49 protein-coding genes and 1 riboswitch (1 of these 50 cut by a window edge) are annotated in these 57,391 nt (G+C 63.9%); of the genes, 23 read left to right on the forward strand and 26 right to left on the reverse strand.

From position 1 onward, the window contains the following. Positions 1-417: 417 nt before the first annotated feature. From BN1233_RS43780 to BN1233_RS34835, 6 genes are all read right to left on the reverse strand, one after another. Positions 418-798, reverse strand: coding sequence for a hypothetical protein (locus tag BN1233_RS43780; RefSeq protein ID WP_147707728.1), 381 nt, complete (start codon positions 796-798; stop codon positions 418-420). 153 nt (positions 799-951) lie between these two features. After that, a complete protein-coding gene (locus tag BN1233_RS34815) occupies positions 952-2,127 on the reverse strand; it encodes a Gfo/Idh/MocA family protein (protein WP_046868253.1) in 1,176 nt (391 codons plus the stop codon). 4 nt (positions 2,128-2,131) lie between these two features. After that, positions 2,132-3,205, reverse strand: coding sequence for a sugar phosphate isomerase/epimerase family protein (locus BN1233_RS34820; RefSeq protein WP_046868254.1), 1,074 nt, complete (start codon positions 3,203-3,205; stop codon positions 2,132-2,134). A 175-nt stretch (positions 3,206-3,380) separates the two neighbouring features. Then, positions 3,381-4,331 (reverse strand): ABC transporter substrate-binding protein, encoded by a 951-nt coding sequence (locus tag BN1233_RS34825; protein WP_046868255.1) that lies wholly within the window; start codon positions 4,329-4,331, stop codon positions 3,381-3,383. A gap of 56 nt (positions 4,332-4,387) precedes the next feature. Next, on the reverse strand, positions 4,388-5,386 hold the full coding sequence (locus BN1233_RS34830; protein ID WP_046868256.1) for an ABC transporter permease: 999 nt from the start codon (positions 5,384-5,386) through the stop codon (positions 4,388-4,390). Further along, on the reverse strand, positions 5,383-6,903 hold the full coding sequence (locus BN1233_RS34835; RefSeq protein WP_046868257.1) for a sugar ABC transporter ATP-binding protein: 1,521 nt from the start codon (positions 6,901-6,903) through the stop codon (positions 5,383-5,385). The genes BN1233_RS34830 and BN1233_RS34835 overlap by 4 nt, the downstream gene beginning before the upstream one ends. 242 nt (positions 6,904-7,145) lie before the next feature. Here BN1233_RS34835 and BN1233_RS34840 point away from each other — a divergent pair, with 242 nt between their 5' ends. Continuing rightward, positions 7,146-8,207, forward strand: a complete 1,062-nt coding sequence (locus BN1233_RS34840; RefSeq protein WP_046868258.1) for a LacI family DNA-binding transcriptional regulator — start codon at positions 7,146-7,148, stop codon at positions 8,205-8,207. Positions 8,208-8,341: 134 nt separating this feature from the next. Here BN1233_RS34840 and rpsU read toward each other — a convergent pair whose 3' ends face one another. Continuing rightward, positions 8,342-8,614, reverse strand: a complete 273-nt coding sequence (gene rpsU, locus BN1233_RS34845; protein WP_046868259.1) for a 30S ribosomal protein S21 — start codon at positions 8,612-8,614, stop codon at positions 8,342-8,344. A gap of 518 nt (positions 8,615-9,132) precedes the next feature. On the opposite strand from rpsU, the gene pobA reads away from it, so the two are divergent. Together pobA and msrB are read left to right on the forward strand one after the other, a co-directional pair. Continuing rightward, positions 9,133-10,314, forward strand: a complete 1,182-nt coding sequence (gene pobA / locus BN1233_RS34850) for a 4-hydroxybenzoate 3-monooxygenase (RefSeq protein WP_046868414.1) — start codon at positions 9,133-9,135, stop codon at positions 10,312-10,314. 118 nt (positions 10,315-10,432) lie between these two features. After that, on the forward strand, positions 10,433-10,867 hold the full coding sequence (gene msrB / locus BN1233_RS34855; RefSeq protein ID WP_046868260.1) for a peptide-methionine (R)-S-oxide reductase MsrB: 435 nt from the start codon (positions 10,433-10,435) through the stop codon (positions 10,865-10,867). Between the two features lie 45 nt (positions 10,868-10,912). On the opposite strand, the gene BN1233_RS34860 is transcribed toward msrB, so the two are convergent. Beyond that, complete coding sequence (locus BN1233_RS34860; protein WP_052764073.1) at positions 10,913-11,731, reverse strand: PPK2 family polyphosphate kinase; 819 nt, start codon at positions 11,729-11,731, stop codon at positions 10,913-10,915. Positions 11,732-11,853: 122 nt separating this feature from the next. Here BN1233_RS34860 and BN1233_RS34865 point away from each other — a divergent pair, with 122 nt between their 5' ends. Then, a complete protein-coding gene (locus BN1233_RS34865; RefSeq protein ID WP_046868261.1) occupies positions 11,854-12,882 on the forward strand; it encodes an aldose epimerase family protein in 1,029 nt (342 codons plus the stop codon). Positions 12,883-12,913: 31 nt separating this feature from the next. Here the strand turns inward: BN1233_RS34865 and BN1233_RS34870 are convergent, their stop codons facing one another. The 3 genes from BN1233_RS34870 to BN1233_RS34880 form a co-directional block, all read right to left on the reverse strand. Then, positions 12,914-14,107: an adenylate/guanylate cyclase domain-containing protein gene (locus tag BN1233_RS34870; RefSeq protein WP_048709902.1), complete on the reverse strand. Its 1,194-nt coding sequence runs from the start codon at positions 14,105-14,107 to the stop codon at positions 12,914-12,916. A gap of 418 nt (positions 14,108-14,525) precedes the next feature. Beyond that, the gene (locus BN1233_RS34875) at positions 14,526-15,509 is read right to left on the reverse strand and encodes a tripartite tricarboxylate transporter substrate-binding protein (protein WP_046868262.1); all 984 of its coding nucleotides are present in this window, start codon (positions 15,507-15,509) and stop codon (positions 14,526-14,528) included. Between the two features lie 46 nt (positions 15,510-15,555). After that, positions 15,556-16,269, reverse strand: a complete 714-nt coding sequence (locus tag BN1233_RS34880; RefSeq protein ID WP_046868263.1) for a GntR family transcriptional regulator — start codon at positions 16,267-16,269, stop codon at positions 15,556-15,558. Between the two features lie 125 nt (positions 16,270-16,394). Here BN1233_RS34880 and BN1233_RS34885 point away from each other — a divergent pair, with 125 nt between their 5' ends. The 9 genes from BN1233_RS34885 (at position 16,395) to BN1233_RS34925 (ending at position 31,994) form a co-directional block, all read left to right on the forward strand. Next, on the forward strand, positions 16,395-16,682 hold the full coding sequence (locus tag BN1233_RS34885) for a UxaA family hydrolase (RefSeq protein WP_046868264.1): 288 nt from the start codon (positions 16,395-16,397) through the stop codon (positions 16,680-16,682). Positions 16,683-16,791: 109 nt separating this feature from the next. Continuing rightward, entirely contained in the window at positions 16,792-17,979 is a 1,188-nt protein-coding gene (locus BN1233_RS34890; protein WP_046868265.1) for a UxaA family hydrolase, read from the forward strand. A gap of 53 nt (positions 17,980-18,032) precedes the next feature. Beyond that, a complete protein-coding gene (locus tag BN1233_RS34895; RefSeq protein ID WP_244471012.1) occupies positions 18,033-19,154 on the forward strand; it encodes a YeiH family protein in 1,122 nt (373 codons plus the stop codon). Positions 19,155-19,221: 67 nt separating this feature from the next. Then, positions 19,222-20,163: a hydroxyacid dehydrogenase gene (locus BN1233_RS34900; RefSeq protein WP_046868266.1), complete on the forward strand. Its 942-nt coding sequence runs from the start codon at positions 19,222-19,224 to the stop codon at positions 20,161-20,163. A 5-nt stretch (positions 20,164-20,168) separates the two neighbouring features. Then, positions 20,169-21,164 (forward strand): Ldh family oxidoreductase, encoded by a 996-nt coding sequence (locus BN1233_RS34905; RefSeq protein ID WP_046868267.1) that lies wholly within the window; start codon positions 20,169-20,171, stop codon positions 21,162-21,164. A gap of 215 nt (positions 21,165-21,379) precedes the next feature. Continuing rightward, complete coding sequence (locus tag BN1233_RS34910) at positions 21,380-27,169, forward strand: hybrid sensor histidine kinase/response regulator (protein WP_046868268.1); 5,790 nt, start codon at positions 21,380-21,382, stop codon at positions 27,167-27,169. After that, a complete protein-coding gene (locus BN1233_RS34915) occupies positions 27,166-29,214 on the forward strand; it encodes a response regulator (RefSeq protein ID WP_046868269.1) in 2,049 nt (682 codons plus the stop codon). The genes BN1233_RS34910 and BN1233_RS34915 overlap by 4 nt, the downstream gene beginning before the upstream one ends. Before the next feature lie 95 nt (positions 29,215-29,309). Beyond that, positions 29,310-29,942, forward strand: coding sequence for a glutathione S-transferase family protein (locus BN1233_RS34920; RefSeq protein WP_046868270.1), 633 nt, complete (start codon positions 29,310-29,312; stop codon positions 29,940-29,942). Positions 29,943-30,071: 129 nt separating this feature from the next. Further along, a complete protein-coding gene (locus BN1233_RS34925; protein ID WP_046868418.1) occupies positions 30,072-31,994 on the forward strand; it encodes a heavy metal translocating P-type ATPase in 1,923 nt (640 codons plus the stop codon). A 373-nt stretch (positions 31,995-32,367) separates the two neighbouring features. On the opposite strand, the gene BN1233_RS34930 is transcribed toward BN1233_RS34925, so the two are convergent. The 6 genes from BN1233_RS34930 to BN1233_RS34955 all read right to left on the reverse strand — a co-directional run bounded on the left by BN1233_RS34930 (position 32,368) and on the right by BN1233_RS34955 (position 39,734). Then, positions 32,368-34,026 (reverse strand): ABC transporter ATP-binding protein, encoded by a 1,659-nt coding sequence (locus BN1233_RS34930; protein WP_425311775.1) that lies wholly within the window; start codon positions 34,024-34,026, stop codon positions 32,368-32,370. Continuing rightward, the gene (locus BN1233_RS34935; protein ID WP_046868271.1) at positions 34,023-35,156 is read right to left on the reverse strand and encodes an ABC transporter permease subunit; all 1,134 of its coding nucleotides are present in this window, start codon (positions 35,154-35,156) and stop codon (positions 34,023-34,025) included. The genes BN1233_RS34930 and BN1233_RS34935 overlap by 4 nt, the downstream gene beginning before the upstream one ends. Before the next feature lie 7 nt (positions 35,157-35,163). After that, positions 35,164-36,084, reverse strand: coding sequence for an ABC transporter permease subunit (locus tag BN1233_RS34940; protein WP_046868272.1), 921 nt, complete (start codon positions 36,082-36,084; stop codon positions 35,164-35,166). An 88-nt stretch (positions 36,085-36,172) separates the two neighbouring features. Next, entirely contained in the window at positions 36,173-37,762 is a 1,590-nt protein-coding gene (locus BN1233_RS34945) for a peptide ABC transporter substrate-binding protein (RefSeq protein ID WP_046868273.1), read from the reverse strand. A 224-nt stretch (positions 37,763-37,986) separates the two neighbouring features. Then, on the reverse strand, positions 37,987-38,421 hold the full coding sequence (locus BN1233_RS34950; protein WP_046868274.1) for a GlcG/HbpS family heme-binding protein: 435 nt from the start codon (positions 38,419-38,421) through the stop codon (positions 37,987-37,989). Positions 38,422-38,510: 89 nt separating this feature from the next. Next, positions 38,511-39,734, reverse strand: a complete 1,224-nt coding sequence (locus tag BN1233_RS34955; protein WP_046868275.1) for a urate hydroxylase PuuD — start codon at positions 39,732-39,734, stop codon at positions 38,511-38,513. Positions 39,735-39,952: 218 nt separating this feature from the next. On the opposite strand from BN1233_RS34955, the gene BN1233_RS34960 reads away from it, so the two are divergent. The 6 genes from BN1233_RS34960 (at position 39,953) to BN1233_RS34985 (ending at position 45,088) form a co-directional block, all read left to right on the forward strand. After that, positions 39,953-41,062 carry a S1C family serine protease gene (locus tag BN1233_RS34960; protein WP_046868276.1) on the forward strand — a complete coding sequence of 370 codons (1,110 nt, stop codon included), beginning with the start codon at positions 39,953-39,955 and terminating at the stop codon, positions 41,060-41,062. Positions 41,063-41,145: 83 nt separating this feature from the next. Continuing rightward, positions 41,146-41,499, forward strand: a complete 354-nt coding sequence (gene uraH / locus BN1233_RS34965; protein ID WP_046868277.1) for a hydroxyisourate hydrolase — start codon at positions 41,146-41,148, stop codon at positions 41,497-41,499. A gap of 53 nt (positions 41,500-41,552) precedes the next feature. Further along, positions 41,553-42,992 (forward strand): allantoinase PuuE, encoded by a 1,440-nt coding sequence (puuE, locus tag BN1233_RS34970; protein WP_046868278.1) that lies wholly within the window; start codon positions 41,553-41,555, stop codon positions 42,990-42,992. Between the two features lie 7 nt (positions 42,993-42,999). Then, positions 43,000-43,311, forward strand: coding sequence for a rhodanese-like domain-containing protein (locus BN1233_RS34975; protein WP_046868279.1), 312 nt, complete (start codon positions 43,000-43,002; stop codon positions 43,309-43,311). 263 nt (positions 43,312-43,574) lie between these two features. Continuing rightward, positions 43,575-44,006, forward strand: a complete 432-nt coding sequence (locus tag BN1233_RS34980) for a c-type cytochrome (protein ID WP_046868280.1) — start codon at positions 43,575-43,577, stop codon at positions 44,004-44,006. Between the two features lie 131 nt (positions 44,007-44,137). Beyond that, the gene (locus BN1233_RS34985; protein ID WP_046868281.1) at positions 44,138-45,088 is read left to right on the forward strand and encodes a cytochrome c; all 951 of its coding nucleotides are present in this window, start codon (positions 44,138-44,140) and stop codon (positions 45,086-45,088) included. A 33-nt stretch (positions 45,089-45,121) separates the two neighbouring features. Here BN1233_RS34985 and BN1233_RS34990 read toward each other — a convergent pair whose 3' ends face one another. The 7 genes from BN1233_RS34990 to BN1233_RS35020 form a co-directional block, all read right to left on the reverse strand. Continuing rightward, entirely contained in the window at positions 45,122-46,117 is a 996-nt protein-coding gene (locus BN1233_RS34990) for a ribonuclease Z (protein WP_046868282.1), read from the reverse strand. A 228-nt stretch (positions 46,118-46,345) separates the two neighbouring features. Then, positions 46,346-46,963, reverse strand: a complete 618-nt coding sequence (locus tag BN1233_RS34995; protein WP_046868283.1) for a helix-turn-helix domain-containing protein — start codon at positions 46,961-46,963, stop codon at positions 46,346-46,348. Positions 46,964-47,044: 81 nt separating this feature from the next. Next, positions 47,045-48,121 (reverse strand): TRAP transporter substrate-binding protein, encoded by a 1,077-nt coding sequence (locus BN1233_RS35000; RefSeq protein ID WP_046868284.1) that lies wholly within the window; start codon positions 48,119-48,121, stop codon positions 47,045-47,047. Then, the gene (gene thiD / locus BN1233_RS35005; RefSeq protein WP_046868285.1) at positions 48,105-48,905 is read right to left on the reverse strand and encodes a bifunctional hydroxymethylpyrimidine kinase/phosphomethylpyrimidine kinase; all 801 of its coding nucleotides are present in this window, start codon (positions 48,903-48,905) and stop codon (positions 48,105-48,107) included. Before thiD ends, BN1233_RS35000 begins: the two co-directional genes overlap by 17 nt. Then, complete coding sequence (thiE, locus tag BN1233_RS35010) at positions 48,902-49,567, reverse strand: thiamine phosphate synthase (RefSeq protein ID WP_046868286.1); 666 nt, start codon at positions 49,565-49,567, stop codon at positions 48,902-48,904. Before thiE ends, thiD begins: the two co-directional genes overlap by 4 nt. 48 nt (positions 49,568-49,615) lie before the next feature. Continuing rightward, a complete protein-coding gene (thiM, locus tag BN1233_RS35015) occupies positions 49,616-50,401 on the reverse strand; it encodes a hydroxyethylthiazole kinase (protein WP_048709913.1) in 786 nt (261 codons plus the stop codon). Further along, a riboswitch (TPP riboswitch) is annotated at positions 50,388-50,489 on the reverse strand. Its footprint overlaps the gene before it by 14 nt. A gap of 52 nt (positions 50,490-50,541) precedes the next feature. Further along, positions 50,542-51,561 (reverse strand): DMT family transporter, encoded by a 1,020-nt coding sequence (locus tag BN1233_RS35020; RefSeq protein ID WP_342341690.1) that lies wholly within the window; start codon positions 51,559-51,561, stop codon positions 50,542-50,544. A gap of 109 nt (positions 51,562-51,670) precedes the next feature. On the opposite strand from BN1233_RS35020, the gene BN1233_RS35025 reads away from it, so the two are divergent. Both BN1233_RS35025 and BN1233_RS35030 read left to right on the forward strand, forming a co-directional pair. Next, a complete protein-coding gene (locus BN1233_RS35025) occupies positions 51,671-52,483 on the forward strand; it encodes a UDP-2,3-diacylglucosamine diphosphatase (protein ID WP_046868287.1) in 813 nt (270 codons plus the stop codon). Beyond that, positions 52,483-53,529, forward strand: coding sequence for a glycosyltransferase family 4 protein (locus BN1233_RS35030; protein ID WP_046868288.1), 1,047 nt, complete (start codon positions 52,483-52,485; stop codon positions 53,527-53,529). Before BN1233_RS35025 ends, BN1233_RS35030 begins: the two co-directional genes overlap by 1 nt. On the opposite strand, the gene BN1233_RS43785 is transcribed toward BN1233_RS35030, so the two are convergent. Beyond that, positions 53,522-54,649, reverse strand: coding sequence for a hypothetical protein (locus BN1233_RS43785; RefSeq protein WP_048709916.1), 1,128 nt, complete (start codon positions 54,647-54,649; stop codon positions 53,522-53,524). The two genes, BN1233_RS35030 and BN1233_RS43785, sit on opposite strands and share 8 nt — an antisense overlap. A 176-nt stretch (positions 54,650-54,825) precedes the next feature. Here BN1233_RS43785 and BN1233_RS35040 point away from each other — a divergent pair, with 176 nt between their 5' ends. Further along, on the forward strand, positions 54,826-56,064 hold the full coding sequence (locus BN1233_RS35040; RefSeq protein ID WP_048709919.1) for an MFS transporter: 1,239 nt from the start codon (positions 54,826-54,828) through the stop codon (positions 56,062-56,064). Here the strand turns inward: BN1233_RS35040 and dgcA are convergent. Continuing rightward, a complete protein-coding gene (dgcA, locus tag BN1233_RS35045; RefSeq protein ID WP_046868289.1) occupies positions 56,016-57,002 on the reverse strand; it encodes an N-acetyl-D-Glu racemase DgcA in 987 nt (328 codons plus the stop codon). The genes BN1233_RS35040 and dgcA overlap by 49 nt on opposite strands. Before the next feature lie 78 nt (positions 57,003-57,080). Here dgcA and BN1233_RS35050 point away from each other — a divergent pair, with 78 nt between their 5' ends. Continuing rightward, positions 57,081-57,391, forward strand: the start of a protein-coding gene (locus BN1233_RS35050) for an MlaE family lipid ABC transporter permease subunit (protein WP_046868290.1). The gene runs 835 nt beyond the window's last position; the window shows 311 of its 1,146 coding nt (coding positions 1-311); its start codon is at positions 57,081-57,083; the stop codon falls past the right edge of the window.

The raw sequence follows: 57,391 nt of genomic DNA on the forward strand, positions 1-57,391 counted from the left end.
AGGGAAATTTTTTCAGTTGAGCCAAGTTCTCATCAGCTCTCCTGAAGCAGAGGCAAAGAAATGCGGTTCACGGAAACTGATGCTTCCGTGCTGCTTTCCGTTCGTGCAGCCCGAAGGCTGCAACGGTCCGATGTCGTCAGAGGAGCCCTGGAAGGCGCCCGATCGCTCGGTGCTTCCGGCTCATGTCGGCGGCTGGAACTTCTGAGATCTCCCAGCCTGATCTTCCCAGACGCGAAAAAACCCGGGCCGAGGCCTGGGTCCTGCGGTTGTATTTTCTGAGAAGCAAAGCGCCGCTCGCTTTCGCGGCGGCGCCTGTGTGCTCGAGACATAGTCGATCCGCGCCGCAATGCAAGAGGTATTTTGCCGGGCTCGGCCCCGCCCCGAGAACCAGGGCGAGGCGCTTCGAAGCCCGCGCCTTCAGTAACCGAACCTGACGGTAACGCCGGGCTGGCGGGGATAGGGATAATAGCGGGGCGTAGCGTAGTAGGGGCGCCGGCCATAGTAGACGGGGTGCCCGTAGTGGCGCGGAGCGTAGCCGTAATAGCGTGGGGCGTGCCGCCTATTGCGTGTCACGTAATATCTCGAGCGGGGATGGCGTCCATAGTGCCAGCCATAGTGCCGCCCGTGCGACCAGCCGTGGTGACGGTGATGCTTCTTCTTTGTGGCGTAGGCGAGCTTCAGCCCATCCACCTCGATCAGGCCATGCTGAGCGCCTCGCGGGACAGAGGCTGCCGAGGCGGCACCTGTCAGGCCGAGGCTGAGGGCCGCGGCAATGATCGACGCACGAAGTACCATCATCAACTCCACGAGAGGTTGCCGAGAGGACGAGCAACGTCACGGAGGCTCGGCAGTTCCCTTCGCGGAGCCCCTATCGCCGGTTCGGGAGGAACCCCGAGTTCCGGCGTGGTTGAAAAAGCACACCGCCCGACGACGCTCCTGACCGCCCTTGGCTCAGATGGGCGTCCACGCCGCCCCTTCTTTCGAAGAACGAACCGCCGCCTCGATGAACCGGACGCCTCGAATGCCCTGCTCGACGGTCGGAACCTGGAGAGAGAGGGGATAGGGCTCCCGCCCTTCCATTCTCGCCATGATCTGTTCGGCGATATCCGAGTAGAGCTGGGCGAAGCCCTCCAGGTAACCCTCGGGGTGCCCGGCCGGAATACGCGATGCTGAGCGCGATGCAGCGCCGGAGCCTGGGCCGTTACGGGTGATCAGCCGAGGGGGCTCACCAAGCGGAGCGAAGCGGAGGACGTTCGGATTCTCCTGGTGCCATTCGAGGCCGCCCTTCTCGCCGTAAATCCGGATTCTCAGTCCGTTCTCCCGCCCGACCGCCACCTGGCTGCACCAGAGCATGCCCCGGGCTCCAGAGGCGAAACGCAGCAGCACGTGAGCATTGTCGTCGAGCGGCCGCCCCTCGACGAAGGTGTGGAGCTCCGCCGCAAGGTCCTCAACCTCTTGGACCGAGACGAACTCGGCGAGGTTGAAGGCGTGGGTGCCGATATCGCCGATCGAGCCGGCCGGGCCGGCGCGTGACGGGTCCGTCCGCCATTCCGCTTGTTTCTGTCCGGTCTCCTCCAGGCGGGTCGCGAGCCAATCCTGCACATACTCGACTTGGACGACCCGGATCTGCCCGAGCTCTCCGGCCAGCACCATCTCGCGCGCCTGCCGAACGAGGGGATAGCCCGTATAATTATGTGTGACCGCGAAGATCAGCCCGCTCTGATCCGCGAGCTTGGCGAGCTGTTCAGCCTCGTCGCGTGAGGTCGTCAGGGGCTTGTCGCAGATCACGTGGATGCCGGCATCGAGGAATGCCCGCGCGGCCGGTGCATGAGCGTGGTTCGGGGTGACGATCGCCACTGCGTCGATGCGGTCGTCCCGGTGCTTCTCCCCGCGAGCCATTTCGAGGAAGTCGCCATAGATCCGATCCGGCGGAAGCAGGAGATCCGCGCCGGACTCTCGAGCCCGCCCGGGATCCGACGACAGGGCGCCGGCGACGAGCTCCCAACGGTCGTCCAACCGTGCCGCGATCCGATGAACGGCACCGATGAAGGCGCCGCGCCCACCCCCGACCATGCCGAGACGGAGGCGGCGATTCAGCGATTGGCTGCTCGTTCCCGAGATCGTCATGGGCCTACTCCCCCTGCGCAGCGCTACCAAGCCCCAGCATTCGACGGTTGGCAGCCTCGTCCGTTCCCCCGGCCGCGAAATCGTCAAACGCCTTCTCGGTCACGCGAATGATGTGATTGCGGATGAATTCCGCACCCTCTCGCGCCCCATCCTCTGGGTGCTTGAGGCAGCACTCCCATTCGAGCACGGCCCAGGAGTCATAATTGTACTGAGCGAGCTTCGAAAAGATCGCCGAGAAATCGACCTGCCCATCTCCGAGAGAACGGAATCGGCCGGCGCGATCGATCCAGCTCTCGTAGCCGCCATAGACACCCACGCGCCCTGTCGGATTGAACTCGGCATCCTTGACGTGAAAAGCCTTGATGCGTTCGTGGTAGAGGTCGATGAACTCCACGTAATCGAGCTGCTGCAGCAGGAAGTGGCTCGGGTCGTAATTGATGCAGGCCCGGCGATGCCCGCCGACCGCATCGACGAAGCGCTCGAACGAGGCTCCGTCGTGCAGGTCCTCACCCGGATGAATTTCGTAGGCGACGTCGCAGCCCACCTCGTCGAAAACGTCCAGGATCGCTTTCCAGCGGCGAGCGAGCTCGGTGAAGGCCGTCTCGATCAGGCCTGCGGGACGTTGCGGCCACGGATACATGAAGGGCCAGGCGAGGGCGCCCGAGAAGGTGACATGCGCTGACAAGCCGAGCCGCCTCGAGGCCGCTGCAGCCAGGCGCATCTGATCGATCGCCCATTCGGTACGTGCCTGTGGACGCCCACGGACTTCCGGTACGGCGAAACCGTCGAAGGCCTCATCGAAGGCCGGGTGCACGGCAATGAGCTGGCCCTGAAGATGCGTCGAGAGCTCGGTGATCGCGAGACCATGCTCACCCAGAATGCCGCGCACCTCGTCGCAATACGCGTCGGACGTTGCGGCTTTTGCGAGATCGAAAAGGCGCGCATCCCAGGTCGGGATCTGGACGCCCTCATACCCGAGAGAGGCTGCCCAACCGGCTATCGCGTCGAGCGAGTTGAAGGGTGGTGCATCACCGGCGAACTGGGCGAGGAACAGGGCAGGGCCCTTCATCGTCTTCATGATCTGCTCCCTTGGCGGAGTATGGCCTCATATCGCAGCGATCGTGCCTTGCCGTTCGACTGCTGTCTCGTCATGGCAGCGGTAAGAAGGAGAGACACCACATGACCTGTACCCGTCGTGAGGCGACTGAATGCGGTGGGCGGTGCAAATGCCACCCACCGACGCGCTGAAAATGTCAGAACGGCGAGTTGGGGTGATAATGCTCCTTCGCGTTCTCTTTCGTGATGAGCTCGGCGTTGAGGACGTAGGTGCCGCGCATCGGAGCGTTCGCGTAGAAATGCGCGGCGGTGACTCCCATCGCCGTCGAGATCATGGCCGGCGGATAGGACACGTCGGCCGGGATCAGCTTGTCCCCGTCCATCACCCGCTTGACCATCTCCTTCATGCCGGCGCCCCCGAGCACGAACTTGATGTCGTCGCGCTTGGCCTGGCGAATGGCCTCCAGAACCCCAAGGGCCATGTCGTCGTCAGAGGCCCACACCGCGTCGATCTTCGGGTGCTTGGCGAGGAAATCCTGCATGACCCGGAAGGCGTCGTCACGGTTCCAGTTCGCATATTGCTTGTCGATCACCTTGACGCCGGAGCCCTCGAGGGCCTTCTCGAAATTCGAGACCCGCTCCTCGTCGATGACCGTCGGAATGCCGCGGAACACCACGACATTGCCCTGCTTGAGAGTATCGACGAAGTACTTTCCGGCGACGCGCCCAAATTCCGGATTGTTGCCTGCAACATAAATATCCTGAATGGACGCATCCTTCAGGCCGCGATCGACGACCGTGACGAATGTTCCGCGGCGCTTCACCTCGCGCACGGGACCCGTGAGCTCGTCGGAGTTGAAGGGCAGCACGACGAGGGCGTCGATCTTCTGAGCGCTGAGATCATCCAGAGCGTTCGCCTGAGAGGCTCCGTCCGGCGAGGTCTTTACGACGACCTTAAGCCCGGGATATCCCTTCTCGAGGAGCTTCGCGGTCTCCTGCGCGTGGTAGACCACGCCTCCGGTCCAGCCATGCGTTGCGGCCGGTATGGAGACGCCGATCGTCACGGATTTCTGCTGCGCCATCGCACCGGTTACGAGGCCGAGTCCGACAGCAGCGGAAAGCACGAGTTTCAGTGGCGTTCCTCTCATGTGTTCTTCCTCCTGGTCCCTGTGAGCCCTGTTTCCCACCGGCGGGCTTCGCCCGGTTACCGTCCGCGTTGCAGACCTCGCTGGACGAGCATCGCGATGATGATGATGGCGCCCTGCACGGCGCCGACGAGAAACTCGGAAACGAGATTCGAGAGCACCATGATGTTCGCGACGAGTTCGAGAATGATCGCGCCGACGACGGTGCCCCAGACCCGTCCGACGCCGCCCCGGAGTGCCGTGCCGCCGATCACGACGGCGGTGATGGCCTGCAGCTCCCAGAGGAGGCCGGTGGTCGGGGTCGCGGAGCCGAGACGCGGTACATAGACGAGAACGGCGATGCCCACGCAGAGACCCTGGATGACGTAGGTCAGCGTGCGGACCCGATTGAGTGGGACGCCGGAATAGCGCGCAACCTCTTCGTTTGACCCGAGCGCGACGACGTGCCGGCCGAAGGCTGTCTTGTAGAGGATGAGGGCACCGGCGGCTGCAACGGCGAGAAACACGATGATCGGGATCGGAACGCCGAAGAGATTGCCGAAATAAATCGGCCGATAGATCTCCCGCAGCTCGAGATTGCGGATCGTGATCGTGCCGCCGGCAGCCAGGAAGATCAGCAGCGCTCGGAAGATCCCCATCGTCCCGAGAGTCACGATGAACGGCTCGATCCGGCCATAGGTCACGATGAGCCCGTTCGCGAGACCGCAGGCGGCGCCGAGCGCAAGGGCTGCGAGGATGCCGAGGGCCAAGGTGCTGGCCTCAGCCGTTCCGAGGGCGTTCAGCACGAGGATCATGACGCCAGCTACGAAGCCGGCCATCGAGCCCACCGACAGGTCGAGACCGCCTCCGGCAATCACGAAGGTCGCGCCGACGGCGATGATCGCAATGAAAGCGGAGCGCGTGACGACATTGAGGAGATTGGACGCGGTGAGGAAATCCGGGTTGACCAGCGCACCCGCGATGATCAGCGCGGCGAGCGCGATGAACGGAGAGAGCGTCCGCATGTCGATGTTCAGGCGGCGCGCCGGGCTGTCAGATCGAACGGCGGTGTCGCTCATGCCTGGCCTGCGGCTATTTCGGCCGCCCTCTCTTCATGAACACCTGTCGCGAGGAAGACGATGGCGTCCTCCGTGAGATCATCCTGGCCGACCTCACCCACAATGCGGCCCCCACGCATGACGAGGACACGATGGCAGAGTCCGATCAGCTCTTGCATCTCCGAGGAGATGACGATGACGGCGTGGCCCCCTTCCACAAGAGACACAACGAATCGGTAGATCTGCTCCTTGGTGCCGATGTCGACTCCGCGGGTCGGCTCATCGATCACGACGATGCGTGGCTCGACTAGCATCATCTTGGCGAGGAGAAGCTTCTGTTGATTGCCTCCGGAGAGCTGGCCTGCGAGGAGATCGCGTCTGCGAGCCCTGATATCGAAGTCGCGGATCGCCGTGTCGAGGGCGCGGTCCTCTGCGGCGCGGTCGATGAAGGGCCCCTGGAGATATCGCTCCAGCGCGGCCAGGGTCAGATTCATACGAAGATTCTGCTTCAGGAGCAGGCCTTTGCCCTTTCTGTCTTCGGACAGATAGACCAGCCCTGCGGCCATAGCCTCGCGCGCATGACGAAAGCGGACAGGCCTGTCGTTCAGGATGATGGTGCCGAATGCCGGACGCAACCCGAAGAGTCCTTCGAAGAGTTCCGTTCTGCCGGCTCCCACGAGCCCGCCGAAGCCAAGGATTTCGCCGCGGCGTAGCGAGAAGGAGGCATCCTCGACATGGCCCGGCACCGTGAGATGGTCGACCTTCAGGACCACGTCGCTGGATGCGCAGTGCGGCAGCGGAGGATACAGTCGCGACATGTCGCGGCCGACCATCAGGCGCGCCATTTCGAGCGGCTCGAGACCGTCGATGTCGCGGGTCGCGACGAGGCGCCCGTCGCGAAGCACCGTGACGCGGTCGGCGATCGCCTTCACCTCGTTGAGGCGATGCGAGATGTAGAGGACTGCGACGCCCTGTTGCTGCAGGTGCCGGATCACGGCGAAGAGACTCTCTGCCTCGATCGGAGTCAGTACCGCCGTCGGCTCGTCGAAGACGACGATCTCATGCGGTACCAGGAGGGCGCGCGCGATCTGAACGAATTGGCGGTCGGCGATCGAGAGCCTGCGCACCTCCGTCTCGGGAGCAACGTGGGCACCGAGTTCGTCGAGCGCAGATATGGCACGAGCCCGCATGGCGCGATCGTCGACGAGGCCGAAGCGTCCGAGCTCACGTCCGAGAAAGAGATTCTCCGCAACCGTGAGATCATCGGCGAGCAGAATCTCCTGATGAACGAGAACGATGCCTTGTCTCTCCGCTTCGACCGGGCCCGGAAAGGCAACCTGTTTGCCCTTCAAATACAGCGACCCGCGACTCGGGGAGAGATGCCCCGCCAGGATACGCATCAAGGTGGATTTGCCGGCACCGTTCTCGCCGATGACCGCGTGGATTTCTCCCGCATTCAGCTCGAGCGAGACATCGCTCAGCACCTCGACGGGGCCAAACGACTTCGACACAAGTTCTGCACGAAGAAGAGGGGCCATCGCTTGCGCGGGTTATGGGTGCCGGGGCAGCTCCCGCGACTGGCAGGAGCACGGAAGAGACAACGGGAACCGGTGCGGCTAGCTGGATGGAGCAGTGGTCATCGACTGTTTCCTCCGGTTCAAGGGCCTCTTGTGGGCCGTGCTCTTCAGAGCTTGTGTAATCGATTACATCGACGATACCCTAATGCGAATCCGTGTCAAATCCGATCGCGGGACTGCTTCGGGAGAGGGTGAGGGTACCGATGGCCGAGCGCAGCGCAGCAAGGTCGTCGAAGAGAGGGCTTCCGCCCGGCCGGGCCGCGCGGATACAGGACGTCGCGCGCCTCGCCGGCGTTTCGACGGCGACCGTCAGCCGTGCCCTGGCAAGTCCGGAGCGCGTCTCGCCGGAAACGCGAACCCGAGTGCTCGATGCGATTGCGAAGGCGGGTTACGTTCCGAATCCGGCTGCCCGGAGCCTGCGTTCGCAGAAATCGAGAATGGTCCTCGTCGTGCTGCCAGCCCTCGAAAATGTCTTCTTCTCCAAGATCCTTCGCGGAATCGAGGAGACGCTGTTCGCGGCCGGCTACGGGATGATCATCGGCGATCTCGATGGATCACCGGAGAAGGAGGCCCGGTTCGCCGCCTTCGCGGCAGCCGGGCAGGTCGACGGTGTGCTCCTCCTGAATGGCCATCTGCTTGGCTCACAGAGTGAGAGCATAAAGTCACGGCGCAAAGCACCGGTGCCGCTCGTCGCCTTGTGCGAGGCCATTCCGGGCGCGGAAATCCCTCAGATCGAGGTCGAGAACCGGGCTGCCGCACGGGCCATGACGCTCTATCTGGCCTCGCTGGGCCACCGGAGCATAGCCTATCTCTGCGGTCCCTCCGGCAATGTGCTCGAGCATGAACGCTTCCGCGGCTACTGCGACGGGCTCCGGGAGGCAGGCCTTTCCTTCGATCGGGATCTCGTCTGGCCCGGCGACTACACCCTCGAAGCAGGGATCCGAGCAGGCCATTGCATTGTCGAGCGGAAGCGGCGGCCCTCGACCGTGTTCTGCTCGAATGACGAGATGGCGATCGGGCTGATGCGCGCCCTGACTTCAGCCGGAATCCGCGTGCCGCAGGATGTCTCGGTCGCCGGGTTCGATGACATCGAGTTCGCGGCGATTGTCGATCCGGCCCTGACGACGGTTCACCAGCCGCGCCGGGAACTCGGCCGGGCAGGGGCGGAGGTGCTGATCAAGCTGCTGAGGGGCGAAACGGTCCCGAGCCGAATCCGGCTGCCGACGGAAATTATCGTTCGCGACAGCACCGGGCCTGGAGCGTAGGCCGAGCCTTCAGGGCATTCCCTGGGTTCGCGGCGTTGACGAGAGGATCAGGGCGGCACTCCGCCGCCGCTGCCTCATGGGTCTTCGACGTGATGCGCTGCAGCGGACTGGCGCGCCGCACGGTGTCCGGCCGATCAGGGCCGCGGTGCGGCAGGACGGGCAGCCATCGCGCGGGGAGACCTCACAGCACGCTTCGGAGCCGGAAGGAGACCCTCGCGCTGCGCCTGCTTACGGGCGGCCTTGCGGGCACGACGAACGGCTTCCGCCTTCTCGCGGGTCTTGCGCTCGGAGGGCTTCTCAAAAGCCTTGCGCTGCTTCATTTCGCGGAAGATGCCCTCGCGCTGCATCTTCTTCTTCAGAACCCGGAGAGCTTGGTCAACGTTGTTGTCGCGGACAAGAACCTGCACGTGATCGATCCTATCTGTTTCAGATGTAAGCGGCAGGCCGGAAAGGGAAATTCCCGATGCGGCCTGGCCAGTGGCGCAGCCGAATCGCACCTGTGACCGGATGGCCCGCAATTCGGCTCGTCGGTGATTGGGAAGAAGTCCGAACGCGCGCCCGCGCCTTGCGCAGGCGTAACGGCCCGATCGTCTGGCCAAATGACGAAGTTGCCCACATACGCCTAGAGAGTGACTTTTACAAGGCAAAGCCGGATAGCAATTGCCGCGGCAGCAGGGACCCCGATATGGTCTCGCTCGGTCGAGAGCGCCATCCATCGTGGCCAAGCTTCGACGGCCGGCACTTTCCCGCCTGAATCGGAACCTGCGCCCCGTCCTGAAACGGCTCCGCCCGGGAGCAGGCGGGCAGGTTAAGGAATGGTGGTGATCGGCTGTTCGGCCGATGGTGGATCTGCCAAGCCAAGATTACTCTGGAGAGTAAGGAGAAACCTGCGTCGCAGGCGGTCAGGGCAGCCATTATGGGAAAGATGCGCACTCAGGTCGGCATCGTCGGCGCTGGTCCCGCTGGTCTCTTCCTGGCCCACCTGCTTCATCTTACCGGAATCGAGGCCGTCATCGTGGAGGCCAAGTCCCGCCGCTACGTCGAGGAGCGGATCCGCGCGGGAGTCCTGGAGCAGGGCGTTCGAGATCTCCTGGTCGAGACCGGCATCGGAGAGCGGATGAAGCTAGAGGGCCTCCTGCATCACGGCATCAACCTGAGGTTCGGAGGGGAGAAGCGGCGGATCGACTTTTCCGATCTCGCCGACGGCCAAGCCGTGACGGTCTACAGCCAGCATGAGGTCGTGAAGGACCTGGTGGCTGCCCGGATCGGGGCCGGGGGCACGATCATCTTCGAGGCCGAGGACGTCCGGGCCGACGGATTCGAGGGTCAGCACCCGGTCATCCGCTTCACCGCGGGTGGAGAGCGGCATGAGCTGTTCTGCGACTACATCGCTGGTTGCGACGGGTCCCATGGAATCTGCCGGTCCTCGATCCCCGAGGGGGCACTGACGAGCTTCGAGCGTGTCTATCCCTTCGCATGGCTCGGTATCCTGGCTCGGGCTGCTCCGGCATCCGAGGAGCTCATCTATGCGCAACACGAGCGTGGGTTCGCTCTTCTGTCCATGCGGTCGCCCACGATCAGCCGGTTGTATGTCCAGGTCGATCCGCACGAGGATCTGGCGAACTGGCCAGACGACAGGATCTGGGAGGAACTGCAGATTCGGCTCGGCGGAGGCACCGGGTGGCAACTCACGGAGGGCCCTGTTCTTCAGAAGGGCATCACGGCAATGCGCTCCTTCGTGACCGAGCCGATGCAGTACGGTCGGCTCTTTCTCGCAGGAGATGCGGCGCATATCGTGCCGCCTACGGGCGCCAAGGGGATGAACCTTGCGATCGCAGACGTCCGGGTCCTGGCCAGGGCGCTCCAATCCTTTTACGAGACCGGCCGGACCGATCGGCTCGAGGCGTACTCCGCCACGTGCCTCCGGCGGATCTGGAAGGTCCAGCGGTTTTCGTGGTGGATGACCTCGATGCTTCACCACTTCCCCGAGCACACGCCCTTCGATCATCGGCGGCAACTCGCCGAGCTCGACTACGTCACCTCGTCCCGGGTCGGCGGGGCGACACTCGCCGAGAATTATGTCGGGCTGCCGTTCGACGATCCCTGATCCCGGCCCCGCATACCCCTGAGACCTTTCTTCTCCGCGGCCGGCGGCACGGCACCCTATATAGCGGTCCGGGTGTTTATGGCTCCCGAACGCTCACATCATCGGCAGGAGAGAGAATATGGGCCTGTTCGGCTCGACATCGGCACGGCACGACAAGACCTTCGAGGTGGAACACAGCGAAGAGGAGTGGCGCCGTCGCCTTACCCGGGAGCAGTACCGCGTCCTGCGCGAGCACGGGACCGAGCGCGCCGGAACAAGTCCACTCGACCGCGAGAAGCGCACGGGCACGTTCCATTGCGCGGCCTGCGAGGCACCTCTCTACAGTTCGGAGCAGAAATTCGACAGCGGGACGGGCTGGCCGAGCTTCTGGCGCCCGCTCGAAGGGGCCGTGGAGACCAGCACGGATCGCTCGTTCTTCATGGTCCGGACCGAGGTGCATTGCGCACGCTGCGGCGGGCATCTGGGCCACGTCTTCAATGACGGCCCGCCACCCACCGGGTTGCGCTACTGCATGAACGGCGTCGCGATGCGCTTCAAGCCGACCGAGGACTGAGGTTGGCGTGCCACGGGGGCTGCGCACGCTCCAGCCCCTCGAGCCTCATGTGATCGTGTAGGTTCCCGGAGCCCAGGAGGGGGCCGGGTATTGCGGGTCCATCTCCTTGAGCGTGGCGCGTACGACCCGCGCGACAACGGCGTTTCGGACCCATTTGCGATCGGCTGGCACGACGTGCCAGGGCGCATACGCCGTCGAGCATCGGGTCACCGCGGCCTCGTATGCGGCCATGAACTCGTCCCAACGCGCCCGGTCCTCGAGGTCGCCCGGATCGAACTTCCAATATTTGGTGGGGTCCTCGAGCCGGTCGCGAAGGCGTTCTGCCTGCCGCTCCTTCGAGATGTGCAGCATGAATTTGAGGATCCGGGTGCCGTTCTCCGTCAGCATCCGCTCGAAATCGTTGATCTGAGCGTAGCGCCGCTCAATTTCCTCCGCGGGCACGAGATTACGGACTTTGACGACCAGAACGTCCTCGTAATGGGAGCGGTTGAAGATGCCGATCGTGCCGAGTCGAGGGGCCGCGATGTGCGCGCGGCGGAGATAGTCATGCGCAAGATCGTCCTCGGTCGGCCGCCGGAAGGGTGTTGCGGTAACGCCCAGCGGACCGGTCTCATTGAACACGGCCCGGATCGTGCCATCCTTTCCCGAGGTGTCAGTGCCCTGCAGGATCACGAGCAAGGCCCGGCGACCTTCGGCATAAAGGCGATCCTGCAGGACATCGATCCCCCGGGCGATTTCGGCCGTCTCGGCCTTCGTGGCGTCCTCATCGGGCAGACCCAGCTTGGCCCGCGGATCACGATCCGCCAAGCGAGCAGGCTGGCCAGGCGTCACCCGGACCTGCTCCACGAGATGCGCAATATCCATTCGTAATCCTCCCATCTTCCGCAACCCTATCGGAACGAAGCAGTTCCCTGTCATGTGGGTCCGAATCTGTCGGCAATGCGGGACGACGCGAGAAGGCGCGGCGGAGGCCTGAGAGGAAAGCGATGAAGCGAGACTTCGGAGAAATCCAGGGCAGGGGTGTCGAGGAGGTGGTGCTGCGATCGGCATCGGGGGCCGAGGCGTCGATCATCACCTATGGCGCGATCGTACGCGATCTCAAAATACCGGCGGCCCATGGTCTCCAGCGGGTCGTGACCGGCCTCACCGCGCTCGAGGACTATGTCGCCTACTCGCCGTATTTCGGCGCCATCGCGGGACGTTACGCCAATCGTATTGCCGGCGGGCGCTTCGTACTGGACGGCACCGTCCACCAGCTTTCGCTCAACGAGTGCGGACGCCATACGCTTCATGGAGGGGAACGTGGCCTCAGCAAGGGAGTCTGGCAGCTTGCCGCCTGGGACGAGGCATCGGCGGCGCTCGTCCATGTATCACCCGACGGAGATTGCGGTTTCCCGGGTACGCTCGTGACCACCTGCATTTACCGGCTGCTCGGCAACACGCTTCGAATCGAGCTTTCTGCGACCACCGACAAGCCAACGCCGGTCAATCTGTGTCACCACTCCTATTTCAATCTCGATGGCAGCGCCGATATCCTCGACCACATGCTCGAGATCGCAGCGGATTTCTACACGCCGGTCGATGCGGATCTGATCCCGACCGGAGAGATCTCATCCGTCGCCGGGACGCCGTACGACTTCCGGGAGTCTCGTCCGGTGCGCCGAGAGGCAGGCGGCCGCCTCGTTCATTATGACATCAACTTCGTCCTTGCGCGGGACCGGATCGAACCGTCGGGTATCGCGAACCGTCCGATGGCCTTTGCAGGCAGATTGGCGGCTCCTCGTGGAGGTCTCGCGCTCGAGGTCTGGACGACGCAGCCCGGTCTCCAGGTCTATGATGCGCTCATGACGAACGTGCCGGTGCCGGGTCTCGATGGTGCGCGCTACGGCCGGAACTGCGGCCTCTGCCTCGAGACACAGCATTTCCCGGATAGCCCAAACCGTCCTCACTTTCCGGACACCACCCTGCACCCCGATTCGGTCTACCGGCAGGTCACCGAGTATCGCTTTCTCTGAAGGAGCGAGTACAGGCCGCAAGCAGGCGTGCTCAGCCCATCTCGGACGTGTTGAAGTCTTCGGCGATCCCGAACAACTCACGCTCGTCCTCGACGCCGCGCAGGTGGTGGCGTCCGAGGCTTCTGACCGGCCAACCGCAGGCTTTGGCAATGGGCTCCGACAGGAGGAGTGATTCTCCAAGAGACGTGCAGAGCGCCTCCATGCGGCTTGCCTCGTTGACCGCAGGTCCGATGACCGTGAAATCGAGGCGCGTCCGAGATCCGATATTGCCGTAGAACACGGTTCCGTAGTGGAGCGCTACGTCGAGCGCGAGGCTCTGCTCGCCCGAGTGCAGCTCGTTGACTTTCGAGTTGGCCGCGAGAGCTGCACGAGCAGCCTCGACAGCCGATGCCGCCGCCCGTTCGAGCGTCATGTCGGCGCCGATCGGAACGATGGCGAGCAGGCCGTCACCAAGAAAGTTCAGGATCTCACCGCTATGCGCTTCGATCGGGCCCGCCATGGCTTCGAGGTGCTCCCCGAGACGTTGAATGAGTTCGCCGCTTTTCGCGATGTCGGCCAGCGGGGTGAAGCCCCGAAGATCGGCGACGAGCAGAACCGTCTCGATGGTCTGGCCGGAGCCGCGGCGCATCTCGCCGCCGAGCACATGGCGGCCCGCATGAGGCCCGACATATGCATCGAGCACACTGATCGTCAGGTCGAGGAGAGCGATGCGATAGGCGGCGAGGCTCAGCGGTGGGACGAGGGAAGCGAGAAGCGCGACATGCTCGGTCCGGAAGCCGCCGGCTTGATCGGTTGCGAAAGAGAGTGCGGCTCCGGTCAAAGCCGGGGCTTGTGCCCTCTCGAAGCGCACCAGGTGGGCGATGTAGTCCGTTGCGCCTTGCGTCTTGAGCGTTGCGAATGCGGGAAAGCTGGCTGATTTCAGAGCATCGTCACGCCAGCGCGAACACCGGAGTCCATTTGCAAGCATGTAGGCGAATGGCGATCTGTCGAAGGTGCCCGGCTCTTCCTCGTGGAGGATCCATTCGACAGCGGCGCCGGCACTGCGAGTCCAGGTGTGATTGGCAACTCGAAAATTCGGATTGACTGTGGGCAGCGCGATATAGGCCCGAAGCAGCGGGACGCCGGCCGCAATGACGCGCTGCGCGAAGCCATCGAGGAGATCCCGAATGCCTGCCCCCGTGAGACCCTGTTCGACGATCCACGCGGTGATCTCGGCATGATCCATGGACGGCGTTCCCTCGCCGGCATCAGCCCTTCGGTCGGCGAAGCGGCAAGGCGATGCCTGACGATTGATATCACATATGCGCCGTCGTTTTTACATGGAGAGCGTCGCGGTTCACCCCTCACGCGCCCCTTTGGGGCGCCCCCCCGTTACGGGCGAAGCGAAGGTACATTTGGGTTCGTTCTGCCAAATTGGGGTGACCTCTCCTACAAGGGGCAAGGTGCTGTGTGAGGGCCGCCTATTCACCTCTTCCTTAAGGGGAGAGGTCGCCGCGAAGGGGAGGGTGAGGATCGCAGCGCCATGCCTGCAAGCATAGCACAATTCTGCACTCAACAAATGAGGCGCGGTAGGCCACTCATCACCCTCCCGTGACGGGAGTGAAGTCGCGCTGCGCTCACCTGTGCGCAGCGCGATCCTTTCGTCAGTTCCCGATGCTGACTCCGGCCTTTGCGACCACGTCGCGCCAGGTCGCGACTTCCTTCTCGAATCGTGCGCGATGCGCCTGAGGCGAGCGCTCGCCTTTGGGGAAGGTTTGCGTCCCGACATCCGCAAAACGCGCCTTCACGTTCTCATCGTTGAGAGCAACTTGCAACGCCTTGTTGAGCGTCTCGATCGCCTCCTTCGGAGTTCCCTTCGGCGCGTAGAGCCCATGCCAGATCACGAACTCGAAATTCGGGAAGCCGGCTTCGTGCATCGCTGGCACGTCCGGGAGTACCGAGAGACGGTTGGCTGACGTGACGGCGAAGGCCTTGATCGTATTGCCCTGGATCTGCGGAACCGCCGTCGTCGACTGGTCACAGAGAAGATCGACCTGGCCTGCCATGAGATCGTTCATGGCGGGACCGGTCCCGCGATAGGCCGCCTCGGTGAACTTCGTATCGAGCGTCTGCTGAAGCAGCATGTTGCAGAGATGCGAATTCGAGCCGACGCCGGCATGGGCGGCGGTCGTCTTCGGCCCGTCGGCCTTCAGCTTGGCGAACAGCGCCTTGGCATCGGCAGCCGGGTAGTCCTTCTTCGTCGTGACGACCATCGGTCCGTAGTTCACGAGACCGACCGCTTCGATATCGCCCAGTGTGTCATATGGGAGCGACTTGTAGAGCGAGGCACCCGCAGCCAGGGCGACGTGGTGGATGAGAAGCGTGTATCCGTCCGGCTCTGCGCGCGTGAGCCGGGATGCGCCCGTCGTCCCACCGGCCCCGGCCACGTTCTCGATCACGACCTGCTGCTTCAGCGTCGTGGACATGGACTGCGCCACGAGGCGCGCGATGGCGTCGCTCGGTCCGCCTGCCGCGAACGGCACGATCATCGTGATCGTGCGGTTGGGATATGACTGCGCGAACGCAGATCCTGCCGTGAGGGCTGCGGCCAGGACGGCCGATGCCATACCGGCGATGAGGCGTTTCATGAATGACTCCCTTGTGCTGATTCTGCTTGCGCTCAGCAGGTTCCGATTACCGCAGGTCCGACAGATAATGGACGCTCTCCGTGCGGCATAGGGAGATGCGCCATTCCACCGGGCGGCTGTCGAGCGCATAGGCCGTCCGGTCGATCCTCAGGAATGGGTCGCCTGGCGCTCCACCGAGCGCTTTCGCCTCGCGCTTCTGCGCTGCCACGGCTTTCAGGCGCTCGGTCGCGCGCGCGATCGTCACCCCGTATCCCACGCTATAGAGTTGATAGAGATTGTTCGGCAAATCGCGCTGATCCAACCCCCGGAACAGGCTCTCCGGAAGATAGATGTGTTCGAAAATGCACGGCTGTTCGTCGAGTGACCGAACGCGCTCGATTCGGATCACCGATTCGGTCTCAGCGAGGTCCAAGATGCGAGCGGCTTCGCTCTCGGGCCCCAGATGGACGCTCAGGACACGGCTCTCCGGGAAGCGTCTTTCACCCGTATCCGGCAGCAGTTTGAAGAACTGGAACAGGATCCGGGCGTCGTCATGCCGCGCCACGAACGTTCCTCGGCCCTGGCGTCTCGTGACGAGGTTCTCGGCTGTCATTTCGTCGAGGGCCTTGCGGACGGTGCCCTGGCTGACGCCGAGGTCGGCCGCGATGTCGCCCTCGCTGGGCAGGATCTGACCAGCCTGCCAGACTCCGGTTGCGATCCGCTTCACGAGAATGTCGCGGACCTGCCGGTACAGGGGCCTGTAGCCGGGGGTATCGTCCAAGACCGCTCTCCTCTTGCGCGGGCGCCGCTCTGATCGGCGTTGACCAGAGCATCTTATATCTTATACAAGACTTGCACATCAACAACCCAGGGCCTCGTTGGAGGACGCCGAAGGAGACTGCACAAATGGGAGCCCCGCATCTTCTGGTGCACGAGAAGAAGGACACGGTTGGGGTCGTCGTGGTGGAGGGCCTGAAGGCAGGCACGGACATGCTGTGCGTTGTGACCCACGACAATTCCGCGTTCAATCTCACGTCGAAGATGGACGTGCCGATCGGACACAAGATCGCGCTCACGGACATCAAGGCCGGGGATACGGTCTGGAAATACGGCCAGGACATCGGAAAGGCCATCGCCGATATCGCGAAGGGCGAGCATGTCCACGTCCACAACGTGAAGACTAAGCGCTGGTGAGCCCGCGAGGGCAGGATCTCCTGCCGGAATTCGGTGCTGCAAACGATCCGATACCCTCGGTTTCCCGCCTGGAAGCCCCGGGGGGACCAACATCTTGATGGAGAGCCCGATGGCTCAGGCAAACGGAAACTCGAATCTGAAGTTCTGGGGTTGGCGCCGTGAGAACGGCCGCGTGGGTGTGCGCAATCATGTCGTGATCCTGCCACTCGACGACCTCTCGAACGCCGCATGTGAAGCGGTCGCCAACAACATCAAAGGAACTCTCGCGCTGCCGCACGCCTATGGGCGCCTTCAGTTCGGTGAGGACCTGGAGCTGCATTTCCGCACGCTCATCGGCACCGGCTCCAATCCGAACGTGGCCGCGGTGGTGGTGATCGGCATCGAGGAAAGCTGGACGCAGCGCGTTGTCGAGGGCATCGCCAAGACCGGAAAGCCGGTCACGGGCTTCGGCATCGAGGGCACCGGCGATCTCATGACGATCGCGAAGGCCTCGCGCGTCGCCAAGGACTATCTGCAATGGGCGTCCGAGCTGCAGCGTGAGGAATGCGACATCTCGGATCTGTGGGTATCGACGAAGTGCGGCGAGTCGGACACGACGACGGGCCTGTCGTCCTGCCCGACAGTCGGCAACATGTACGACAAGCTGATCCCGCAGGGCATCTATGGCTGCTTCGGCGAGACTTCGGAGATCACGGGCGCAGAGCATCTCTGCAAGGAACGTGCAGCCTCTCCGGAGATTGGCGAGAAGTGGTACAAGATGTGGAAGTCCTATCAGGACGACGTGATCGAGGCCCACAAGACCAATGATCTCTCCGACTCGCAGCCCACCAAGGGCAACATCGCGGGCGGGCTTACGACCATCGAGGAGAAGGCGCTCGGAAATCTCGAGAAGATCGGCCGCGAGTGCCGCTACATCGACGCACTCGAGCCCGCGGAAGCACCCGCGAAAGGACCCGGCCTTTACTATATGGACACCTCGTCGGCGGCCGCCGAGTGCGTCACCCTTATGGCGGCGGCCGGCTATGTCGTCCACACGTTCCCGACGGGGCAGGGCAACGTGATCGGCAACCCGATCGTTCCGGTCATCAAGATCAGCGGCAATCCGCGGACGGTGCGGACGATGTCCGAGCACATCGACCTTGACGTCTCGGGTGTGCTTCGTCGGGACATGACGATTCCGCAGGCTGGTGACGCGCTGATCGAGATGGTCGTGCGCACTGCCAACGGCCGCCTCACGGCCGCCGAGTCTCTGGGCCATCGCGAATTCGTCATGACGAAGCTCTATCGGAGCGCCTGACGCGCGACGTATCGACATCCGCGGGCGGCTCGACACCTCGTCGAGCCGCCCGTATGCCTTTCGAGTTCATCGCGGAACCTGCGAGCGCTGTCCGGATGCTCTTTCCTGCCCCATCGACTTCCGCTTCCGCCGGCCGTGTCGCCCCTGTCTTGCGGCGATTTGCGCCGGGCATTCTCCTCGCGTCGGGCGTTGCCGTAGCGGCGGCTCTGGCCGAGCCGGTCATCGCCGCCCTGTTCCGGTCACTCGGTGCGTCGTACCGGCTGCCCACGATCGTCATCGCTCTGGTGATCGGCATCGCTTTGCACCGCGTTGCCATACGGCCTGTTTTCGAGCCGGGGCTGGGCTGGTGCGTAAAGAGACTGCTGCGCTTCGCCATTGCCCTTCTCGGAGTGCGGATTGCGCTGAGCGACATCGTGGAACTCGGGGTCGGAACGGCGCTTCTCGTCATCGTCGCCATGGGCTGCACGCTGGTCGCCGGCGTCTATCTCGCGCGCTTCCTGAAGGTGACCGACGGCTATGGCACTCTGGCAGGCGCAGCGACTGCCGTCTGCGGAGCTTCGGCAACACTCGCTACGGCGACTGTCGTTCCGAACTATCCTCAGAAAGGCGCGGACGTGACGTTCACCGTCGTGGCAGCGAATGCCGTCTCGACGCTCGTGATGATTCTCTACCCGCCTCTCTGCATTGCTCTCGGGCTCAACACCGAGGCCACCGGGATTCTCCTCGGCGCCACGATCCACGACATGGCGCAGGTCGTGGGCGCGGGTTATGCCGTCTCGGAGCCGGTCGGCAATACCGCAGTCGTCGTGAAGCTCTTTCGCGTCTTCCTCCTCCTTCCCGTCGTCCTCGCCGTCGGTTGGTGGTTCATGCGGGCGAGTGGCGAGGCCGGAGAGGCGAAAGTCCCCGTGCCGGGCTTCGCGCTGGCGTTCCTGGCGCTTTGCCTCGTGAACAGCGCAGTGCCGCTCGTTCCCGCTCTGGTGCCCATCTATCAGCCCCTGAAAGCGATCATCGGAGAGGCCTCGACCTGGGGCCTGCTGATCGCCATCGCCGCGCTGGGACTCGGAACTTCACTCGCATCCCTGTTCCGGATCGGCTGGCGTCATATTGCGGTGTTCACCGGAACGACGATCGTCATCCTGACAATCGTCACGGCCGGACTGGCGGCCATGTTCTGAAGAACATGGCCGTGCCGAACATATCCATCGATGCGGCCGGACCGGCCGTACATTTCTGAGGGTGGTCATGGCGGACATCGTCATCAGCGAATTCATGGACGAGGAGGCTATTCGTGAAGGCCTCGCGGGGTTCGACGTTCTCTATGATCCGAAGCTCGTCGACGATTCCGACAGGCTCGCCGGCGCCGTCGGTCAGGCTCGCGCCCTGATCGTTCGCAATCGTACGCAGGTCCGTGCCCCGCTCCTGGCAGCCGCACCACGCTTGAGTGCGATCGGGCGCCTGGGAGTCGGGCTCGACAATATCGATGTCGACGCATGCAGCGCCCGGGACATCGCGGTTTTCCCGGCGACCGGCGCGAACGACGTCTCGGTCGCCGAATACGTGATCGCAACCGCAATGCTCCTGCTGCGCGGCGCCTATGCATCGACCCTAGAAGTGATTGCAGGCCGCTGGCCGCGCAATGCCCTGATCGGCCGCGAGATCATGGGAAAGCGTCTCGGTCTTGTGGGATTCGGCTCCATCGCTCGGGAGACTGGCAAGCGCGCTGCCGCTCTCGGGATGCGCGTCACGGCCTTTGATCCCTATGTGCCCGCCGGCAGCTCTGCCTGGTCGCAGCCTTGGGGCTCAGTCGAAGCCCGGCCACTCGACGCGCTCTTGAGCGAAAGTGACGTCGTCTCGCTTCATGTTCCACTGACGCCGGAAACACGAAATCTAATCGACGCTGCAGCCATCGCGCGGATGCGCAACAACGCCATTCTCATCAATGCGGCGCGGGGAGGCGTCGTCGACGAAGCCGCCCTCGCTGGCGCGCTCCGCAATGGCAGGCTGGGAGGCGCGGCACTCGACGTCTTCGCTGCCGAACCGGTCGATGCCGATCGAGGAGCCGTTTTCGCAGAGTGCCCCAATCTCGTGCTGACGCCACACATCGCTGGCGTCACCGAGGAATCGAACGTGCGCGTCTCGTGGGTCACCGTCGAAGCGGTTCGCAAGCACCTCAGCGGAGTCTGATCTCGATGCCTGTCGTCACGATCCCCGAAGCGGAATCGCTCGTCTTCGACGCTCTCGTCCGCTGCCGAACCAGCGATAAGAACGCGCGCAGCGTTGCGCGCGCGCTCGTCGCCGCCGAGGCGGACGGACTCAAAGGGCATGGGTTGTCGCGGGTGGCGACCTATGCCGCGCAGGCGCGGGTCGGCAAGATCGACGGTTTCGCAACACCGACATTCGACCGACCGCGCCCCGCGATCGTGGCCATCGATGCCGGTTACGGCTTCGCTTTCCCGGCCCTCGATCTGGCCCTGTCCGTGCTTCCCGATGTGGCACGGGAGCAGGGGCTCGCTGCCGCGCCGATCCGGCGCTCCCATCATTGTGGAGCCGCCGGCCACCCGGTCGAGCAACTCGCGGATCGGGGGCTCGTTGGGCTCCTCTTCGCGAACACGCCTGCCGCCATGGCCCCGTGGGGCGGTTCGGTCGGCATATTTGGGACGAACCCGATCGCGTTCGCCTGTCCGCTCCCCCGCCGCGCGCCGATCGTCATCGATCTCTCGCTCTCCAAGGTGGCGAGGGGCAACATCCTGGCCGCGAAACAGCGGGGTGAGAGCATCCCGGAAGGCTGGGCACTCGACGCCGCCGGTCGGTCGACGACCGATCCGGACGAGGCGCTCGGGGGAACGATGGTCCCGCTCGGGGATGCAAAGGGCACTGCTCTGGCGCTCATGGTCGAGCTTCTGGCAGCCGGGCTTACGGGGGCACGCTTCGCCTCTGAGGCATCGTCGTTCCTGGACGACAAGGGAGACCCGCCAGGGACCGGGCAACTCCTTCTCGCGTTCGACCCTGTCGGGCTCGGCGGCGAGGAGGCCTTGGCGCGTTGCGCAATGCTCGCCGAGGCGATCGAGGGTCAGGCGGGAGCCCGCCTCCCCGGAAGCCGCCGACTGGAGCTGCGCAGGAAGGCACAGGAAGCCGGCCTCGATGTCACTGACCAGCTTCTGGCTTCGATCCGCGCACTCTCCTGAGCGGTAATCCACTTCCGGAGCCGCTCGGCGGCGGGCCAATGGGCGCCCGCGGCGCCGCAGAAATGACAAAAAGTTTGCTCGCCCTGGGAACTCCGGCGTAGGAGGCACGTTGCCCTACGCCGTCGTGTCTCCATGACCCTCAAGAATGGGGCTGGTCCGACGCGTGCGTAGGGGAGCCGGCCGCCGAGGTCCGGCGAGTGCGGATGGGGGACCAAATGCCACAGATTGAATCGGCTGGGCCGCAGCTGGAACAGAAGCTGCTTCTCAAGGCCTTGCGCGCGTTCCGAAAGGGCGACTTCTCGGTCCGCCTTCCGCTGGATCTGACGGGAATCGACGGCGAAATCGCCGAAGCCTTCAACGACGTCGTCGAGTTGAATGCAGGCCTGGCCCGCGAGCTGGATCGCGTGGCGAAGTCGGTCGGCAAGGATGGACAGATCGGTGAGCGCTGCAAGCTTCCCCAGGCACGCGGCTGCTGGAGCGAATGTGTCGATTCCGTCAATTCGCTGGTCACGGATCTCGTTCAGCCGACTACCGAAGTCGCCCGCGTGATCGGGGCCGTGGCCAAGGGCGATCTCGGCCAAGCCATGCAGCTCGAGATCGAAGGGCGCCCACTGCGCGGGGAATTCCTTCGGATCGGCAAGGTCGTGAACACAATGGTCGGTCAGCTCGGCTCGTTCGCGAGCGAGGTCAGCCGGGTCGCGAAGGAAGTCGGCATCGAGGGAAAGCTGGGCGGTCAGGCCCAGGTCAAAGGCGTTGCCGGTACCTGGAAGGACCTCACCGACAACGTGAACATGATGGCCGCCAATCTGACGGGTCAGGTGCGCAATATCGCCGAAGTGACGACGGCCGTCGCGAATGGCGATCTCTCGAAGAAGATCACCGTCGACGTGAAGGGCGAGATGCGGGAGCTGAAGGACACCATCAACACGATGGTGGACCAGCTCAACTCCTTCGCGTCCGAGGTGACGCGTGTCGCGCGCGAGGTCGGCACGGAGGGCAAGCTCGGAGGCCAAGCCCAGGTGACAGGCGTCGGGGGAACGTGGAAGGACCTCACCGACAACGTGAACATGATGGCCGCCAATCTGACGAGCCAAGTGCGCGGAATCGCCGAGGTCGTGACCGGCGTCGCAGAAGGGAACCTGACACGCAAGCTGACGGTCGAGGCAAAAGGCGAGATTGCCGCCCTGGGCGAGACCATGAACGGCATGATCGATACCCTCGCGACCTTCGCCGATCAGGTCGTGAACGTGGCGCGCGAGGTGGGAATCGAGGGCAAGCTCGGCGGACAGGCGCGCGTGCCCGGTGCGGCGGGCCTCTGGCGAGATCTTACTGACAACGTGAACATGATGGCGGCGAACCTGACGGGTCAGGTGCGCAATATCGCCGAAGTGACGACGGCCGTCGCGAATGGCGATCTCTCGAAGAAGATCACCGTCGACGTGAAGGGCGAGATGCGGGAGCTGAAGGACACCATCAACACGATGGTGGACCAGCTCAACTCCTTCGCGTCCGAGGTGACGCGTGTCGCGCGCGAGGTCGGCACGGAGGGCAAGCTCGGAGGCCAAGCCCAGGTGACAGGCGTCGGGGGAACGTGGAAGGACCTCACCGACAACGTGAACATGATGGCGGCGAACCTGACAGGTCAGGTGCGCAACATCGCCGAGGTGACAACGGCCGTAGCAAACGGCGATCTCTCGAAGAAGATCACCGTCGACGTTCGGGGAGAACTCCTCGAACTCAAGAATACCATCAATACGATGGTGGACCAGCTCAACTCCTTCGCCTCAGAGGTGACGCGTGTCGCGCGCGAGGTCGGCACGGAGGGCAAGCTCGGAGGCCAAGCCCAGGTGACGGGTGTCGGCGGCGTCTGGAAAGGCCTGACCGACAACGTGAACATGATGGCGGCGAACCTGACCGGCCAGGTTCGCAACATCGCGGAGGTGACGACGGCCGTCGCGAATGGTGATCTCTCGAAGAAGATCACCGTCGACGTTCGGGGAGAACTCCTCGAACTCAAGAATACCATCAATACGATGGTGGACCAGCTCAACTCCTTCGCCTCAGAGGTGACCCGCGTCGCCAAGGAGGTGGGATCGGAGGGCAAGCTCGGTGGGCAGGCTCAGGTCAAAGGCGTCGGCGGCACCTGGAAAGGCCTCACCGACAACGTGAACCTCATGGCCGCCAATCTGACCGGGCAGGTCCGTGGGATCGCCGAGGTGGTGACGGCCGTTGCCCAAGGTGATCTTTCCAAGAAGATCACCGTTCTCGTCGAGGGCGAGATGCTGGAGCTGAAATCGACCATCAACACGATGGTGGACCAGCTGAACTCGTTTGCCTCCGAGGTGACCCGCGTTGCCCGCGAGGTCGGCACGGAGGGAAAGCTCGGCGGGCAGGCCCAGGTGACGGGCGTCGGCGGAACGTGGAAGGACCTGACCGACAACGTGAACATGATGGCCGCCAATCTGACCGGCCAGGTTCGCAACATCGCCGATGTGACGACTGCCGTCGCGAACGGAGATCTCTCAAAGAAGATCACCGTGGACGTGAAGGGCGAGATGCTGGAATTGAAGTCGACCATCAACACGATGGTCGATCAGCTCAATTCCTTTGCGTCCGAGGTTACGCGGGTCGCGCGTGAGGTCGGCACGGAAGGGAAGCTCGGCGGGCAGGCCCAGGTCAAAGGCGTGGGCGGCACCTGGAAGGACCTCACGGACAACGTGAACATGATGGCGGCGAACCTGACGGGTCAGGTTCGCAACATCGCCGAGGTCACGACGTCGGTCGCCAGCGGGGATCTCTCGAAGAAGATCACCGTGGACGTCAAAGGCGAGATGCTTGAGCTCAAGAACACCATCAACACGATGGTGGACCAGCTCAACTCGTTTGCCTCCGAGGTCACACGCGTCGCGAAGGAAGTCGGCACGGAAGGCAAGCTCGGCGGCCAGGCGCGCGTGGAAGGCGTCTACGGGATCTGGCGGGATCTGACCGACAACGTGAACCAGCTTGCCGCCAACCTGACCAATCAGGTTCGTGCAATCGCCGAAGTGGCGACGGCCGTGACCCGGGGCGATCTGACCCGCTCGATCACGGCAGAAGCGCTCGGCGAGCTTGCAGCCCTGAAAGACAACATCAACGAGATGATCCGCAATCTGCGTGATACGACGCAGAAGAACGCGGAGCAGGACTGGCTGAAGACCAATCTCGCCAGGTTCACGCGGATGCTGCAAGGCGAACGCGATCTCGTGACGGTCTCGAACCTAATCCTGTCCGAAATCGCACCTCTGGTGAATGCGCAACGGGGCGTATTCTACAGCGTGAACAACGATGCCGGGGAGCCCGCGCTCGAACTCGTGGCATCTTACGCCTTTACCGAGCGCAAGAACCTCTCCAACCGCTTCCGGCTTCGCGAAGGTCTCGTCGGCCAAGTTGCGTATGAGAAAAAGCGCATCCTTCTGACGAATGTCCCGCCGGACTATATCACGATCAGCTCGGCTCTCGGGGAAGCCCCGCCGCTCAATATCATCGTCCTACCGGTGCTCTTCGAGCAGGAGGTGAAGGCCGTCATCGAGCTTGCATCCTTCAGCCGCTTCTCGGACACGCACCAATCCTTCCTGGACCAGCTGACCGAGTCGATCGGGATCGTGCTCAACACGATTGCCGTCAACATGCGGACAGAAGGACTCCTGAGGCAGTCGCAACTCCTGACCACGGAGCTACAGAGCCAGCAGGAGGAGCTCAAGAAGACGAACGACCGGCTCGAGCAGCAGGCTGCAAGCCTGCGCGAGTCGGAGGAACTCCTGCGGCAGCAGCAGGAGAAGCTCCAGCGCACGAACGAGGAGCTGGAGGACAAGGCCGGGCTGCTCGAGCTGCAGAAGCAGGAGGTCGAGGAAAAGAATCGCGAGGTTTCCATCGCGAAGACCGCTCTCGAGGAGAAGGCGGAGCAGCTCTCTCTCACTTCGCGCTACAAGTCACAGTTCCTGGCCAACATGAGCCACGAACTCCGGACGCCGCTCAACTCCCTGCTGATCCTCTCCAAGCTCCTGTCGGAGAATCCCGACGGGAATCTTACGGAGAAGCAGCGCGACTTCGCCAAGACGATTCACGCAGCCGGATCCGATCTCCTCGCTCTCATCAACGACATCCTCGACCTTTCGAAGATCGAGTCGGGCACCGTCTCTCTCGAGGTCTCCACCGTGTCCCTCGGAGAGCTTACCTCGCATATGGATCGCACGTTCCGGCAGGTGGCGGAGGAGCAGCATCTCGACTTCCATATCGAGATCGATCCAAGCCTTCCCGGAACAGTCAGGACGGATTCGAAGCGCCTGCAGCAGGTGCTGCGCAATCTTCTGTCCAACGCCTTCAAGTTCACGGAGAAGGGCGGGGTCACCCTCAAGATCGGAACCGCCGAAGGATCGCCGCTGCGCGCAGGCACGGAATGGCTGGCTTTCTCGGTGATCGATACCGGGATCGGAATTCCCGAGGACAAGCAGCGCATCATCTTCGAGGCTTTCCAGCAAGCCGACGGCACGACGAGCCGCAAATATGGCGGCACGGGGCTCGGGCTGGCGATCAGCCGCGAGATCGCGCGCCTCTTGGGCGGAGAGCTCGTGGTCTCGAGCGCACCCGGCCGCGGCTCTACGTTCTCGCTCTACCTGCCGGTCCAGCCGCCGGCGACACAGGTCGAAAGCCATGGCCGGACGATCGATGGGCCGATTTCACTGGCCCGTCCCGATGCCCCGAAGGCTCTCTCGGCATCAGCGGACGATCGGCATGCGATCTCGCCGGGTGACCATGTCGTTCTGGTCATTGAGGACGACGCCATGTTCGCGTCGGTCCTGTTGGAGATCGCGCGGGAGCAGGGCTTCAAGGGGCTGATCGCGACCGATGGCGCCGCGGCCCTGGCCCTGGCGAACAGGTACAAGCCCGACGCGATCACCCTCGATCTCGGCCTGCCCGACATGGATGGCTGGGCTCTGCTGGACCTGTTCAAGCACGACCCGCGCACCCGGCATATTCCGATCCATGTCATCTCCGTCGATGACCAGCGCAAGCGCGGTCTCCGAGCCGGAGCCTTCGGCTTCCTGGAGAAGCCAGTCGACCGGGACGCACTGCTGGCAGCCCTGTCACGGACGAAGGACTTCATCTATCGTCCCATCAAGGATCTCCTCCTCGTGGAGGATGATCCCAATCAGCGCATGAGCATCGCGGAGTTGCTCGGTGACGGAGGCGTCTCGGTGACGGGCGTTGAAACGGCGGAGCAGGCGCTCGAGGCCCTTAATGCGCGCCGGTTCGACTGCGCCATCATCGATCTCGGGTTGCCCGACATGCCCGGCATCGAGCTGATCGAGCGGATGCGCAAGGTGCAGGGTGGGGAGGAGATCCCGATCATCGTCTATACTGGCCTGGAACTCTCGAAGATCCAGGAGCGCACGCTCGAGCGGATGGCGTCGACGATCATCGTGAAAGGGGACGGATCCTCCGAGCGCCTGCTCGAGGAGACCGCTCTGTTTCTGCACCGGGCACTTGCGGAGATTCCGCAGAGCCAGCAGATCATCGTTCCCCGGCACGACACCTCCTCGCTTGAGGGACGTACCATTCTGATCATCGACGATGATGTGAGAAACATCTTCTCGCTCACCAGCGCTCTCGAGCAGCACGGAATGAAAACCGTCTTTGCGGAGAATGGACGGGACGGCATCGAGACGCTCGAGAGGACGCCTGACATCGACGCCGTGCTCGTCGATATCATGATGCCGGAGATGGACGGCTACGAAACCATGAGAGCGATCCGGGGCATCCCGCGCCACGAGGATCTGCCGCTTATCGCCGTGACCGCCAAGGCCATGAAGGGTGATCGTGAGAAGTGCCTCGAAGCGGGGGCATCCGACTATGTCTCCAAGCCGGTCGATATCGATCAACTTCTGGCCGTGCTGCGGGTCCAGCTTGGAGCAAGCCGATCCGCGATTGCGGCGAACGGGTCCGCGGAGGATGAGTTGCGGATATGACCGATCTGACGGAGTGGCAGGGCGGTTCGGTCGATCCTGCTCTGCCGCGACCCCTGGTTCCTCCGCTTGGGCTCGTTACGGCCAAAATCCTCATCGTCGATGATGATCCGAAAAACCTGCTCGCAGTGGAGGAGATGCTCCGTGCGCCGGGGCTCGAGATCGTCACGGCCCAGTCCGGTGAGGCGGCCCTGCGCTGTGTCCTGCGCGACGATTTCGCAGTCATCCTTCTCGATGTGCAGCTACCGAGCATGGATGGCTACGAGGTTGCCACCCTGATCCGGGGACGGCCGAAGACCTCACGCGTGCCGATCATCTTTCTCACCGCCTATAACAAGGAGGATCTGCACGTCTTCCGTGGGTATACGGCGGGTGCGGTCGATTACGTCTTCAAGCCGATCGAGCCGATCATCCTGAAGTCGAAGGTCAACGTCTTCGTCGACCTGTTTCGCAAGACCGAGGAAATTCGCCGGCAGGGTGAGGAGGAACGGCGCCTTCTCATGGAGAACCTGCGGGTGCGCAGCGAAAAACTCCGGGCTGAGCAGGATCTCCGTCGGCGCGAGGAACACCAGTCCATCGTCCTGCGATCTCTGCCAGTCGCCCTTTACACGGCAGGTCTCGGCAACGATCGGCGCAAGCTTCGGTTCACGAACCCGAAGATCAAGGACATCACCGGCTTTTCTCCTGCAGCGTTCTTCGAGGACGAGAGCTTTTGGGAGTCACGACTGCATCCGGATGATCGGGAGCGGGTTCTCGGCCAGCTCGCCTCGGCCGAACAGGACGACTCGCTGGCGATCGAGTATCGATGGCGCTGCGCAGATGACGTCGACCGCCACTTCCTCGATCAGACGGTCCTGATCCGCGACGAGAGCGGCAGGCCACGCGAGTATTTCGGCCTCTGGTTCGATGTCAGCGAGCGGAAGCAACTCGAACAGAAGCTTCTGCATGCGAGCAAGTTAGAAGCCGTGGGTCGGTTGACGGGCGGAATCGCACACGACTTCAACAACATGCTGAGCGTGGTGATCGGGAATCTCGATCTTCTCCAGAGGAGCATCGAGGGTAACGAGAAGGCTCTTCGGCGGACACGACTCGCCATGGACGGCGCCCAGCGCTGTGCGGATCTCACTCACCGGCTGCTCGCCTTCTCGCGCCGCCAGCCCCTGCAAGCCACCGTGCTCGACCTGAAGGCACTCATGCCGGGATTGCTCGAATTGATGCAGCGGACTCTCGGGGAACGGATCAGGGTCCAGCTGGAATCGAGCGACGACCTGTGGCCCGTCCGGGTTGATCGCGTCCAGCTCGAAGCAGGGCTGATCAACCTCGCCGTCAATGCGCGGGACGCCATGACCGAGGGCGGCGACCTGCAGATCAGGCTGGAGAACAAGGTGTTTCCCGAGGCCGAGGATCCGGGCGGAGAATGCGTGATGATCTCCGTCACGGATACCGGGGAGGGCATGTCGCCGGAGGTAAAGCAGCGCGTCTTCGAACCATTCTTCACCACGAAGGAGAGCGGAAAGGGAACAGGCCTCGGGCTCTCGATGGTCTATGGTTTCATTCAGCAATCTGGCGGCCGCGTCGAGCTCGAGAGCGCGCCGGGACAGGGCACCACGATCCGCCTTATCCTTCCACGGGCGGTGGGTGAGGTGGATCGCGCCATGGAGCCTGTCGCAGACGTTGCGGAGCCGTTCGGCCAGGGGCGCAAGGTCCTCGTGGTCGAAGACGACCCGGCCGTCCGCCAGGTTGCCGTCTCGACCCTCAAGTCGCTCGGATTCCAGGTGCAGGAGGCCGAAACCGGGGATGATGCAGCGCGCCTGCTGCAACGCGACGGCGAGATCCTGCTCGTGCTGAGCGACGTGCGAATGCCGGGAGACATGACCGGTATCGACCTCGCTCGGCTCGTCAGGCAGGAGAGGCCGTCCGTGCGCGTGCTGCTCACGACCGGATATGTCGAAGGCGATTCGACGGTCGACGACGTGGACCTGCTCTACAAGCCGTATCGCGCCAACGATCTGGCAGAAAAGATCCAGTCGCTCCTCCGCGCCGCCTGACGGACAGGGCTGGCTCGCCTCGATCGAGGAGGACGGGGCCGAGCCGGGAGGCTATATCGGCCTCCCGCCCTGAAAGGGCTGTCCGGTCAGGCGTCATGATTCTCCATTACTACCCCGGCAATGCGAGCCTTCTGCCCCATTTCATGCTGCGTGAGATCGGCAGGCCTTTCGAACTGCGCCTCGTCGATCGCACTCGGAACGAGCAAAAATCGGCCGAATATCTCCAGCTCAATCCGGGTGGGCTCATCCCGACGCTCGTCGACGGAAGTCTCGTCCTGTTCGAGACCGCGGCGATCGCACTGCATCTCGCGGACAAGTACCCGGATGCCGGCCTTGCACCGCCTTTCGGCTCGTCCGACCGAGCCCAGTTCTACAAGTGGATGGTTCATCTCACGAACACGCCTCAGGCCGAGTTCCGGGCCTGGTTCTATCCCCACGAGCATGTCAGCGACGAAGCCGCAGCGCCGAGCGTGAAGGCGGCCGCCGAAATCCGCCTTCAGGCCATGTTCGCGCGGATCGAGGCGCAACTGGGCGAAGGGCCCTGGCTTTTGGGTGAGCGCTTCTCCGCCGCGGATCTGTTCCTGTTCATGCTGATCCGATGGGGGCGTTCCATGGAAGTTCCGCCGCGCAGCCGTGCAGGGCTGATGGCGCTCGCGGAACGGGTCCTCGAGCGTCCCGCCGTCCAGGAAACGCTTGCGGCCGAAGGTATCGAATCGCCCTTCGTATAGAGCCTTCGAGGGGCTCAGGGGTCGAACATCCCGGCCAAGCCGATAGAGTCGACCCTCACCGCACGGCTCGTTGCCCCCAGCCGCGTCCGGTGCCCAAGTCCATCACCGATGGCTTCCGTCGAGGCGATCATGCTCCTTCAAGACCTGCAACAGCGCGTGCGCCCCGTCCTCGTCGGCATTCCCGCCCTTGGACTTCTTGCAGGATTCCTGGCTCGCCTCCTCGGCTATGGCGGATTGGCTCCGGCAATCTGGGTCGCGGCAACGATCCCGGTGCTGCTCGTCCTGCTTGCGGAGATCGTTACGAGCCTGAGGCGGGGCGACTTCGGGCTGGACGTCGTCGCTGCACTGTCGATGACGGCAGCGCTCATATTCGGCGAGGAGCTCGCGGCCGTCGTGGTCGCTCTGATGTATTCGGGCGGCCAGTACCTGGAGAGTTTCGCCGAGGGGCGTGCGCGTCGGGAGATGACCGCTCTTCTGTCACGGGTTCCCCGGACGGCGATGCGGCACCGCGACGACGGCCTGGAAGAAATTGCGCTGGACGCGATCGACGCAGGTGATCGCCTGCTCATCCGACGCGGAGACGTCGTTCCGGTCGACGGCACGGTCGCGTCCAGAGTTGCGGTCCTCGACGAATCCGCTTTGACCGGCGAGGCGCTGCCGGTCCAGCATCGGGCCGGTGAGGCCGTCATGAGCGGGTCAGCGAATGCCGGCGATGCCTTCGACCTGACGGCCTCCCGCCGCGCCTCGGACAGCACTTTCGCGGGCATTATCCGGCTCGTCGAGCAGGCGCAACGCTCCAGGGCGCCGATGGCCCGCCTCGCCGACCGCTACGCCATGGGCTTTCTCGTCGTCACGGTCGCCATTGCCTCCGCGGCCTGGTTTCTCACGGGAGATCCAATCCGGGCCGTTGCCGTGCTCGTCGTAGCGACCCCGTGCCCGCTCATCCTGGCCGTCCCGGTAGCCCTCGTCTCGGGGCTCTCCAGGGCCGCGCGACACGGCATCCTGATCAAGGGTGGCAAGGCGCTCGAGGTCATGTCCGGCATACGCGCAGTCGTTCTAGACAAGACCGGAACCCTGACGGATGGCAGGCCTCGTCTGGTTTCCACCGAAGTCGCACCCGGTATCGAGCCGGACGAGCTTCTCATGATCGCCGCGTCTCTCGAGCAGGCTTCGCATCACACGATTGCCCAGACCATCGTCGCTGGAGCTCGCGCGAGGGGCATGACGCTCGCCACACCGTCAGATGTGGCGGAGACCCCTGGCGAAGGGGTCGAGGGGCGGGTGCAGGGCTATCACGTGATCGTCGGCGGCCTGAGCTTCGTGAGCGGCAAGCTCGGTATTTCGGAAACGTCGCTCGGGATCGCTGCGGGAACGCCGGGATCCGTCATGGTTGCGGTAGCAATCGAGGGAAGGCTGGCGGGAGTGCTCGTTCTCGCGGACGAGCTTCGGGCGGGCACCGAGACTTTCCTGGCCCGGCTGCGGACGTTCGGCGTGGAGCGCATCGTGCTCGCAACCGGCGACCGGCAGGATGTCGCAAGGGAGGTGACAAGAGGTCTTCCCTTCGACGCGGTCCGGGCAGACCTGACGCCGGATCAGAAGGTCACGACCATCCTCTCCGAGAGGAAAAACGGGCCGGTCATGATGATCGGTGACGGCGTGAACGATGCTCCCGCCTTGGCCGCAGCCGATCTCGGCGTTGCGATGGGCTCGCGCGGTGCCGCGGCCTCGGCGGAGGCCGCCGATGTCGTTCTCCTCGTCGACCGGCTGAATGCCGTCCTGCCTGGGCTCGAGATCGCCCGCCGCTCACGCCGGATCGCTCTGGAGAGCGTCTACGGCGGCATCGGCCTCTCGGTTCTTGGGATGATCGCCGCCGCCTTCGGCCACATCACCCCGGTGCAAGGAGCATTGATCCAGGAGGCTATCGACATCGCCGTCATTCTCAATGCCCTGAGGGCGCTGCAGGACAAACCAGCGAGTGGACATTCTCTATCACCGGACCAGATAGCCGGCCGGGAACGGCACAGCGCAGCCCAGAATGCGAATCTGGTCTGAGCATTGGAATGTATCTGGTGGGATGAGTGATTATGTGACTCGTGACAGCGAGCGGAGTGAAATCATTCAGCGGCGCATCCGTCGGCGGGTAGATTGCTTCGCCTGCGGCTCGCAAGGACGGAGGTGCGGCGGGACGGGCAGTGCATCACGCCTCCTCGCAAGGACGAAGTGCGGCGGAAGCGGCGGTGCATCGCGCCTGCGGCGCGCAAGGACTGGGCGGGTCCGGTGCTACTCCGGTTCCGGCCCTGCACCTCCCGCCCTCATACCCTCTTCGTCATTGCGAACGAAGTGAAGCAATCCAGACCATCGCATCAGAATGGATTGCTGCGCCTGCAGCCCGCATGACGAAACAGTGTCGAACCCGTACCGTTGATCAGGACGGGACCGCCTCACGGCCCGACCGATTCTCATTCAGAAATGCCGCGGCAATCAGCGCGCGAGTGTAGTCTTCCCTCGGGCTGTCGAAGATCTGGTCGACCGGCCCTCGTTCGACGATCTTGCCGCTCTTCATCACGAGGATCTCGTCCGAGAGCGCACGCACGACGGCGAGGTCGTGGCTGATGAACACGTAGGCGAGTCCGTGCGCTTGCTGGAGATCGCGCAGGAGAACGACGATCTCCTTCTGGACGGAGCGGTCGAGCGCCGAGGTCGGCTCGTCGAGCACCACGAGCTTCGGGTGAAGGATCATCGTGCGTGCAATCGCGATACGCTGCCTTTGCCCGCCGGAGAATTCATGCGGAAAGCGATTGCGCCAAGCGGGGTCGAGCCGGACTTCCTCGAAAGCTTTCGCAGCCCGCCGATCCCGTTCGCGACGCGAGATTCCCGGCTCGTGAACGAGCAATCCCTCGGTGACGATCTCGCCGGCGGTCATGCGGGGCGACAGAGAGCCGAACGGGTCCTGAAAGACGATCTGAAGCTTTCGCCGAAGCGGTCGCATGTCACTTCGGCTGAGCGGCATCAGGTTCCGATCCTCGAAGCGTATGAGGCCCGAGGCAGGCTGCAACCGCAGGATCGCGCGGCCGAGGGTGGATTTCCCCGAGCCGGATTCGCCGACGACTCCGATCGTCTCGCCGGCCCTTACGTGGAGATCGACACCGTCGACCGCCCTCAGGATGTGATGGTGCCGGCCGAAAAGCCCCGAGGAGAGATCGAACGTGACCTCGATGTTGCGCGCATCGAGCACGACGGGGCTGTTGGTCGGTGACTGCTCTTTCGTTCCGCTCGGCTCCGCATTGATCAGCATGCGCGTATAGGCATGCTGCGGGGTTGCAAACAAAGCTTCCGTCTTGCCATGTTCCACGACCGTGCCGCCGCGCATCACGTAGGTCCGATCCGCGATGCGCCGAACGACGCCGAGGTCGTGGGTGATGAACACGATCGCCATGTCGAGGCGCTTCTGCAGGTCGGCGAGCAGTTCGAGGATGCGCGCCTGTACGGTCACGTCGAGCGCCGTGGTCGGCTCGTCGGCAACCAGCACGTCAGGCCTGTTGGCCAGGGCCATTGCCATCATCACGCGCTGGCGCTGCCCGCCGGAGAGCTCGTGCGGATAGGAATCGATACGGCGCCGGGGATCGGCAATCCGCACCAGATCCAGCAATTCGATCGCGCGCTCGCGGGCATCCCTTCGGCCGAGACCGCCATGGGTGATGAGCGGCAGCGCGAGCTGATCGCCGATCCGGTAGAGCGGATCGAGCGACGTCATCGGTTCCTGGAAGATCATCGTCAGCTTCGAGCCGCGATACCGGTTCAGGCGATTTGCCGGCAGGCCGATGAGTTCCTCGCCACGATACCGGACCGATCCTTCCGCCCAGCCGTTCGAGGCAAGGAGGCCCATGACGGACATCACCGTCTGACTTTTTCCGGAACCGGACTCGCCGACGATCGCGATCGTTTCGCCGGAGCGCACGTCGAAGTCCACGCCCTTGACCGCATGAAGCACGCCGTCGCCGGTGCGAAAGCGAACGTGAAGACCCCGTACCGACAGGATCGGCTCGGCTTCGATCGCCGTCTGGTCGGATCCCATTGCCGTCATCGGTCTCTCGGATCGAGGGCGTCCCGGAGGCCATCGCCGATGAAGTTCAAGGCCAGCAGGGTCACGACGAGGAATAGCGATGGGTAGATCAGCATGAAGGTCGCGCCCTGGATGTTCTTCGCGCCGTCCGCAATGAGCACGCCCCAGCTCGACCACGGCTCCTGAACGCCGAGCCCCAGGAAGGACAGGAAGCTCTCGAGGAGGATCACCTTCGGGACCAGGAGAGTCATGAAGACGACCACCGGCCCGAGGGTGTTCGGGATGACGTGCCGACGGATGATGCCTCGCGTCTCGACCCCCAGGGCTTCGGCGGCCTGCACGTATTCCTGCCGCTTGATCGAGAGCGTCTGCCCGCGCACGATCCGGGCCATGTCGAGCCACTCGACGGCGCCGACGGCCAGGAACATCAGGATGAAGTTCCGGCCGAAGAAGACGACCAGCATGATCACGAAGAAGATGAAGGGCAGCGAATAGAGGATGTCGACGATCCTCATCATCACCATGTCGACGCGGCCCCCGAGATAACCCGAGGTCGCGCCGTACACGACGCCGATCACGAGCGCCACGAGGGTCGCCAGGAGCCCGATCGAGAGCGAGATCCGGCCCGCGAAGAGCGTACGGGTCAGGAGATCGCGCCCGTTGGTGTCCGTTCCGAAGAAGAAGTAGTTGCGCTCGATCGGCACCTCGACGGTTAGGCGCCGGCCCTCGTCGGCCCTTTCGACCACGCGCGCCGGACCGAATAGGTCAGATCGGTCGAAATAGGCGAGGCCCCGCTCGTCGATCGGCCGTTGACCTACCAGAACCACGCGGACGAGATCGCCGGAGATCGAGATCGATTCCGGGCGGCCGCGAACCCGCGAGCCGATCCGCTCGATGGCAGGTGCGATATCCTCGTCCCTCGGATAGGCGGTCAGGCTCGCAGGAGTTCGACTGTAATCAGTGTAGACTTGGTCGAAGCGGTGGCCGGTGATTTCGGGGCCGACGATGCAGGCGATCGTGATGAGCAGGAGCGCGACCATGCTCGCGACGGCCGCCTTGTTTCGGAAGAGCCGCGCACGCGCATCAGCCCAGAGCGATCGTCCCAGTGTGGCTTCGACATCGGTCGTGTGGAGCGCGAACCCTTCGGCCATGGCAGCGTCAGTCGAAGCGGACGCGCGGGTCGAGCAGCGCGTAAAGGATGTCGACCACAAGGTTGAACACCAGGATGAAGACCGCGACGACGACGACCGTCCCCATCACGAGGGTATAGTCGCGGTTGAGAGCAGCCTCCGAGAAGTATCGGCCGATCCCAGGCAATCCGAAGATCGTCTCGACCACGATGGATCCCGTCAGGAGCGCCGCAGCCGCCGGACCGAGATAGGAGACGACCGGAAGAGCGGCGCCGCGGAGCGCGTGGCGCAGGATTACCGAGGTCGGGAGCCCCAGGGAGCGCAAGGTGCGGATATGATTCGAGCGGAGCGTCTCGATCATGGCGGCGCGCGTCATCCTGGCAATGACAGCGATCTGCGGCAATGCAAGGACGAGAACTGGCATGACGAGATTCTGCGGGGCGCCGCCGTTCCAGCCTGCCACCGGGAGCCAGGCGAGGGAAAGGCCGAGAATGATCTGCAGCACCGGCGCGACCACGAAGGTCGGAATCGTCAGGCCAAAGGTGCCGAGGCCGGTTACCGCATAATCGACCACGCTGTTCTGGCGGAAAGCCGCGATCGATCCCAGTGCGCCGCCGATGGGAATGGCGAGTCCGAGCGCCAGCGAACCGATCGTCATGGAGACCGGCAAGCCCTGTGCGAGCAGTTCCCCGACGGAGAAGTCGCGCATGATGAACGAGGGACCGAAATCCCCACGCAAAATCGAGCCGAGATAGAGGAGATATTGCTCGAAGAGCGAGCGATCGAGCTTGTAGATCCGGTTCAGGTTCTCCATCACCTTCGCCTCGAGCGGACGCTCGAGATCGAAGGGGCCGCCGGGGGCGAGACGGATCAAAAAAAAGGAGATCGTAACGATCGCAAAGAGCGTCGGCACGGCTGACAGGAGTCGGCGAAGAATGAAGGAGAGCACGCGCCTTCCGTCGCTCCTCTGATGCTCGCGATCGGGGAGGACCGGTCGCAAAAGGGAGCGGGCGCAGAGGCGCCCGCTCGGAAACAGTTTACTCCTTGATCTGGAGGAACCGCGATGGATAGACGCCGCGCAGGTTCTGATGGAAGCCAATCAACTTCGGCGAGATGAGATTCTTGGTCCCGTAGTGCAGAACCGGGATCCAGGGCTCCTCGCGCATGAAGATCTGCTCGGCCTTCAGGAGGATGTCCGCGCGCTTCTTCAGGTCTGTCTCGTTGGCGGCCTGCTTCATGAGGGCGTCGTATTCCTCGTTCTTCCACTTCCCGTAGTTGAAGCCCTTGTTGTCGCTCTCGAGCAGGAACAGGAAGTTCTGCGGATCCGAGTAGTCGCCGATCCAGCCATAGCGCGCGATGTCGAAGTCGCCGCCATCGCGCAGATATGCGAAGTGAGTCTTCGCATCCGTGTTGATGAACGACGTCTCGACACCGATGCGTTTCCACATGTCGGCAATCGCAACCACCGTGTTCCGGTTGTTGTCGAGCGTGTTGTAGCGCAGCTCGACCTTCAGCTGCTTGCCGCCTGGCCCGAAGCCGGCCTCCTTGAGGAGTTCCTTCGCCCGATCCTCACGCTCGATCGGCGCCATGTCCTTGTATTCGGCGATCGCCGGTGTGCCGTAGTTTCCGATGCCGGGAGGCACGAAGGAATAGGCCGGCTGCATCGTCTCGCTCCAGATCCGCTCCGCGATGTCCTCGCGGTCGATGACCATGGAGAGCGCCTTGCGCACGCGGACGTCGTTGAACGGCGGCTTCGACGTGTTGACCGGCAATGCCCAGACGCCGAGATACGGCCCGAGGACCACCTGGCTGCCGAAGCGGTCCTTGAGCGACTTCATCTGATCGGCCGGAATATCCGGCGTCGAGTGAAGCTCGCCCGCCTGGAAGCGTCGCGTGGCGGCGGCGAGATCCGAGACCGGATAGAACATCACGACGTCGATCTGGACGTTCTTCGCGTCGTGAAAGTAGGGGTTCTTGACGACCTTGATGTGCGAGTTGGGAACGAACTCGGCGAGCATGTAGGCGCCGTTCGAGACGAGGTTCCCCGGCTTGACGTAATCCTTGCCGAATTTTTCGACGCTCGGTGGATGAAGGGGCAGTCCCGTCTGGTGCGTCAGCAATTGAATGAAATATGGGGTCGGGCGTTCCAGACGGATCTCGAGCGTGTGGTCGTCGACGGCCGTCACGCCGAGCTCCTCGGGTTTGGCCTGACCCTTGTTGATCTTCTCGGCGTTGAGGATCGGATAGAGGATGTTCGCATATTTGGCGCCGGTTTCCGGCGACATGATCCGGCGATACGCGAAGACAAAGTCCGAGGCTTTGACAGGGTCGCCGTTCGACCATTTCGCATTGGCGCGCAGGGTGAAGCGGTAAAGCTTCCCGTCGTCCGACATCTCCCACTTTTCAGCCACCCCCGGGACCACCTCGCCCTTGGCGTTGTGAATCACGAGACCTTCGTAGAGGTCCCGTAAGATGTGTCCCTCCCCGACGGTGGAGGTCTTATGGGCATCGAGCGTTTCCGGCTCGGCATCGTTGCCGCGGTTGTACACGACCTCTGCGGTCGCGGCACCCATGAGAGCAACTGTCGCCAAGACGGCAAAAGCCGTCCGTTTCAACCAAGACGACATGAAAGGCGTCCTCTATTAATCCACTATTCCCAAGCTAGTGAACGGCTCCGACCCGCTCCGGCGGGCCTTGACCCTTTGTCTTCAGGAAACGCCCCAATGTCCAGTGGGCGCCCGACGTGATCCTGGAGCGGCCGGACTCGTCCCCGCGTGGGGAACGGTCCGCACCTTGCTCGCCACCAATACCCGTTGCGTCGATGGCCTATACGTAAGTCCCGTCCGAGGGGTCAGGCGCCGCTGTCGAAGACTAGGCCGGCGGCCTCAATCCCCGCAGCCGCGGCGATCTCGTCGTTGTCGGACGTGTCACCCGACACGCCGACGGCGCCGAGGAGCGTTCCCTGGGCATCCTTGATGAGAACGCCGCCGGGGACCGGGACGAGTTCACCGCCGACCACGTGGCTCACGCTTGCGACGAAGTAGGGGCGATCGATCGCCATCTTGTGGAGAGCCCGGGAGCCGACACCGAGCGCCAGAGCGCCATAGGCCTTGGCCATCGCGATCTGCGACCGCTTGAGACTGGTGCCATCCTCGGCGAGGAGACCGCGCAGCGCCCCGCGGGAATCGTAGACTGCTACGGCCAAGGGCTTGAACGACTTCTCGCGCCCTGCCTTGAGGGTCGCGGTCAGGATCGTCTGGGCCGCTTCGAGGCTGAGTTCTGGCATTGGGCACTTCTCCTTTGGGAAATCTGTGTGACTGTGCTGCTGCATCCTACCCGCGGGGGACGCTCCGTCTCCGTGCGGAGCCGGTTATCTCAGAATGTGTGCCGGATACGATCGCGAGCAGCCAGCCAATCCGCTACGGCGCGGCGCTCCTCGAGCGTCATCCCGGTCAGGTTCCCGGGTGGCATGGCGTGGGTCAGCACGCTCTGGATCCGGATGGATTCGGCGCGACGGGCGATTTCCTCGGATGTATCTAGCCTGACGCCTTTCGGCGCAGTTGCGATACCCGGCCAGACGGGTTCTGCCGCATGGCACATCGAGCATCGGGATTGGACAGCCAGAAGAGCCTCCTCGGTCGGCAGCATCGCCGCCGGAACGGGCGCAGTGTTCGAGGCGAGGGCGACTGTCGGCCGCCCGATTATGGAAAGATAGATCGCAGCAACGATACAGGCCGCGGCTACGGCCCATGTCCACCAAGGGGAGCCCTTGTGGGCATGCCTGCTGTTGAAGAAATGGCGGATGACCGCACCCGCAACGACGATCAGCCCGACAATGGCGACCGAGTAGCGGGATGACCACGCAAGCGGGTAATGGTTCGACAGCATCAGGAAGACGACGGGAAGCGTCAGATAGTTGTTGTGTGTCGACCGCTGCTTTGCTTCCTTTCCGAGCTTCGGATCGGGCTGCCGGCCCGCGATCAGATCCGCGACGACCTTCCGCTGGTTCGGAATGATGACGACGAACACGCTGGCAGACATCCAGGTGGCGATCATCGCTCCGGTGTGGAGAAAGGCCGCCCGCGGCGACAGGACCTGCATGAAGCCCCATGCGGCCGCAAGGATCAGAATGAACACAGCCCCCGAAAGCGTGGCATCCCGATTGCCGAGCGGCGAGCGGCACAGGCCCTCATAGATCAGCCACGCGCCGGTGAGTCCGGAGATCCCGATGGCGGCCACTTGCCAGGGAAGCAGATCCATGGTCTCGTGGTCGATCGAGTACAGCTCCGCCTGCAGATAGTAGACCCAGACGAGCAGGAAAAATCCCGTCAACCAGGTGCTGTAGCTTTCCCACTTGAACCAGGTGAGCTCTCGCGGGAGTTCCGGCGGCGCAATGAGGTATTTGCGCATGTTGTAGAAGCCGCCGCCGTGGACCTGCCAGGCCTCGCCGCCGACCCCCTCGGGCAGGCCCTCACGCCTCCGCAAGCTCAGGTCGAGATGGATAAAATAGAATGAGGAGCCGATCCAGGCGATTGCGGTAACGACATGGGTCCACCGCAGAATCTGGCCGATCCATTCCGAGATCTGGGGGTCGAGCATGCTCTCAGTCTGGACGCCGTGAGGCTGGCGGGAAAGGGGGCGGAAGCTGTCTATCGCGGGCGGCCGGTACACGGTTTTTACATCCGGTTCAACAGAGCCGTCCCAGGCGTCGACAACTCGAGGCAGTCGATCTGTGCGAAGAAGATATCACCCTGGCCCAACCAAGCTCTATATCGGGCGTTGACGAGGGTGACCCGTCGACAACCCTGGAGCCCGCGGTGCGCTACCGCTTCACGAACATCGCTCTCGTCATTGTTCTGATCCTCCTCACCGCCTTCGTGGCCGAGCCTTACGTGGCGCGCTGGCTCTATTCGCAGGAGCAGCCCCGAGCGATCACCGCGCGCGGTGACCTCGCACCCATCGAACAGACGACGATTGGAATATTCGAGCGAATCTCTCCCTCCGTCGTCCACGTCTTTGCACGTCCCGACCCGCGGCGTTTGCTCCAACCGTTTGGTGGTGAAGGGGGAGGGGGCGTGCAATCAGGTACGGGATTCCTCTGGGACGAAGCCGGGCATGTCGTCACGAACAATCACGTCATCGAGGGCGCGAGTCCCGTCACCGTGCGGTTTGCATCCGGAGAGGTCGTCCCTGCGGAGATCGTCGGAACCGCGCCGAACTACGATCTCGCGGTCCTGCGTCTCGGGAGAATGCGGGAACCTCCACCGCCAGTTCCGATCGGCACCTCCGCGGATCTCAAGGTCGGACAGGAGACCTTTGCGATCGGGAATCCCTTCGGGCTCGACCAGACGCTGACCACCGGCATCATCAGCGCCCTGCAGCGCCGCCTGCCCACCAGCGAGGGGCGAGAGATCGCAGATGTGATCCAGACGGACGCGGCCATCAATCCAGGGAACTCCGGCGGGCCGCTCCTCGATTCGGCAGGCCGCCTGATCGGGGTCAACACGGCGATCTTCTCCCCCTCCGGAGCATTCGCCGGAATCGGGTTCGCGATCCCGGTCGATGTCGTCAACCGCGTCGTTCCCCAACTCATCCGGAACGGACGCGTCCCGACACCCGGCATCGGGATCATCGCGGGCGAGGAGGCTGCGGCGGCGCAACTCGGCATTAAAGGCGTCATCGTGGTGCGAGTCGTACCGGGCTCGCCCGCCGAACGAGCCGGCCTGCGCGGGATCGACCCACGCACCGGCGCGCTCGGCGACATCATCGTCGGCGTGAACGGAAAGGAGGTGAGCCGCCTCTCCGATCTGACCGCCGCTCTCGAGAAGGCCGATATTGGGAAGCCTGTCGAACTCACTATCGAGCGCAACGGCCGGACCATGACCACCCAGGTCGACGTCGCCGATATCGGGGAGGCTCGTCGGTGAAGAGGGGTAGGCTCGAGCTTCCGCGTCGGCCTTGACGGATGACGTAACGGCGAGTTCATTCCGGCTCCCTTTCGGAGACCTTGATGGGGCGTCTCTCTACACATGTTCTCGACACGGCGTCGGGCAGACCCGCTGCGGGCGTGCGCATCGAGCTGTTCCGGCTCGAGGGCGCGCAGCGCGAGCCGCTCCTGACCGCCACGACCAATGCCGACGGGCGCACCGAGGCGCCGCTGCTGGCGGGTGAGGCGTTCCGGGCCGGCACCTACGAGCTCGTGTTCCACGTCGGGGATTACTTTCGCGCCCGTGCCACCGCGACGGCGGACCCGCCCTTCCTCGATCTGGTGCCGCTGCGCGTCGGCCTCGCGGAGCCCGACGGCCACTACCATGTTCCGCTCCTGGTCTCGCCCTGGAGCTATTCCACCTACCGGGGCAGCTGAGATGCCGGCCCGCCTCCACCCTCACCAGCCCGCTCCAACCCTGATCCCCTGACATGCCGCATTCCTATCCGCGCGACCTCGTGGGCTATGGCCGCACGCCCCCGCATCCCCGCTGGCCCGGCGACGCCCGGCTCTGCGTCCAGTTCGTGCTCAACTACGAGGAGGGCGGGGAGAACAGCATCCTGCACGGCGACCGCGCCTCCGAGGCCTTCCTGTCCGAGATCGTCGGCGCCCAGCCCTGGCCGGGCCAGCGTCACATGAACATGGAGTCGCTCTACGAATACGGCTCCCGCGTCGGCTTCTGGCGGCTGTGGCGGCTGTTCACGGAGCGCTCGCTGCCCGTCACGGTCTTTGGCGTCGCGAGTGCGCTCCAGCGCAACCCGCACGCCGTGGCGGCCATGCAGGAAGCCGGCTGGGAGATCGCCAGCCACGGCCTGAAATGGATCGACTACAAGGACTTCTCGTCCGACGAGGAGCGCGCCCATCTCCACGAGGCGATCCGCCTCCACACCGAGGTCACGGGCGAGCGGCCGCGCGGCTTCTATCTCGGGCGCACCTCCGAGCACACGCTGCGGCTCGTCCAGGAGGAGGGCGGCTTTCTCTACTCAGCCGATTCCTATGCCGACGAGCTGCCCTACTGGGTCGGTGGGCCCACTGGGCCGCAGCTGATCGTGCCCTACACGTTGGATGCCAACGACATGCGCTTTGCGACCCCGCAGGGCTTCAACTCAGGCGACCAGTTCTTCGGCTATCTCAAGGACTCGTTCGATCTCCTCTATGCCGAGGGCGAGCGCGCCCCCAAGCTGCTGTCGGTGGGCCTGCATGGCCGGCTCGTCGGCCGGCCCGGGCGGGCGGCGGCGCTGGCGCGCTTTCTCGATTACGTGCTCGCGCACGAGCGGGTCTGGGTGGCGCGGCGGATCGACATCGCCCGGCACTGGCTCCGCGAACACCCGCCCGCGGGGCTCAAGCCCAGCACCATGAGCCGGGCGCTGTTCGGGGAGCTCTTCGGGGACGTGTTCGAGCACTCGCCCTGGCTCGCCGAGCGGGTGCATGCCGCGGGGCTGACGGCGGCGCAGGACTCGGCCGAGGGCCTGCACGCCGCGCTGGTCGCGGCGCTCGCGGGAGCGACCCGCGCGCAGAAGCTCGAACTCATCCGCGCGCATCCGGATCTCGCGGGGCGGCTGGAACTGCGGGAGCTGACGGCGGATTCGCGGGCCGAGCAGAGCGGGGCGGGCCTGGCCGATCTCGATGAGGCGGAACGCGACCGCTTTCTCGCGCTCAACGCGCGTTATCGCGAGCGGTTCGGGTTTCCGTTCATCCTGGCCGTGCGGGGGCGCGCCAAGGAGGAGATCCTGGCCGCCTTCGAGGCGCGCCTCGCGCACGAGCCCGAGCAGGAATTCGCCACCGCGCTCGCCGAAATCGCACACATCGCCCGCCTGCGCCTCAACGACAGACTGCCGTCCCTGCCTAGTACCGCTGCCGCGACCGAGTGAGGAACTCATGCCAGCACCAGTAGTCGATCTCGATCGAAACGATGTGAAAGCTGCCCTCGCCTCCGGGAACGGTACGATCATCGATGTTCGCGAGCCCGCCGAATTCGCGGCCGGCCACATTCCGGGCTCCGTGAACATGCCCCTCTCGGAGTTCGATCCGCATGCCCTGCCGGAAGGCCGTGTCATTCTCTCTTGTGCTGCCGGTATCCGCTCGGAGCGTGCTGCACTTCTCGCTCAAGCCGCGGGCCGGGACGTCCGCGAACATTACAAGGGCGGCTTCAAGGATTGGATTGGGGCCGGAGAGGTCGTCGAATGGTGAGGGCTCGCGAAGCCGTGCGCTGCGAGCTCTTGCTGGCACTGCATCCGGCGGAGTGAGCGGCTCGGGCGTTATTCCGCCTCTCGAACCGGCCATCCTGCAGGATGGGTCCTTTCCCAGCCGGCCCGGTGCGAAAGCTGGATCCGTTCACCGGAATGTGTCCGCACAAACCTTCGCCGTAGGTTTGAAATTCGGTTTGCCTGCGCGAGAAAGCTCTGCTGCCGGTCCAGTTTCGCAATCGTCAGTCCAGAGGGAGAGCAAGGTTCATGATTCGTGCGGTGTTGGTAGTGGGCGCACTGGCTTTGGGCGTCACGTCGGTGGTTGCAGAGGGGAATGTGATCGAGCAGCGTCAGAGCCTCATGAAGGATCTCAGCGCCAAGGCACGGCCGGTGACCGCTGCCCTTCGAGGGCAGGCTCCCTTCGATCTCGGACAGGTACAGACGGCGCTTCGGACCTACTCGGAACACGCGAAAGTGCTTCCGACAATGTTTCCGGAGAACTCGAAGTCCGGCAAGACGGACGCGCTGCCCACAGTCTGGGAGAACAAGTCGGATTTCGAGGCACGCTTCGCGAAGCTCGCCGCCGATGCTCAGACGGCCCTCGCGACCGTGAAGGACGAGGAGAGTTTCAAGGCCGAGTTTCCGAAGGTCATGAAGAACTGCGGCGGCTGCCACGAAAAGTTCCGGAAACCGAGCTGACAGCCTCGAAAAGGCGCACACGCCTGTCCATTGCCGCCGGGCCGATCGTCACTCCCGTGCGTCGGGCCCGGCCGGCTCCCGAGAGGTAGATCAGTCGCCTGCCTGTAGCCTTCCGCCTCTTCCCGAGAGATATGAACCGTTTACGCTCAATTCTCCTGGCGCTTTTGGGACTGGTCATCGCTGGGGCAGCCGTCTTCTACCTGCTGACCGAACCGGCCCTTTATCGGCTCGTGCGCGGAGAGCAGAGTGTTGCAGGCGACCATGTCGCGAATCTCGAGAACGGACGCCTTCTCTTCAACGCGGGAGGATGTTCCTCCTGTCACGCGACGCCCGACCAGGATGATCGCACGAGGCTCGGTGGCGGATTGGCCTTGAAGTCGCCATTCGGCACTTTCCATGTGCCGAACATCTCGCCCCATCCTCGCGACGGCATCGGTGGATGGAGCGTCACGGATTTCGTAAGAGCGATGCGTGAGGGGACGGCGCCCGACGGGAAGCATCTATATCCGTCTTTTCCATACACGTCCTATCAGCGCATGAGGACAACGGATATCGCGGATCTCTTTGCCTATCTGAAGAGCCTCACGCCGGTCGAAGGCCGTGTGCGGGATCACGAACTCTCCTTTCCATACAACATCCGCCGCGGCCTCGGCCTCTGGAAACTGGCATTTCTCGATGGCAACGTTTTCAGGCCGGACCCGAACCGTGACGAACCGTGGAATCGCGGAGCCTATCTCGTAGAGGGGCCGGGACATTGTGCGGAGTGCCATAGTCCACGGAACGCTTTGGGGGCGATCATTTCCGAGCGGCGGTTTGCGGGAGCGCGGGAGCCGGACGGAAAGGACTGGGTGCCGAACATCACGCCTCATCCGACTGGGACGGGAGGTTGGACGCTCGAAGACTTCGAGGTTCTGCTGAAGACGGGCGATACCCCGAACTTCGTCGATGTCGGCGGCCTGATGCGCGCGGTCGTGCGGAACACCGCAGCCCTTCCGGAATCCGATCGCACGGCGATGGGCGAGTACCTTCTGACGCTGCCTCCGCGCGAGGGACGCCCGCCCGCAGCCACGAATTCGGAGTGATGCGCAGAACCCGAGCCGACCGGGAGAACCTGATCAGGCCGGTATCGCCTCGAAGCCGTCCCGTACCTCACGCCCGATCGACGACGGGTCGGGCAGGTAGCGTGCGGAGTGATGAAAGACGGTGAAATGTTTCACATGCGCCGCGCGCGCAAGAGCGCCTGCGTCTCGCGCCGTCAGATGGCGCGTCGCCGTCGCCAGGGCTCTGTCTTTCTCCAGGAACATCGCCTCGATGAACAGCTGATCAGCCTTCTCGGCGAGCCGGACGATCTTCCGGTGATTCTCGGCGTGGGATGCCGCATCGGTGACATAGGCCACGATCTGGCCAGGGCCGATCCGGAACGCTCTCCTGCGGAGCTCGCCGAGAGGAACCGTGTGGTCTCTGCCGACATCGATCAGACTGTCGTCCGGTTCGCCCCGGCGCGCTGCACGCTTTGCCCCGCCGAGCCACGGCCCCGTCGCGAGGCCCATTTCGTCGAGCGCACCACGCAGGACATTCACCTTCAGCTCCTCGCGCAAGGCGAATGCGAGTGACGGAATGCCGTGGTCCAGGGCAACGGCTTCGATCCGCATGTTCTCTTCCACCAGCACTGTTCCTGGCAGGTAGTCTGGCGGCACACCATTGCGCCGGACGAAGGCATCGCGCGCATGGAATTCCGCGGCCCGGACGAGACGCTCGCTTTCGAACTCCATAACATGGAGGCGGAAGTCGATGGAATGCTCGTCGAGAAGGTTCCAGGTGAAACTGCGGATCCGATGCTCCACCTGATCGATAAATCCTGACGGTCCCACGAGCGTCAGAGGCTCGGTACGATGAAGGCAGACGCGCAGGAGACGATCGAAACCCGCAATATGATCCATGTGGGTGTGGGATACGAACACATGGCTCACGCGCATCAATTCGCGCGAGGAGAGGGGAGTCAGGTCTCCCAGGTCGAAGAGGATCGCCCGGCGGCCAAAACGAAAATCGAGATAGAGTCCGGGGTCGTCGAACGGGCCGTTCACCAATCGGGGTCGCACGAGCCAGCTCATGATGGCGTCTCGCCGCGCATCGTCATGGCGAGCTGCAGACGCCAAGGCACAGTCCCTTCCGCCGCCTCTTCGTCCTTGCGAGCCGCAGGCGAAGCAATCTACCCGTCAACTGGCGCGCTGCTGGATTGCTTCGCTCCGCTCGTAATGACGGTGAGGGCGTGAGAGAAGGAAGAGCACTGCCGGAAACGGCATGAATTTCCTTCGCAGCGATGCAATCGGAAAGACTGCTCAATCCATTACTGCGGCTTTGAGGATGCACACCATCGTGGCCCTGCCGGGTGCCGAACCGATGCATCGCACCGTGTGGGGACGATCGCAGCGATAGCGAAGCGTCTCGCCGGCTTTGGCGTGCTGGACGACGCCGCCGACTTCGACCTCGAACTCACCTTCAGTCACCGAGAGGCACTCGACCGAGCCGCGCTGGTGACCGTCCGATTCGAGGACGCCGCCGGGCTCCGACTGCACGTCGTACCACTGGAGCCACTCGACCGTCTTGATCCAACCGATGATCGCCAGGCGCATCCGCCCGTCGTCCGAGACGAGAATCGGGGTATCGGCGCGGGAAGATTTCTGGATGAACGGCTCCTCCTCGCTCGTGGCGAGAACCCGCTCGATTGAGACGTCGAGGGCCTGCGACAGCCGCCAGATCGTCGCGAGAGTGGGGTTGGTCTCGTTCCGCTCGATTTGGCTGATGATCGATTTCGCAACGCCGGACTGCTCGGCCAGCTCGGAGAGCGACAGGTTGTAGGCCTTCCGGAGACGCTGGATCGTCTTTCCGAGCTGGCCGGAGACGATCTGTGCTCCCGCCTCGAGTTCCCGATGCCGCTCCTTGCCTTCGACGCCCATGTTTCGCCTGCTTCCGCTGAAACGAACTTTCGTTTGTTCCGAGAAACGGTTTTCGGCGATCGGAGGGAAGGGGTCAAGCGATCAACTGCGTGCGATCGACCGGGCCATATCGGCGGCCAGGGCCGACCAGCCGTGCAGTTCTGCCTGTGCCCTTGCGTAACTCCGGACGATGCGATCGGCGAGAGGAGAGCTTGCCCCGATATCCCGGAGGAGGTCCTCCGAGGCGCGGCGGGCCTCCTCGAGAATGCTGCGCGGGAAGGCCTCCAGGGTCACCGGATATTTGCCGAGGATTTCGGTCAGCGCTGCGGCATTGCGCTCCGAGGCATCAGCCAGCCCCAGCGTATGCTCCGCCCGGCAGGCCTCCTTCACGATAGTCTTGAGATCCTCCGGGAGTTCCTCCCAAATTTTGAGGCCGATCAGGAATTCACTCGCCCCGTTCGGTTTGTTGAAGCCGGGAGCATAGTAGAACGGCCCGTATTTCTGCAGGCCGGTTTCGAGGTCGGGCGCGGGGGCGAGGAACTCGACGGCATCGACTGCCCCTTTCTCGAAAGCAGGGAGGAGGTCGCCCGCCGAGACGCTCATCGGGACCGCACCGAGCCGCTGATAGACTTCCGCCCCAAGCCCCTGCACGCGAATGCGGAGCCCGCGGAGGTCCTCAACGCCCGTCAGCCGGCGCTTGAACCAGCCGCCCATGGAGGGGCCGGTATTTCCCGCCATGAAGGCCCGGACGCCATGAGGCCGGTAGAGCTCGTCCCAGAGGTCCTGCCCGTCACGTAGCTCGATCCAGGCCTGATGCTCGATCGGGCCGAGGCCGAACGGCGCCGACGTGAACAGGGGAGCCGCCGGGATCTTCCCCTGCCAGTAGAGAGCTGCCGTGTGGCCGGCCTCGACGGTACCAGTCGACACCGCGTCGAGCACCGCGAACGGAGGCACGATTTCGCCTGCGCCGAAGAGGTTGACCTGCAGCCTGCCGCCGCTCATCAGGTTGATGCGGTCGACGATGCGCTGTGCGGAAACGCCCGGCCCGATGCGCCCCTTGGGCCATGACGTCACGAGCCGCCACTGGAGGGTCTGGGCCCTCGCAATCGATGGCATCACGAGCGCGGCCCCGCCGAGGCCGAGGGCCGTCCTGCGGGAAAGCTTACGACCACCAAGCATGGAAGTGATGCACGGGGCCATGCCCCTGTCCGATCTCGAGACTGTGGGAGGCCCGGATGGCCTCGCTGATATAGGCCTTCGCGGCGGCGACCGCGTCGCCCAGGCCCATGCCCTTCGCGAGACCCGCAGCGATCGCCGAGGACAGCGTGCAGCCCGTCCCGTGCGTGTTGCGCGTGTCGATGCGCGGCGCAGGAAAGCGCTGCACGCCGGAGGCCGAAACGAGAATGTCCACGCTCTCGGCTCCGTCCGCATGGCCGCCCTTGACAAGCACGGCCCGGGCGCCGAGAGCCAGAATGAGCTCTCCCTGACGGCGCATCTCGGTTTCGTCCCGGGCGATCGGCTCGTCGAGAAGCGCTGCCGCTTCCGGGAGGTTCGGCGTGACGAGGAGCGCTTTGGGAATCAGGATGCGTCGGAGCGTGTCGATCGCCTCCGGGGCCAGCAGGCGATCTCCGCTCGCGGCGACCATGACGGGATCGAGAACGACATTCGACATCTGGTGCCGGTCGAGACCGGCCGCCACCGTCTCGATCACCGCCGGCTGCGAGAGCATTCCGATCTTCACCGCGCCCACGGACAGGTCCGAGAACACGCTGTCCATCTGCTGGGCGATGAATTCGGGTGGAACATCCAGGATGCCCTGGACACCTCTGGTGTTCTGCGCCGTCAGAGCCGTGATGACAGTCGCGCCGTAGACGTTCAGGGCCGAGAAGGTTTTGAGGTCAGCTTGAATGCCTGCGCCGCCGCCGGAATCCGATCCGGCGATCGTCACTGCAATTGCCGTCATTGCGCTTGTCTTCGTTGTTCGAGAGCCTTGTCGATGATCGCGCGCAGGCGACGTGTTTCTGCGGTAACGTCATCGACCATGAAGATCGCGGAGATGACCGCGACGCCATCCGCACCGGCTGCGATCACGGAGCCGGCATTGTCGGCCGTGATACCGGCGATTGCGCCGACCGGTGCTCCGCTGGCGAGGCGAGCCCTGAATGCGATCCGAGAGAATCCCTCCAGACCGACCGGTGGATCTTCGTTGACCTTGCTGCCCGTTGAGAAGACGCCGCCGATGCAGGTGTAGTCCACGGGCAGCCGGAACGTTTCGTCGGCCTGGGCGGCTGTCTTCACCGTGAGACCGATGATCGCGGATGGTCCGAGCAGCCGTCGCGCATCGGCCGGATGCATGTCGGTCTGCCCGAGATGCACACCGTCGGCTCCGGATGCAATGGCAACGTCCACGCGATCGTTGATGAGCAGCGGAACGCCTGTTTCGGCCAAAGCCGATTTCAGGGCGCGGGCGCTGTCGACCATTCTTCGGACATCGTCGCTCTTGTCGCGGTACTGGATCAGCGTGCAGCCTCCGGCCACGGCAGCGCGTGCGAGGTCGACGGCCGGGCGCCCGCCCGTCCAGACAGGGTCGATAATTCCGTACAGCCGCAGATCGACGGCATTCATGTCAGCCTCGCATTCTCAACGATGTCGAATGAACGCATCATGCGGCATTCAAGCCAGTCTCGCACGCTCGAGGATGTCGGGCGGCCTGACATTGTAGAGAGCGTCCAGGACAGCAGCTTGAAAGGTGCCGGGTCCGTCCGCTTTGGCCGCGGCGATCTCGCCGGCGATCCCGACCGTGAGGAGTGCCGCTGCTGCGGCTTCGAAAGCGTCGGGGTGGAGAGCCGCGAAGGCCGCGATCAGGGCAGTGCCCGCGCAGCCAATGGCGGTGACCCGCGTCATGAGGACATCGCCGTTCGCGATCCTGATCGCCCTGGCGCCGTCCGTCACAAGATCGGTCGGGCCCGTCATCGCCACGACGGTTCCGTGATCCTGCGCGAAGGCCCGGGCCGCCTCGGGGCTGGCCTCCGTCACTGCTAGCGCCGAGAACTCGGCGGCGTTGCACCGAAGCACTGCTGGGGTCCCGGCTAGGCAGAGCCGGGCGAGTTCCAGCCGTTGCGGAGAGGATTCAACGAAGACGGGGTCGAGGACCCAGGGCAGATGCTGCTGCCGGGCTGTTGCGATCGACCATGGGATGGAGGCGCGCCGCTCGGAATCGAGCGTGCCGAGATTAATCACCAGGCCTGCCGATCGGGCCGTGAAGGCCGGAGCTTCTTCGGGCGAAACGGTCAGCGAGGGGATGGCACCGACCGCAAGGAGCAGGTTTGCGGTAAGGGCCTGCGCTGCGGCATTCGTGATGACATGGATACGTCGGGGTGACTGCCGCAGCTCGGTCAGCAGGTTTCCGGCAAGAGCCGGAAGTGGAGCGCCGAGCCCTGGCGCGGTTCCATAAGACATCCATCCCTCCGCCGGTATGATCCGGTTCAGGTTCGATGGGTTGGCCGGTTCGGCCTCTCAGCCCGGAAGGGCACCCCATGGAGATGAGGCGGAGGTATATCGGGTGCGACGTCTTTGCAAGGAGGCCCGCAGAGCGAGCCTCAGCCGCCCGCGGGGCGCTGCGAGGTGGTCTCGACCTCCTTGGCCCGTTCGAGGCCGAGCTGGCGCTCGCGCCAGAGGACGAAGAGGCCCGCTGCCGCGACAATGACGCCCCCCAGGGTCACGGTGGGGGTGGGGAGATCCCCGAACAGGAACCAGCCGAGCACCAGGGCCCAGATCATCGTCGTGTATTCGAAGGGAGCGATGATCGACGTGTCCGCGAAGCGGTAGCTCTGGGTCATGAGGATCTGCCCGATGCCGCCGAGAATTCCGATCAGCACCAGGAGAGCGAGGTCCGTCGCAGTGGGCCAGTTCCAGCCGAGGACGATCGTGGCCAGCCCGAGCGCAGCGCTCAAGAGCGAGAAGTAGAGGACGACGGCGCCCGTCTTTTCCTCACGGATGAGCCGTCGCACCTGGATCGTCGCTCCGGCCGAGCAGAACGCACCCAGTACCGCGAAGGCGGCCCCGAGGGCCGGTCCGCTGCCGAAGCCCTGCTTGGCGGAGGTCGTCAGATGGGGCGACAACATGATCAGGACTCCCACCAGCCCGATCAGCACCGCGGTCCATCGGTAGGCCCGGACGACCTCCTTCAGGATCAGGGCCGCCAGCGCGACCGTGATCAGGGGGGCGGCATAGCCGATCGCGATCGCGTCGTGCAGGGGCAGATAGGAGAGCGCCATGAAACCGGCGAACATCCCGGTGCTGCCGATGATCCCGCGCAGGATGTGCCCGCGCAGGTTTCGGGTCCGGACCGAGTTGATCAGATCACCCTGCCATCCAAGCCAGGCGAGGAGCGGAATCAGCGCGCAGAACGAGCGGAAGAACACGAGCTCACCCGTCGGGTAGCGATCGCTGACGAGCTTGAGCCCAGCCGACATCATCGTGAACGCGAGTGCGGAAAGGACTTTGAGGGAGATCCCGAGCAGAGGTTTCACGGCAGGAGCAGGCAGGAGGAGGCCCAAAGAACCATGGAAGAGCGTTGCGGTGAAGATCGGTGTGCGCCCGGACGGAGTGCACGGCACGCATGGCGCCACCCTGTGCCGGCTCCCGGAGGGGCTCGCAATCCCAACGTCATCAAAGTGATACGGGAATCCGGTTGAGACGTGTTCGAGATATCCGCGGGGAGCTCGCATGTCCAAGGATGATACCGTCCGGGTTCGCACCCTGTTTCTGTCGGACATCCATCTCGGCACGAGGGGATGTCAGGCCCGTGAGCTTCTCGACTTCCTGAGAACGTACGATGCGGACAACATCTATCTCGTCGGCGACATCATCGACGGATGGCGCCTCCGTTCCGGCTGGTACTGGCCCCAGGAGCACAACGACGTCGTTCAGAAGCTCCTTCGCAAGGTCCGCAAGGGCGCTCGACTGGTGTATGTCCCTGGAAATCATGACGAGTTTCTTCGCGATTACCTCGGCTCGAATTTCGGAGGGATCGAGATCTGCGATCGTGTGATCCACGAGGCTGCAGACGGAAGGAGATTTCTCGTCATCCATGGGGATGAATTCGACATCGTCGTTCGCCATGCTAGGTGGCTCGCACTGCTCGGCGACGGTGCCTACACGTTCGCGCTGTTTCTCAACACCTATCTCAACGCGGCGCGACGGCGACTCGGCTTTTCTTATTGGTCGCTTTCCGCCTGGGCCAAGTTGAAGGTGAAGAACGCTGTGAATTTCATAGGCCGCTTCGAAGAGTTTCTCTCGACGGAGGCCCGGCGGCACGATGCAGACGGGGTCATCTGCGGCCATATCCATCATGCGGCTTTGCGCGACATGTCCGGCGTCCTCTATGTCAATACGGGCGACTGGGTCGAATCCTGCACGGCCGTCGTCGAGCATTACGGCGGCACTCTCGAACTCGTGCAATGGGCCCAGGCAGGGCGCGTCAAGCCGGCCGATCACACGGTCGAGCTGGAGTCGACGAAACCGAGGATGGTGGCCTAATGCGGCTGCTGATCGCAACCGATGCCTGGCATCCGCAGGTCAACGGCGTCGTGCGCTCGCTCGAACACATGGCAGAAGAATCACGCCATTTCGGAGTCGAGGTGGTTTTTCTGACGCCGGAGCGCTTCCGGTCCTTTGCATTACCGACCTATCGCGAAATCCGCCTTTCGCTCATTTCGCGCGCAATGGTTATCCGCGAATTCGAGAGAATACAGCCGGAGCATGTGCATATCGCGACGGAGGGCCCGATCGGATTTGCGGCTCGCCGCGCGTGCCTGGGGCAGGGACGGAGCTTTACGACGAGCTATCACACCCGATTCCCCGAATATGTGCGCATGAGGGCACCGATCCCGGAGAGCTGGATCTACGCGTTCCTCCGCCGCTTCCACAATGCAGGCCAGGCAACTCTAGTCAGCACCGTGTCGCTCGAGCGCGAATTGCACGAACGCGGTTTCCGGAACATCAGGCTCTGGCCGAGAGGTGTCGACACGAACCTGTTCAGGCCCCGCAAGGAGAAAGTCCTGGACCTCCCGGGGCCGATTTTTCTTTTCGTTGGTCGGCTCGCCGTCGAAAAGAATCTGGAGGCCTTTCTTGCCCTCGACCTGCCCGGGACCAAGGTCGTCGTCGGTAATGGGCCTGCGCGCCCACGGCTCGAGGCGCAGTTCCCGCAAGCCTGCTTCCTCGGGGCCCGTTCCGGAGAGGTTCTCGCGGAAATCTACGCTTCGGCCGACGTCTTCGTCTTTCCGAGCCTTACCGATACGTTCGGAATCGTGCTACTCGAGGGGCTCGCATCCGGGCTTCCCATCGCCGCTTTTCCCGTTGCGGGCCCCACCGATGTCATTGGCTCGTCCGGTTGCGGGATTCTCTCACCGGATCTCCGGGAAGCTGCCCTTGGTGCATTGGCAATTCCGAAGGAAAGGTGCCGCGCCTTTGCGGAAACCTTCACCTGGCGAGAGAGTGCCCGCCAGTTCTTTGCGAATATCAAGATCGCTCACGAGGCGGCAGGAGTGCATGCGCCGCAGAGCGGTCCAGCCACGATCAGGTAAAGAGCCGCAGCCTCTCCCTCGTGGAGAGGCGATCGATCTCCGCGAAGACCTCACGCCTGAAGGCGGGTCTCGGCTGGAGAGGTGGCGCCGGCTCCACACTTGGTGAGGGAACATTCCCAAGGCGTAGGGGTGAGGCGGACATCTTGTGTTCCGGCATTGGATTGCGCCGGGGCTCTATGACCTCCCTCGACGACACGGCCTCAAGCGGCTGCGGTATCGGGCTTCGAACAGTCGGTTCCTTCGAGGGAGTCCGGGACGCCCCCTCCGGAATCCCAGCAGCCGCCCTTTCGACAGCCTCGATATCTCCGGCGTCGCGGGCCGCGTCCCGGTTCTGCGCCACATCCGGAGGCTTTCGAGAGTCCTGTTGCTCCACTTGAATAGCTCCGGCAAGGCTGCTCTTGCTTCCTCCGGGAGCTATCCCGGACACGTGAGGCTGCCGAGGCGAATCATCCTGGGCCTTTGCCTCGTGCTTGTCTGCAGTCGAGGCGCTCTTGGTGTCTGCCGATGTGGCGTCGAGCCTCGGCGGCATACGCGCAGGATCGCGGGCTTTCTCCGGCGACAGCATCTCCTGAATGCGCGTTTCCAGGAGTCGCAGCGTGCTGACTATCCGTTCCACTGTCCGCGTTCCGGCTTCGGCCTGATCGAAGGCCGTCTCGACTTCCGCGCTGCTGCGTTCGATTCCGCGGAGCAGATCCTTATCCGGGGTACTGCTCTGGAGTGCGGTCGCGGCTTCCCGGATATCAGCGGCGGCACGACGGCCCATTAGGGCGGCGTCCTTCGAAACGCGCACCACGTCGAAGAGAGGCTCGGAATCGGACACCTTCGCGAACCACGTCTCGAGCTTCCGGAGTTCTCCCGCCTCCTCCCGGGTGAGTGCGATCTCGCGGGCCATCTCGCGCAGCGTGGCCTTCAGGCGATCACGATCATGGGCCAGCCCCTGGCCGAGGATTACCTGCTCGAGATGCGTGATGGCCTTGAGGAGCACCTCCGTATCGGCATTCCGATTGCGCCTCGCGTATTCGCGCAGGAACCAGCGGCCGCGCTCCGTCTCCATGACGGCCGCCTCGATCGCCTCGTAATCCGTCATGCTCGTCGAGGCCAGGGATCGGCCTTCCGTCATGTGCTCTCCTGCCAAACTGGCTGGAGCCGTGCTCGAGCCGCGCTCTCAGTGTCGGGAACACGCAGCAAGATACAAGCCTGTTCCGGTGGCTCCGGACGGGTTCTACCCAGCCCGATGGACTTCCCGTAGGACGCATTCATGAGCACCGATCCGAGTACGACGGCCTCTCTCCTTCCATGAAACCGGCTCCCTCCTGGGATGGCGTCAGCCTGTCCGCTCTCCATGCCGCAACTTTCCTCGGCGTCGGCATCCATCTGCCGTTTCTCCCCGTCTGGCTGGCCAGCAAGGCGCTCAGCCCGGCCATGATCTCCATCGTCCTCGCGATCACGATCATCGTCCGAATTCTCGCGACAGCGCCACTTCTCGCCCTGGCGGATCACTCCGTGGGATCTCGGCGATTGTTGCTTGCGAGCCACGCCGCACAGGCGGTCGGCTATCCGTTGCTCGCGATTCTCGACCACGAGCTTTCGATCGCCGTGGCCGTGGCGCTCCTCGCAGTCGCACACGCCCCTGTCATTCCCGCCAACGATCTCGTGACGATGCTGGCAGTGCGGACCAACGATCGGCTTCATTACGGGAGGATCCGCAGCGCCGGATCCGTTGCCTTCCTCCTGACGAGCATCCTGGCCGGAATCCTCGTCGACCGGTTCGGAGCAGGCATCATTCCCTGGTGCCTCGCCGCGATGCCCCTCTTGGCGCTTGCAGCGACCCTTTGGGCCGTTCCGGCCTCCACTGTCGCGCCTGTTTCAGCCGGCGCTCGAACTCCGGCGAAGGTATCACTGCCGAGAATTCTCTGGCTGGTGATCGGTGCCGCCGCACTGATCCAGGCCAGCCATGCAGGCATCTATACGTTCGGGAGCATCTACTGGCGTTCCGTCGGCTTCCCGGACCAGATCATCGGAATCCTCTGGGCCACCGGAGTCATCGCAGAGATCGCTACCTTCGCTTGGCTCGGGAAGGCCGTCGGCCGCGGTACCGGGCTCGATCTCCTGATGCTCGGCGGTCTCGCGGGCGTGGTCCGGTTCCTGGGCTTGAGTTTCGAACCAGGGCTGGTGGGGACCTTTCTCGTCCAGGCGCTGCACGGACTGACCTTTGCGGCGACACATCTCGGCGCCATAGCAGCGCTTGCGGCCCTGGCGCCCGATCACGGTCGTGGTCGCGCACAGGGCATTCTCGGGTCGGCCAGCGCTCTCGCATTCGCGGGAGCGACTCTCGCGAGCGGCCCGCTCTACGAAATTCTCGGCCCGTATCTCTTCGCCGCCATGTCACCGCTGAGCCTTGCCGGGTTCCTTCTTGCGTTCATTGCGTCCCGACGCTTCGAGGCCGAGCGCCAAGGCTCAAGGAATGAGGCGCAATTTGCCGGAGATCACCCCCAGAGTTCGGGCGCGGGTGGAAACACGACGCTGTCATCGTAGCGGAGCCCCGGCTCGCGGTCGCGCGCGAGCAGGAGCGGTCCGTCGAGGTCGACGAAACGGGCACGAGGCGCAAGAATCAGGGCCGGAGCCATGGCGAGCGACGTTCCGACCATGCATCCGATCATCAGCCCGAGGCCGCGCTCTTCGGCTGCATCCGCCAGGACAAGCGCCTCCGTGAGGCCACCGGTCTTGTCGAGCTTGATGTTGATTGCGTCATAGAGCCCCACGAGGCGGTCCAATCCGTCTCTCGCGTGAACGCTTTCATCCGCGCAGACCGGCACGCTGCGTCGAACCGCTCTGAGCGCCGCGTCGTTCGCTGCGGGGAGGGGCTGTTCGATGAGAGCGAAGCCCGCCTCGGCGCAGGCATCGAGATGCTCCTGGAGGTTGTCTTCCGTCCATCCCTCGTTGGCATCCGCGATGAGAGTGGAATCCGGTGCCGCGGCCCGAACGGCGCGGATCCGGTCGAGGTCGCCACCCGGCGCGCCGAACTTCACCTTCAGGATGGGGCGGTGGGCGGCCCGAGCTGCAGCCTCCGCCATGGCTTCCGGTGCATCGAGACTGATCGTATAGGCCGTGGTCACGGGCCTCAGCCGATCCACGCCGGCGGTCACATGGGCCCTGATGCCGGAACGCTTGGCATCGAGATCCCACAAGGCGCAATCGAGCGCGTTCCGGGCCGCTCCGGGAGACAGTTTCTGCTGGAGGGCCTCCCGGCTGAGACCGCTCGCAATGTCATCGCGCAAAGCGTCAATTGCCGCCGCAACGCCTTCGACGCTTTCTCCGTAACGAGGGTAGGGAACGCATTCTCCCCGACCGGCCGCGCCGTCCTCTTCGATGACCGCCGTGACGACCATCGCCTCTGTGCGCGACCCTCGGGCGATCGTAAATCGGCCAGCAATCGGGAAGCTCTCGATATGGGTAGTCAGGCGGCGGGTCATGGAACACTCCGGCAGTGGCTCGACTTCTGCCGCGTCAGCACGCTATCACCAAGCGATTCTTCAAGCGTCGAGGGGACGGTGCCGCAGGATACCCTGGCTCACGAGCCGCAGGCCAGGATCGAGCGTATCGGTGACGAAGTCAGAGCGACTTTGTTCGGTCGCTGGACGGCCCAGTATTCGGCCACCATTGAAGACCTCGCGGCCGAAATCGTCGGAGCCGCCGACGGCCACCGTTTGATACTCGACCTCCGGCAAATCGAGCGGCTGGATACGCTCGGGGCATTGGTCCTGGACCGGACCCGGCATGACCTCGGACTAAACGGCCGGTCGGCGGATTTCGCGAATGTGAGCCACGACCAGCAGGTGTTGCTGAACGAGGTGGCCCTTCA

The sequence above is a fragment of the Microvirga massiliensis genome (assembly GCF_001006805.1).
GTDB lineage: Bacteria > Pseudomonadota > Alphaproteobacteria > Rhizobiales > Beijerinckiaceae > Microvirga > Microvirga massiliensis.

What these genes read in the sequence shown, in the direction of transcription:
- BN1233_RS34985 (WP_046868281.1), top strand. Translation starts at nt 44,138, where the DNA reads ATGAACCGTTTACGCTCAATTCTCCTGGCGCTTTTGGGACTGGTCATC.
- BN1233_RS34895 (WP_244471012.1), top strand. Translation starts at nt 18,033, where the DNA reads ATGCCTTTCGAGTTCATCGCGGAACCTGCGAGCGCTGTCCGGATGCTC.
- puuE (WP_046868278.1), top strand. Translation starts at nt 41,553, where the DNA reads ATGCCGCATTCCTATCCGCGCGACCTCGTGGGCTATGGCCGCACGCCC.
- thiM (WP_048709913.1), bottom strand. Translation starts at nt 50,401, where the DNA reads ATGTCTTATGGAACCGCGCCAGGGCTCGGCGCTCCACTTCCGGCTCTT.
- BN1233_RS34820 (WP_046868254.1), bottom strand. Translation starts at nt 3,205, where the DNA reads ATGAAGACGATGAAGGGCCCTGCCCTGTTCCTCGCCCAGTTCGCCGGT.
- BN1233_RS34890 (WP_046868265.1), top strand. Translation starts at nt 16,792, where the DNA reads ATGGCTCAGGCAAACGGAAACTCGAATCTGAAGTTCTGGGGTTGGCGC.
- BN1233_RS34945 (WP_046868273.1), bottom strand. Translation starts at nt 37,762, where the DNA reads ATGTCGTCTTGGTTGAAACGGACGGCTTTTGCCGTCTTGGCGACAGTT.
- msrB (WP_046868260.1), top strand. Translation starts at nt 10,433, where the DNA reads ATGGGCCTGTTCGGCTCGACATCGGCACGGCACGACAAGACCTTCGAG.
- BN1233_RS35000 (WP_046868284.1), bottom strand. Translation starts at nt 48,121, where the DNA reads ATGCTTGGTGGTCGTAAGCTTTCCCGCAGGACGGCCCTCGGCCTCGGC.
- BN1233_RS34905 (WP_046868267.1), top strand. Translation starts at nt 20,169, where the DNA reads ATGCCTGTCGTCACGATCCCCGAAGCGGAATCGCTCGTCTTCGACGCT.
- BN1233_RS34910 (WP_046868268.1), top strand. Translation starts at nt 21,380, where the DNA reads ATGCCACAGATTGAATCGGCTGGGCCGCAGCTGGAACAGAAGCTGCTT.
- thiE (WP_046868286.1), bottom strand. Translation starts at nt 49,567, where the DNA reads ATGAATGCCGTCGATCTGCGGCTGTACGGAATTATCGACCCTGTCTGG.
- uraH (WP_046868277.1), top strand. Translation starts at nt 41,146, where the DNA reads ATGGGGCGTCTCTCTACACATGTTCTCGACACGGCGTCGGGCAGACCC.
- BN1233_RS34865 (WP_046868261.1), top strand. Translation starts at nt 11,854, where the DNA reads ATGAAGCGAGACTTCGGAGAAATCCAGGGCAGGGGTGTCGAGGAGGTG.
- BN1233_RS43785 (WP_048709916.1), bottom strand. Translation starts at nt 54,649, where the DNA reads ATGACGGAAGGCCGATCCCTGGCCTCGACGAGCATGACGGATTACGAG.
- BN1233_RS34860 (WP_052764073.1), bottom strand. Translation starts at nt 11,731, where the DNA reads ATGGATATTGCGCATCTCGTGGAGCAGGTCCGGGTGACGCCTGGCCAG.
- BN1233_RS34950 (WP_046868274.1), bottom strand. Translation starts at nt 38,421, where the DNA reads ATGCCAGAACTCAGCCTCGAAGCGGCCCAGACGATCCTGACCGCGACC.
- BN1233_RS43780 (WP_147707728.1), bottom strand. Translation starts at nt 798, where the DNA reads ATGATGGTACTTCGTGCGTCGATCATTGCCGCGGCCCTCAGCCTCGGC.
- BN1233_RS34815 (WP_046868253.1), bottom strand. Translation starts at nt 2,127, where the DNA reads ATGACGATCTCGGGAACGAGCAGCCAATCGCTGAATCGCCGCCTCCGT.
- BN1233_RS34870 (WP_048709902.1), bottom strand. Translation starts at nt 14,107, where the DNA reads ATGGATCATGCCGAGATCACCGCGTGGATCGTCGAACAGGGTCTCACG.
- BN1233_RS34990 (WP_046868282.1), bottom strand. Translation starts at nt 46,117, where the DNA reads ATGAGCTGGCTCGTGCGACCCCGATTGGTGAACGGCCCGTTCGACGAC.
- pobA (WP_046868414.1), top strand. Translation starts at nt 9,133, where the DNA reads ATGCGCACTCAGGTCGGCATCGTCGGCGCTGGTCCCGCTGGTCTCTTC.
- BN1233_RS34980 (WP_046868280.1), top strand. Translation starts at nt 43,575, where the DNA reads ATGATTCGTGCGGTGTTGGTAGTGGGCGCACTGGCTTTGGGCGTCACG.
- BN1233_RS34995 (WP_046868283.1), bottom strand. Translation starts at nt 46,963, where the DNA reads ATGGGCGTCGAAGGCAAGGAGCGGCATCGGGAACTCGAGGCGGGAGCA.
- BN1233_RS34920 (WP_046868270.1), top strand. Translation starts at nt 29,310, where the DNA reads ATGATTCTCCATTACTACCCCGGCAATGCGAGCCTTCTGCCCCATTTC.
- thiD (WP_046868285.1), bottom strand. Translation starts at nt 48,905, where the DNA reads ATGACGGCAATTGCAGTGACGATCGCCGGATCGGATTCCGGCGGCGGC.
- BN1233_RS35025 (WP_046868287.1), top strand. Translation starts at nt 51,671, where the DNA reads ATGTCCAAGGATGATACCGTCCGGGTTCGCACCCTGTTTCTGTCGGAC.
- BN1233_RS34915 (WP_046868269.1), top strand. Translation starts at nt 27,166, where the DNA reads ATGACCGATCTGACGGAGTGGCAGGGCGGTTCGGTCGATCCTGCTCTG.
- BN1233_RS34955 (WP_046868275.1), bottom strand. Translation starts at nt 39,734, where the DNA reads ATGCTCGACCCCCAGATCTCGGAATGGATCGGCCAGATTCTGCGGTGG.
- BN1233_RS35030 (WP_046868288.1), top strand. Translation starts at nt 52,483, where the DNA reads ATGCGGCTGCTGATCGCAACCGATGCCTGGCATCCGCAGGTCAACGGC.
- BN1233_RS34875 (WP_046868262.1), bottom strand. Translation starts at nt 15,509, where the DNA reads ATGAAACGCCTCATCGCCGGTATGGCATCGGCCGTCCTGGCCGCAGCC.
- BN1233_RS34975 (WP_046868279.1), top strand. Translation starts at nt 43,000, where the DNA reads ATGCCAGCACCAGTAGTCGATCTCGATCGAAACGATGTGAAAGCTGCC.
- BN1233_RS34825 (WP_046868255.1), bottom strand. Translation starts at nt 4,331, where the DNA reads ATGAGAGGAACGCCACTGAAACTCGTGCTTTCCGCTGCTGTCGGACTC.
- BN1233_RS34885 (WP_046868264.1), top strand. Translation starts at nt 16,395, where the DNA reads ATGGGAGCCCCGCATCTTCTGGTGCACGAGAAGAAGGACACGGTTGGG.
- BN1233_RS35040 (WP_048709919.1), top strand. Translation starts at nt 54,826, where the DNA reads ATGAAACCGGCTCCCTCCTGGGATGGCGTCAGCCTGTCCGCTCTCCAT.
- BN1233_RS34900 (WP_046868266.1), top strand. Translation starts at nt 19,222, where the DNA reads ATGGCGGACATCGTCATCAGCGAATTCATGGACGAGGAGGCTATTCGT.
- BN1233_RS34935 (WP_046868271.1), bottom strand. Translation starts at nt 35,156, where the DNA reads ATGGCCGAAGGGTTCGCGCTCCACACGACCGATGTCGAAGCCACACTG.
- BN1233_RS34840 (WP_046868258.1), top strand. Translation starts at nt 7,146, where the DNA reads ATGGCCGAGCGCAGCGCAGCAAGGTCGTCGAAGAGAGGGCTTCCGCCC.
- BN1233_RS34925 (WP_046868418.1), top strand. Translation starts at nt 30,072, where the DNA reads ATGCTCCTTCAAGACCTGCAACAGCGCGTGCGCCCCGTCCTCGTCGGC.
- dgcA (WP_046868289.1), bottom strand. Translation starts at nt 57,002, where the DNA reads ATGACCCGCCGCCTGACTACCCATATCGAGAGCTTCCCGATTGCTGGC.
- BN1233_RS34830 (WP_046868256.1), bottom strand. Translation starts at nt 5,386, where the DNA reads ATGAGCGACACCGCCGTTCGATCTGACAGCCCGGCGCGCCGCCTGAAC.
- BN1233_RS34835 (WP_046868257.1), bottom strand. Translation starts at nt 6,903, where the DNA reads ATGGCCCCTCTTCTTCGTGCAGAACTTGTGTCGAAGTCGTTTGGCCCC.
- BN1233_RS34930 (WP_425311775.1), bottom strand. Translation starts at nt 34,026, where the DNA reads ATGACGGCAATGGGATCCGACCAGACGGCGATCGAAGCCGAGCCGATC.